Source organism: Pseudomonas sp. S31 (genome assembly GCF_016648105.1).
Classification (GTDB): domain Bacteria; phylum Pseudomonadota; class Gammaproteobacteria; order Pseudomonadales; family Pseudomonadaceae; genus Aquipseudomonas.
On sequence record NZ_JACVVE010000010.1, the window covers coordinates 114895 to 158020 of the forward strand.

The 43126-nt window shown below is 63.6% G+C and carries 39 protein-coding genes and 2 pseudogenes (1 of these 41 cut by a window edge); 11 read left to right on the top strand and 30 right to left on the bottom strand.

The window, feature by feature from the left end; all coding sequences use genetic code 11:
- The 4 genes and pseudogenes from IAE37_RS10145 to IAE37_RS29070 all read right to left on the bottom strand — a co-directional run.
- Positions 1-65 carry the start of a FecR domain-containing protein gene (locus IAE37_RS10145; protein ID WP_236409889.1) on the bottom strand. The gene continues 931 nt to the left of window position 1, outside the view, so 65 of the gene's 996 nt are visible here — the first part of the coding sequence; its start codon is at positions 63-65; the stop codon falls past the left edge of the window.
- A 5-nt stretch (positions 66-70) separates the two neighbouring features.
- Complete coding sequence (locus IAE37_RS10150; RefSeq protein ID WP_201172955.1) at positions 71-580, bottom strand: sigma-70 family RNA polymerase sigma factor; 510 nt, start codon at positions 578-580, stop codon at positions 71-73.
- Positions 581-1072: 492 nt separating this feature from the next.
- Complete coding sequence (locus IAE37_RS10155; RefSeq protein ID WP_201172957.1) at positions 1073-1420, bottom strand: ribonuclease E inhibitor RraB; 348 nt, start codon at positions 1418-1420, stop codon at positions 1073-1075.
- 117 nt (positions 1421-1537) lie between these two features.
- Positions 1538-1722: pseudogene (locus IAE37_RS29070) on the bottom strand (GFA family protein); the annotation flags it as partial.
- Here IAE37_RS29070 and IAE37_RS10160 point away from each other — a divergent pair.
- Positions 1721-2278 (top strand): annotated as a pseudogene (locus tag IAE37_RS10160) (LysR substrate-binding domain-containing protein); the annotation flags it as partial. The pseudogenes IAE37_RS29070 and IAE37_RS10160 sit on opposite strands and share 2 nt — an antisense overlap.
- Before the next feature lie 175 nt (positions 2279-2453).
- On the top strand, positions 2454-2957 hold the full coding sequence (locus tag IAE37_RS10165; RefSeq protein WP_201172959.1) for a GNAT family N-acetyltransferase: 504 nt from the start codon (positions 2454-2456) through the stop codon (positions 2955-2957).
- 176 nt (positions 2958-3133) lie between these two features.
- On the opposite strand, the gene IAE37_RS10170 is transcribed toward IAE37_RS10165, so the two are convergent.
- The 17 genes from IAE37_RS10170 to IAE37_RS10250 form a co-directional block, all read right to left on the bottom strand.
- Positions 3134-4204: an ABC transporter substrate-binding protein gene (locus tag IAE37_RS10170; RefSeq protein WP_201172961.1), complete on the bottom strand. Its 1071-nt coding sequence runs from the start codon at positions 4202-4204 to the stop codon at positions 3134-3136.
- Positions 4205-4216: 12 nt separating this feature from the next.
- Entirely contained in the window at positions 4217-6601 is a 2385-nt protein-coding gene (locus IAE37_RS10175) for a TonB-dependent receptor plug domain-containing protein (RefSeq protein WP_201172963.1), read from the bottom strand.
- 194 nt (positions 6602-6795) lie between these two features.
- Positions 6796-7719, bottom strand: coding sequence for a LysR family transcriptional regulator (locus IAE37_RS10180; protein WP_201172966.1), 924 nt, complete (start codon positions 7717-7719; stop codon positions 6796-6798).
- A gap of 91 nt (positions 7720-7810) precedes the next feature.
- On the bottom strand, positions 7811-8995 hold the full coding sequence (locus IAE37_RS10185) for an ABC transporter ATP-binding protein (protein WP_201172969.1): 1185 nt from the start codon (positions 8993-8995) through the stop codon (positions 7811-7813).
- Positions 8973-10709, bottom strand: a complete 1737-nt coding sequence (locus tag IAE37_RS10190; protein ID WP_201172973.1) for an ABC transporter permease — start codon at positions 10707-10709, stop codon at positions 8973-8975. Before IAE37_RS10190 ends, IAE37_RS10185 begins: the two co-directional genes overlap by 23 nt.
- Entirely contained in the window at positions 10709-11812 is a 1104-nt protein-coding gene (locus IAE37_RS10195; protein ID WP_201172976.1) for an LLM class flavin-dependent oxidoreductase, read from the bottom strand. Before IAE37_RS10195 ends, IAE37_RS10190 begins: the two co-directional genes overlap by 1 nt.
- The gene (locus IAE37_RS10200) at positions 11812-12858 is read right to left on the bottom strand and encodes an ABC transporter substrate-binding protein (protein WP_201172979.1); all 1047 of its coding nucleotides are present in this window, start codon (positions 12856-12858) and stop codon (positions 11812-11814) included. Before IAE37_RS10200 ends, IAE37_RS10195 begins: the two co-directional genes overlap by 1 nt.
- Positions 12855-13988 (bottom strand): LLM class flavin-dependent oxidoreductase, encoded by a 1134-nt coding sequence (locus IAE37_RS10205; RefSeq protein WP_201172983.1) that lies wholly within the window; start codon positions 13986-13988, stop codon positions 12855-12857. The genes IAE37_RS10200 and IAE37_RS10205 overlap by 4 nt, the downstream gene beginning before the upstream one ends.
- Positions 13989-14016: 28 nt before the next feature.
- Positions 14017-15183 carry an LLM class flavin-dependent oxidoreductase gene (locus IAE37_RS10210; protein ID WP_201172986.1) on the bottom strand — a complete coding sequence of 389 codons (1167 nt, stop codon included), beginning with the start codon at positions 15181-15183 and terminating at the stop codon, positions 14017-14019.
- Between the two features lie 381 nt (positions 15184-15564).
- The gene (locus IAE37_RS10215; RefSeq protein WP_442967790.1) at positions 15565-16275 is read right to left on the bottom strand and encodes a murein L,D-transpeptidase catalytic domain family protein; all 711 of its coding nucleotides are present in this window, start codon (positions 16273-16275) and stop codon (positions 15565-15567) included.
- Positions 16276-16377: 102 nt separating this feature from the next.
- Positions 16378-17412 carry a L,D-transpeptidase gene (locus tag IAE37_RS10220; protein WP_201172990.1) on the bottom strand — a complete coding sequence of 345 codons (1035 nt, stop codon included), beginning with the start codon at positions 17410-17412 and terminating at the stop codon, positions 16378-16380.
- A 68-nt stretch (positions 17413-17480) separates the two neighbouring features.
- Positions 17481-18707 (bottom strand): MFS transporter, encoded by a 1227-nt coding sequence (locus tag IAE37_RS10225; RefSeq protein ID WP_201172993.1) that lies wholly within the window; start codon positions 18705-18707, stop codon positions 17481-17483.
- Between the two features lie 186 nt (positions 18708-18893).
- Positions 18894-20189 (bottom strand): NAD(P)/FAD-dependent oxidoreductase, encoded by a 1296-nt coding sequence (locus IAE37_RS10230; RefSeq protein ID WP_201172996.1) that lies wholly within the window; start codon positions 20187-20189, stop codon positions 18894-18896.
- Positions 20190-20244: 55 nt separating this feature from the next.
- A complete protein-coding gene (locus IAE37_RS10235) occupies positions 20245-20667 on the bottom strand; it encodes a RidA family protein (RefSeq protein ID WP_201173000.1) in 423 nt (140 codons plus the stop codon).
- A gap of 30 nt (positions 20668-20697) precedes the next feature.
- Entirely contained in the window at positions 20698-21837 is a 1140-nt protein-coding gene (locus IAE37_RS10240) for a tyramine oxidase subunit B (protein ID WP_201173001.1), read from the bottom strand.
- A gap of 306 nt (positions 21838-22143) precedes the next feature.
- A complete protein-coding gene (locus tag IAE37_RS10245; protein WP_201173003.1) occupies positions 22144-23454 on the bottom strand; it encodes an alginate export family protein in 1311 nt (436 codons plus the stop codon).
- Between the two features lie 161 nt (positions 23455-23615).
- Entirely contained in the window at positions 23616-25103 is a 1488-nt protein-coding gene (locus IAE37_RS10250; protein ID WP_201173005.1) for an aldehyde dehydrogenase family protein, read from the bottom strand.
- Between the two features lie 234 nt (positions 25104-25337).
- Between IAE37_RS10250 and IAE37_RS10255 the strand changes: the two genes are divergently transcribed.
- The 3 genes from IAE37_RS10255 to feaR all read left to right on the top strand — a co-directional run bounded on the left by IAE37_RS10255 (position 25338) and on the right by feaR (position 28455).
- Positions 25338-26834 (top strand): APC family permease, encoded by a 1497-nt coding sequence (locus tag IAE37_RS10255; RefSeq protein ID WP_201173006.1) that lies wholly within the window; start codon positions 25338-25340, stop codon positions 26832-26834.
- Complete coding sequence (locus tag IAE37_RS10260) at positions 26815-27399, top strand: DUF3156 family protein (RefSeq protein WP_201173007.1); 585 nt, start codon at positions 26815-26817, stop codon at positions 27397-27399. Before IAE37_RS10255 ends, IAE37_RS10260 begins: the two co-directional genes overlap by 20 nt.
- A 114-nt stretch (positions 27400-27513) precedes the next feature.
- Entirely contained in the window at positions 27514-28455 is a 942-nt protein-coding gene (feaR, locus tag IAE37_RS10265; protein WP_201173009.1) for a transcriptional regulator FeaR, read from the top strand.
- Between the two features lie 128 nt (positions 28456-28583).
- Here the strand turns inward: feaR and IAE37_RS10270 are convergent, their stop codons facing one another.
- Positions 28584-29882: an NAD(P)/FAD-dependent oxidoreductase gene (locus IAE37_RS10270; RefSeq protein ID WP_201173011.1), complete on the bottom strand. Its 1299-nt coding sequence runs from the start codon at positions 29880-29882 to the stop codon at positions 28584-28586.
- 241 nt (positions 29883-30123) lie between these two features.
- On the opposite strand from IAE37_RS10270, the gene hpaR (IAE37_RS10275) reads away from it, so the two are divergent.
- The 3 genes from hpaR (IAE37_RS10275) to IAE37_RS10285 all read left to right on the top strand — a co-directional run bounded on the left by hpaR (IAE37_RS10275) (position 30124) and on the right by IAE37_RS10285 (position 32990).
- Entirely contained in the window at positions 30124-30546 is a 423-nt protein-coding gene (gene hpaR, locus IAE37_RS10275) for a homoprotocatechuate degradation operon regulator HpaR (protein ID WP_201173014.1), read from the top strand.
- Between the two features lie 266 nt (positions 30547-30812).
- The gene (locus IAE37_RS10280) at positions 30813-31982 is read left to right on the top strand and encodes a p-hydroxyphenylacetate 3-hydroxylase oxygenase component (protein ID WP_201173017.1); all 1170 of its coding nucleotides are present in this window, start codon (positions 30813-30815) and stop codon (positions 31980-31982) included.
- Positions 31983-32057: 75 nt separating this feature from the next.
- A complete protein-coding gene (locus tag IAE37_RS10285) occupies positions 32058-32990 on the top strand; it encodes a p-hydroxyphenylacetate 3-hydroxylase reductase component (protein WP_201173020.1) in 933 nt (310 codons plus the stop codon).
- A gap of 71 nt (positions 32991-33061) precedes the next feature.
- Here IAE37_RS10285 and hpaI read toward each other — a convergent pair whose 3' ends face one another.
- The 7 genes from hpaI to IAE37_RS10320 form a co-directional block, all read right to left on the bottom strand.
- A complete protein-coding gene (gene hpaI / locus IAE37_RS10290; RefSeq protein ID WP_201173023.1) occupies positions 33062-33865 on the bottom strand; it encodes a 4-hydroxy-2-oxoheptanedioate aldolase in 804 nt (267 codons plus the stop codon).
- A 10-nt stretch (positions 33866-33875) separates the two neighbouring features.
- Complete coding sequence (gene hpaH, locus IAE37_RS10295) at positions 33876-34679, bottom strand: 2-oxo-hept-4-ene-1,7-dioate hydratase (RefSeq protein ID WP_201173025.1); 804 nt, start codon at positions 34677-34679, stop codon at positions 33876-33878.
- Between the two features lie 71 nt (positions 34680-34750).
- Positions 34751-35161 (bottom strand): 5-carboxymethyl-2-hydroxymuconate isomerase, encoded by a 411-nt coding sequence (locus IAE37_RS10300; RefSeq protein ID WP_201173027.1) that lies wholly within the window; start codon positions 35159-35161, stop codon positions 34751-34753.
- A 62-nt stretch (positions 35162-35223) separates the two neighbouring features.
- The gene (gene hpaD / locus IAE37_RS10305; RefSeq protein ID WP_201173029.1) at positions 35224-36147 is read right to left on the bottom strand and encodes a 3,4-dihydroxyphenylacetate 2,3-dioxygenase; all 924 of its coding nucleotides are present in this window, start codon (positions 36145-36147) and stop codon (positions 35224-35226) included.
- 141 nt (positions 36148-36288) lie between these two features.
- Positions 36289-37749 carry a 5-carboxymethyl-2-hydroxymuconate semialdehyde dehydrogenase gene (hpaE, locus tag IAE37_RS10310; RefSeq protein ID WP_201173070.1) on the bottom strand — a complete coding sequence of 487 codons (1461 nt, stop codon included), beginning with the start codon at positions 37747-37749 and terminating at the stop codon, positions 36289-36291.
- Positions 37750-37754: 5 nt separating this feature from the next.
- Positions 37755-38522 carry a fumarylacetoacetate hydrolase family protein gene (locus IAE37_RS10315; RefSeq protein ID WP_201173033.1) on the bottom strand — a complete coding sequence of 256 codons (768 nt, stop codon included), beginning with the start codon at positions 38520-38522 and terminating at the stop codon, positions 37755-37757.
- Positions 38519-39190, bottom strand: coding sequence for a fumarylacetoacetate hydrolase family protein (locus tag IAE37_RS10320; RefSeq protein WP_201173045.1), 672 nt, complete (start codon positions 39188-39190; stop codon positions 38519-38521). Before IAE37_RS10320 ends, IAE37_RS10315 begins: the two co-directional genes overlap by 4 nt.
- 174 nt (positions 39191-39364) lie before the next feature.
- On the opposite strand from IAE37_RS10320, the gene hpaA reads away from it, so the two are divergent.
- On the top strand, positions 39365-40297 hold the full coding sequence (gene hpaA, locus IAE37_RS10325; RefSeq protein ID WP_201173047.1) for a 4-hydroxyphenylacetate catabolism regulatory protein HpaA: 933 nt from the start codon (positions 39365-39367) through the stop codon (positions 40295-40297).
- A gap of 168 nt (positions 40298-40465) precedes the next feature.
- Positions 40466-40888 (top strand): homoprotocatechuate degradation operon regulator HpaR, encoded by a 423-nt coding sequence (gene hpaR / locus IAE37_RS10330; RefSeq protein ID WP_201173049.1) that lies wholly within the window; start codon positions 40466-40468, stop codon positions 40886-40888.
- On the opposite strand, the gene IAE37_RS10335 is transcribed toward hpaR (IAE37_RS10330), so the two are convergent.
- Positions 40885-41919 (bottom strand): MsnO8 family LLM class oxidoreductase, encoded by a 1035-nt coding sequence (locus IAE37_RS10335; RefSeq protein ID WP_201173051.1) that lies wholly within the window; start codon positions 41917-41919, stop codon positions 40885-40887. The genes hpaR (IAE37_RS10330) and IAE37_RS10335 overlap by 4 nt on opposite strands.
- Positions 41920-41992: 73 nt before the next feature.
- Here IAE37_RS10335 and IAE37_RS10340 point away from each other — a divergent pair.
- On the top strand, positions 41993-43126 hold a 1134-nt coding region (locus tag IAE37_RS10340; protein ID WP_328822714.1), incomplete at its 3' end, for a Bcr/CflA family multidrug efflux MFS transporter.

Consider the following 43126-nt stretch of genomic DNA (forward strand, 5'->3'; position numbering starts at 1 on the left):
CAGGCGATGGCCTGTTGGCGTACAGCGGCGCTAATCGGCTTGGGCTCAGGTTGCGCAGGGGGCATCGCTGTCACTCGTACTGGCTGGCGTAGCAGCGGTCGAATGCTTTGAGCATCGCCCGTTGGACTTGGTCGACACTTAGCGACATCTTGCCGGCAATTTGCTTGTAGGTCAGGCCGTCGAGCTGTGACATCAGGAAGATCTCCCGCACGCGTACTGGCAAGCCATGCAGTAGCTCATCCAGTTGGGTAAGGGTTTCGATCAGCAAATGACGCGCTTCGGGTGACAGTTCGTGCTGCTCCGGCTGCGCCGCCAGAGACTCGGCATACGCTCGCTCCACGGCAAGACGCCGCCAGCGATTGATCAGCAGGCTGTTGGCGATGGTCGCCAGATACGCCAGTGGCTGCTTGATTTCATTGACCGGGCGCTGCGCCCGGATGATGCGTACGAATGTATCATGGGCCAGATCGTCGGCGTCCGCGGCCTCTCCCAGGCGCTTGATCAACCACCGTCTGAGCCAGCTGTGATGCTGAATATAGAGGTTTTCAACATCCAGGTCGAAAGAGCTTTGCGGTCCCATGTGGTTATCATCGGTATTCAAGACTCGGGGTGGCGCATGATAATCATTAACAATTGAGGCCCGCAAGAAGATTGCCCGGGGGCCATGCTCTCCAGGGCGAAGTCATTGAGCAAATTCGCCAGGCAGAAGCAGGGTCGCAGTTGGCGATGCCCTAGTGGCTCTGCAACTTGTCATGATCGGAGGTAGCTTGCAGCGACCGTCCGCATGGGGGCGAGAGCGGCCAGTCGGGAGCGTCTGCTGTCGACCCGAAGCTGCCGTTGAGCCCGTCGCAGTTTTTGTAGGAGCGGGTTTACCCGCGAACACCGGCACAGCCGGTGCCATCCACCGCGGCGCCTGCTTCGCGGGTAAACCCGCTCCTACAGAGGGCGCAGTTGACCCGAGGTCCTACCGTCTGCTCTGGGTCGATTGCGGCCACTCGCGAGTGGCAGCTACCGCCCCATAGCGAACAATCCACCGAGATGGTCGACCCTGGCACGGGGAGTTGCGAGGAACTCAGGCTGGGCGCTGTGCAATACATCCCCAACCGTCGTAATCAAGATCGAATAAGTGTGCCAGGCAAGCCATGTAACCTGACAGGCACAGAATCACCTCTTGTGTGACTTGGCTGTGGAGGGTCACCCGAATTCGATGTTGCTCTTCAGAGACGGTCTCAAGCTTGGCAGCGCCAAACCTGAAGTCATTGATGAACCCTACCGCGGCCTCACCCTGGCGCAGCTCCTTTGCATAGAAAACGAAATCGACGTCGCGCTGCGTACTGAAATCATCGCCTTGGGAATCGAGGCTGATGAGCACGTCGATATCGGCTGGTACTTGGTTCATCAAATCTTCGAGAATGGCCAAAGCTGTTCCTTTGCTCAGGGGGAGTGAATGGGACAGGGACGCATAGCGAGCACTGCGCTTGCATGGCTGCGAAGAGTGCCACACCTGCAGTCAATTTTAAGGTGTTTCCAGTTTGCATTATCCTAGTGCGGCGGCGAATGCTTCTGGCGTTGGGCTCTCCTGCCATTGCGCGATAGTCCCAGGCAGCACAGCCATGGCTGCTTGCGCCGCGTCCAAATATGCGCGACTGGCTCGAAACGTTCAGAGCCCTCCAGGATGCCGGCTCGCACCACACGCATGCCCGGCGCTGCCGTGGTCTCGTTGCGCCCTTTCCATTACGAACACCCCGAGCTCAAACTTGAGTTGAGCATAAGCGATGCCGTTGAAGACATCGCCAGGCTGCAATCGGATATTGCGGTGCGGCTGACGCGGCCTAATGAAGCTGATATCACGGTGCGGCGTGTCGGCAGTTTACGCATTGGCATCCATGCCAGTGCCGGGTGCCTGGAGCGCTACGGTAATCCAGCCTCCCTACTGTCGCTGCGCCAGCGGCCGCTGATCGGACCGGACAGACGCTCAGCGGATTTGCGTCGGTTTGTCGACGTCGGCCTGTGCGATGCCGACCAGCATTTTGCCATTGCCTCTGATCATCACCTTGCCCAGCTGGCCGCTCTGAAAGCGGGCTTGGGCTTCGGACTCTGCCCAACGGAAATAGCAAAATCGCACGCCCTGGTGCATGTGCTGCCACACGATTTTGGCTTTGAGGTAGACGTGTGGATCGCAATGCACAATGACCTGCGCAAAATTAACAGGATCGCTCAGGTGTTCGAGGTTCTCGGAGAGCAGTTGCATCAATATCTATGCTTGGCCGATCAGTGAGCAGCGTAGACGGTGGCGTCCACTGCTTGGTCAACGGCAGCTGGGGGTCGATAGCGATGCTATCGATTCCAGCCCATCGCATCGTGCCCTGCCGGGGCATGATCGACCTGGACTGAGAAGTGGCCGAAGTCGATCGGTTGCTGGCATTTTTACGCACCACGAAGGGGAGCACGCAATGGAACGGTCTTGCACCACGTATTACCTGGAAATGACATCGCCATCCGAGCTGAAGGCGAAGCCGCAGCGTGATGACCTTCAAGTCATCGAGTGCGAAGTACCCCAGCCGGCACTCAACAGGTTTCTCTATCAGCTGGTAGGCACGCCTTGGCAATGGGGTGATCTTGACACCTGGGGTGATTCCGATTGGCAGGCGCTCGTCGAACAGGATTGCCATCGAACGTGGGTTGCCTACCACCGTGGTGCAATCGCCGGCTACTACGAGCTTTATCGTCCCGACGGCGGTAACTGCGAGATTCGATATTTCGGCCTGGCTCCTCAGTTTCTGGGGTGCGGCTTTGGCGGAGCGCTGCTAAGTCATGCTGTCAGATCCGCCTGGGAATGGCACGGTACAGAGCGGTTATGGGTGCACACATGCACACTCGACCATCCTGCCGCGCTTCAAAACTACCAGGCACGCGGATTCCGCATTTTCAAGCAGGTTGAGGAGCCAAGCCGCTGAGCGCTCGGAGAAAGCCGATGAGTGCGCGTCTCGAGGAGCGATGGCACATACACCCACTGACTATCGTGGGCTTCCCAGGCAACGACCCTTACCGCGAACATCCCGCTTGGGGCGACGATCGTTTCCTGAAAGCAGCCCACGGATTTCAGCAGGCTCGGCAGAGTGCTATGAAGACCTCAAGGCCAAAGCTTGCGGGTTTTCTCTCGATAGCGGTCGAAATACGCATTGACCAGCTCGAACGGAATGTCCTTTTGCTGAAACTGGTCGATGGAAGGGAATCCTGGAGGCGGCGCTGAGCCTGGCAACGTGCCGTAGGCATATTCCCGGGATGCAATGATCGCCTGGGCGCGAGGGGTGAAGAGCCATTCCTTGAACAAGCGTGCGGCTTGTGGGTGTGGCGCCTGCTTGAGCAAGGCCACGCCAGGCCCATATAGGATGGCCACATTTTCAGGGAACGCCAGTGCCACAGGTGCGCCTTGGTCCCGAAGCCTAGCCACGACCTGTGCCGGAGCCCAGAGCACGAAGTCAGTACGGCCCTGGGCGAGGTTGGCGGTAAGGGTGCCGGGGTTGTCGGCGACCTGCGCATTGTCGTGCAGAAGTTGCAGTTGCTCGTCGCTGAGCTTGCCTTCTTCTTGCAGTAGCACTATGGCGGCGTCGAACGGGCTGGCCCCAACGAACCTTACGTGAGCAAAGCGTCCGCTAAATCTGGGTTCCAAGATCTGTGGCCATGTCTGGGGCACGTTCTGCGCGGTGAACTGGGTCGTGTTGTAGGCAAGGGTGAATGCATTGACCCAGGGAATCTGAAAGTAGCCTTGGCTCTGCTTGTAGCGGGCCGGTACCGTGGCGCTGCTGGCCGGGATATCGGCTTGCAGCCGATCCTGGCGCACCAGTTCGGACAGCTCGCTGTAGCCGGTCAGCACCACATCGCCGATTGGCCGCCCTGCGGCCTGTTCACCGGCCAGGCGCGTGTACAGCTGGGTTGCCTGTGTTGGCTTGATCTTGATCGCTGGGTAATCGGCCTCGAATGCCTGCCACAACGCCACGGTTTCGGGGAAGGCGGTATACACCACGAGTTCCTTTTCTCCCGCCTGTTGCGCCGCCTGATACAGCGGGTTAAGGGCGGCGGGTGGCGCTGGCGCGACGGCTTGCGCATCGCTCGATGGGGCCGGGCCGCACCCGGCCAGCAGCGAAAGTAGCGCTACTGCCGGTAGCCAGCGGCGATGAACGGGGGTGGAACGAAGGGCCAAGGGTGTACTCCTTTAGAATTGGTAATCCAGGTTCACGTAGTAGAAAGTCCCTTCGGCGCCATCGGGCACGATGTGCGCGTACTTGACGAGGTTACCCGAGGTGCTGCGTGAGGCACCGGTGGACTTGTCGGGGTGGGTGTTGAACAGGTTGTTGCCGCCTACCGACAGGGTGAGGTTCTTGCTTACGTCGAAGGCCACGTCCAGGTCCGTTACCCATTGCGGGCTGTAGCTTTTGTCATAGCTTTCCTGGCCTTCGGGTGCTTTTAGGCTGTAGGTGCCATAGCGCGTGGCGGCCAGCGTGGTGTGCCAAGGGCCATAACTGTGACGGGCTTCCAGGCGCAGCTTGTTGTTGGGCGCTGCGTCTTCGGCCAGGCTGATGATCCGCCGCCCGATAGGGATGTTATCGGTGCCCGCCAGCTGGGGAATGTTGGCCACATCGGTCACTTTGGTCCGGCCTGCGTTGAACGCCGCCGAAAGGTCGAGGCGCCCGAGGGTGTGCAGGTCAAGCTGCTGCTTGCCGACGATGTCGATGCCTTTGGTCTCGGTATCCATCCCGTTGGTGAAGTAGCTGGCGCCGATGATCGTGTCGTAGCCCGCCTGGCTGAGAATGTCGCGCACCCGGCTACCGGTCAGGTTTTCGGTCAGCACAACGCGATCACGCAAGGCAATCTTGTAGGCATCGATGGTGATCGAGCTGGTGTCGGTCGGCCGCAATACCAGGCCAAGGGAGTAGCTGGTGGACTTTTCCGGCTTCAGGTCGGTAGCACCCAGGGCCCGCGCGGCGGCACTGTCGGCAGGGAACATGTGGATCAGCGAGTAGTAGTCGGTGCCAGCGAGGATCTGCCCATCGGTGCGCTGATAGCCCATTTGCGACAGCGACGGTGCGCGATAGCCACTGCTGATGGTGCCGCGCAGTGCTACGCGGGGGGTGAAGTCATAGCGTGCGCTGAATTTGCCGGTAGAGGTGCTTCCGAAGTCCGAGTATCGCTCAACACGGCCGGTGACACCGAGGTTGAGTTTGTCGGTGAGCTGGTGTTCAACACCACCGTAGATGCCCAACACGTTGCGCTTGTAGACGCCTTCATCGGACGGGCGATAGCCTGAGCCCGGGTTGGGCGTCGAGCCGTTGGCATTGCGGTAATCGCCGGTCTGCCAGGATTTGTCGTCACCGGCGAGCTCTTCGAAGCGCTCGTTGCGCCAGGCGATCCCGGTGTTCACGGTAAACGGGTGCGCCAAGCCGGCCAGTTCCAGGTCGTTGACGTAATCCAAGGTGGCGTTGTTCTGATAGAAGCGGAATTGGCCGGAGTAGTTCTTGGTGGTGTCCGAAGCATCCACGTAGGTTGGGTTGAGTGTGACGGGCCGGTAGTAGCGCGAGCGGTTCTCGCCATGGTTTACCGAGAAGTCGAAGCGCCCCCAGTTGCCGGCGTCGTACTTGAGGCCGGTGGTGGCGCTGATATCCTCGGTTTTTAGCGTGACCTCTGGCACGTAGCCGGACGGGTAGACGTCGCGGCGGTTGTTGGCGTTGAGAGGCGTGACGAATGGAGTATTGGCGCGCACCCGGTTGTAGCTGTAGGTGGCGGTGGCGTAGGTACGCAAGGCATCGCTCAGGCCCATGTCGGCGTTGGCGGCAAAGCTGTAGCGGTCAGCCGCCGAGTCCCCGGTGGCCCAGTGCCGATCAAAGGGAATCTCGCTGCCATCGGCGTTGTAGAAATGCCGTTCATCACTGGCTGCTGACTGAGTGCGTTGCTTGTCCAGGCCATCGACGCTCAGGGTCAGAAAGCCATCGCCAGGCAGGGCAAAGCCTTTCCAGCCGCCATAGCTTTTGCGCAGCCCATCGCCCTTGGTGTACTGACCGATACGGGTGCTCACACCACCCCCACTGTCGCGCTCCTTGAGGACGACATTGATCACCCCAGCGATAGCGTCCGACCCATACTGCGCCGAGGCACCGTCGCGCAGTACCTCGACATGGTCGATCGCGCTGACGGGGATGGCGTTGAGGTCGACGCTGGTCGAGCCCCGGTCATACACGCTGCCGATGTTGAGGATGGGCGAGGTGTGTCGGCGCTTGCCGTTGACCAGCACCAGCGTCTCGCCAGGCGGCAGGCCGCGCAATGAACCGCCTCCCACGGAATACACAGCATCGGCCTGCTGCATGGCCTGAGGAAAATGAAAGGACGGCAGCAAGTTCTGCAAGATGCCGCTCAGGCCGGTGCCAGGCGCCCGTTGCAACTGTTCGGAAGTAATCACATCAACTGGCGAACTGCTGGTCAGCGAGGTGGCATCGGAACGGTGGGTACCCACGCTGATGACCGGGTCCAACCGGACTTCGTTGGCGGGGATGGCCTGCACTTCAGTGCCCTCGGCCGCGGCGGCGAAAACCGGGGTAGGGCTCAATACCTGACTGACAGTCCAAAGGCTGAAGAAAGAAAACATGACGGGCCGAGGCCGGTAATTCGCGTACATCAATGACTCCCCAATGTGTGTTAAGGCGCCGACAATAATTAACGGCGATTTATTAGGGAAATAACTTTTGTCCGCGAATTGAATAAATAAGGAAATATAATTAACGGTAAATTCAGGTATCACTTTTAGTGAGGTGTGTGGGGCGCGGAAGTTGGTGCGGCGTACAGCTGTTCTGCGAAGTTTTGAATGAAATTACGCATCCACATGGCCGCCGTGTCATGGCGCAAGTGTTCATGCCATTGTAAAACCATGGTCTGCGCTGGGAAGTCAAAGGGCAGTGGCAATATTTGCAAGGGGTACAATTTGCTCATTTCCCTGGCAAATCGGTTAGCCAACGTGGTCAGGTATTCGGTACCTACCAGCATGGGCGCAATACTGGCGTAGGATTCGACCATAACGCCTTGTTTGCGCTCATGGCCCAGTTCGGCCATCTGTCGAGCCTCGAAGCTGGGCGCGCCCGAGTGGCCGATATAGCGGACGACGTGCTCGAGAGCTAGATACCGCTGCAGATTCCAGTGTGGGCCGAGGCTGGGATGATTGGCGTCGGCGAGCACGCAATAATGGTCGGTGTAGAGCACGGCACTGGGCAGTTTCGGGTCGTGCAAGCCGATGGGGCGGATGAAGAAGTCGACTTTTGCCGGGTCGGCGGCCGACCCCAGAATATTCAGTTTAGTGTGTGGCGCCGCCTCGCGCAGGTGCTGCATCAGCGGTGCCAGCAATAGTATCGAGTCGATGTCCCCGGAATGAATTCGGAAAACCCGGTCAGATTGAAGCGGGTCGAAGTTCTGCCGCAGGCCGATGACGTGTCGGGCTCTTTCCACCACGTCGCGCACCGGGTCGCAGAGTGTTTCGGCGAAGGGCGTCTTGACCAGTTTGCGACCGCGGGGCACGAATATCTCATCGCCAAAGTGAGCGCGGATTTTCGCCAGCTGCGCGCTCACGGCCGCTTGGCTGATGCCAAACCGGGCAGCCGTACGGTTGACGCTTTCTTCGGTGAGCAGCACATCTAGCGTGGCCAGCAAGTTCAGGTTCAGGTCGAGGTTGGCCATGTCTGGTGCTCCGTTATGCCATGCGCGTAAAGCGCCAGGGAGCAGTTTATGGACATTTGTCACACTGCGGTTATAGCGAATTCTTCCATGGTTAAGCCGAACAGGCCGGCGCTATCAGGGCGGGTGCCGGGCGGATGACGGACGGCTTGCAGGCGCCCACCGGGGGTGTTGTCGGGGGCAGTAGGACTGCCTTGTTCAAATCGATGTGCAGATATAATCCTGCGCCGTCGCTGACCCGTTGTGTCACCTGGGCGATGTGTTGCGGGGCGATCTGGATGTGGACCTTTACGGCGCCTATGTGTGCCACGGCCACATGATGCCCGCCCTGAAACTGCACGCCTGTGAGGTGGTCCACCGACACCGACAGGGCTTGCGCCGAAGGCATGGGGGCCAGGCGCATATGTTCCGCACGCAACGCCACCGAGGCATGCCTGGTGTGGCTTGCCAGGTCATTGGCCAAGCGCAGGGGCGCGCCGAGGCCCAAGTCGTAATCGCCCACCGGCGCACTGTCGCTGACCCTTATCGCCTGCAGGATGTTTTCGAAACCGACGAAGCTCGCCACGAAGGCCGAGGCGGGGTGATTGTACAACTGCTGGGGGGAACCTACCTGTTCCAGCCGGCCCTCGCGCATGATGGCCACCCGATCCGCCAGGGCCAGGGCTTCGGCCTGGTCGTGGGTGACATACACGGCTGTGAAACCGAGTTGCTGATGGAGGTCACGCAACTGCTGGCGCAGGTGCAGGCGGAGTGTGGCATCGAGGTTGGACAGCGGCTCGTCGAACAACAACAGCTCAGGGCTGGCAGCCAAGGCGCGAGCCAGCGCCACGCGTTGTTGTTGGCCGCCGGACAGCGCGGCTGGATAGCGCTTGGCCTGCTCATCCAGACCAACCAGGCGCAGCGCGTCCATAGCGACTGCGCTGGCACCGTGGCGAGACCGGCGTGCCTTGACCGGGTAGGCCACATTATCTAGCACGCTCATGTGTGGCCACAGCGCGTAGCTTTGAAAAACCATGCCCAGATCGCGCTTGTGCGGCGGGATGAATACTTTGCGGGTCGGGTCGGCGACCGTGCTCCCGGCGATCTCGATACGCCCGCTGTCAGGCCGCTCCAAGCCTGCGATACATCGCAGCGTGGTGGTCTTGCCGCAACCGCTAGGGCCGAGCAGGACGAAAAACTCTCCAGGCTCGATGGTCAAGTCCAGGCCATTGATTGCCTTGGTGGCATCACGATTGACACCGAAGCGCTTGCGCACCTCATGCAGGACGATACGACTCATCACGGTTCCGTTCAAATGGGTAGGATTTGCGCCACAAGGTGCGTAGTGCTCGGTGCAATGCCAGTAACAAGGGAGGGGTCAGGATCAAGGCCAACAACAAGCACAACAGCGCCGCCGCAGCCCCTGTCTGGCCTCGGGTATTGAAGGTGTAGATCAGCGTGGCCAGGGTCTCCAGGCCCGGACCGCCCAGCAGCATGGGAATGTCCAGTGAGCCGCAAATGCCGATCAGGGCCAGGTACCAGCCCACCAGAAACCCCGGCATGGACAAGCGAACGGTGGTGTCGAGCCAAGCCTTGAGAGGGGCTACACCTGAAACCCGTGCAGCCTCGTTGAGCGATGGATGGATCTGCGCGACGCTGGCCTGGCCGATCTGCATCGCCAGCGGCGTTAGCGACACCACCAGGGCGATGCTCATCATCGCGAAGGTGCCGTACAGTGAACGCAAACCGGGCGTATTGACGTACGCCCAGGTAATCGCCAAGGCCAGTACCACGCCCGGCATGGCCAGCGGCACCAAGGTTGAAAAGCGCAGCAGGTGCTGCATGCGCCTGGGCAGGCTCAGTTGCAGGTGCGCCAGGCCCATGCCCAGGGCTGATGTCAGGGCGCCGACGCTGGTGGCTAGCACCAGTGTCGAGATCAGCGCGTCGGCCACCGAAGGGTTGTACAGCACGCTACGGTAATGCACCGCGCTCAATGCGCCCACCACACCCGGAAGCGGCTGGAACGAGGCATAGACCAAGGTGGCGATGGGCAGCAATTGGGCCACGCTGATGTAGAACCAGACGAGGGCCGCCAAAGGCCAGCGCACCACCCCCAGTTCCATGGGCCGCGGTCGTGCCGCCTTGCCGCCGATTGCGACGAAACTGCGCGCACCGGTCAAGCGAATCTGCACTGCAATGGCTACGGCCAGAACGCCGACCAGGCCCAGCGACACCACGCTGGCCGCGGCATATCGCGGTTGTGGCAAACTGAGCCAATCGTACAGTTGCACTGCCAGCACGGGAATGTTCGCCGGCACGCCGATAATCATGGCCAAGTCGAACACCTCCAGGCCACCGATCAAGGCAAACAATGCAGCGCCAGTGAGCGCGGGTGCAAGGCCGACCAAGCTGATGCGCCAGAAGGTGACCCAGCCACCACGGCCGCATACCCTTGAAGCCTCGTCCTGCTCATGGCTCAGTGCACGCACAGGTCCTAGCAGGAACAAATAGGTAAAGGCGATGCAGCGAAATGTATTGACCAGCGCCAAACCGGAGAACGATTCGATGTTCACCTTCAGTCCCGAACCGAGGCCCCTGAAGACGCTGTTCATCAGTCCAGTGTAGGGATTGGCCAGCAGCTCGTAACCCATGGCATAGAACAAGGTGGGCAACGAGAACATAACCACCATCGCCGGGGTTACCCACGTTCTGCCGGGAAGGTTGCTGCGCACGGCCAGGATGACCAGGCTCGCGGCCAGTGGCAGTGCCACCAGCAGGTTGATGAGCGATAACCACAAGGCATTGACGATGGCCTTGTGCAACTGACGATCACCCCAGACCTGCGCCCAGGCCTGCAGGGTCCAGTCCCCCGACTGCCCAGGCGCCCCATCACGCACTGCACCTAGCACCAGGCTCAGCAGAGGACCGATGTAGAAGACCGCCACCGCCAGCGTAAGCCCCATACTGAGACAGGACAGCTTCGACCAGCGCCACCGCAGGCTTGGCAGGTTCATCAAGCCGTCGCCTTCAAACGGTCACGCTCAAGGGCGCCCAGGCGGATGCGTTGCAGCAGTTCAGCGGCCAGTTGAGGGTCGGGATCAGGGTCCCCATCGTATCCGACCGAGAATATTTCAATGCCCAGGTCGTAGTAGTCCAACACGGCGGCGGCAACGGTTTGCGGGCTGCCGACAAAGGGCGGGCCACCCATTCCATACTTCAGCAAGCCGGTATACAGCGCTCGGTCATGCCAGTGCTGGTCGCGCGCGGCCTGGTGCAGGCGCTTGAGACCTTCGCTTTCGACCTGTCGTGGATCGATCTGGCGGGCCTGGTCCTGCGCCAACTGTTGGGCAAGCTGTTCGACTTTGGCGCGGGCCTGCTCATCGGTCGGTGCCAGCACGAAGTTGGCGTCCCGCCAGAAGCGCAGTTGGCGTCCGTGCCGCGCGGCCGCTTCGCGTACCCGCACCAGCAGTTGATGGGTCTGGGCAAGCGGTTCGGGGAACAAGGCATAGCCGTCCATGTGCCTGGCTGCGAAATCGATCCCTTCGTCGCTGGCCCCGGCCGAGGAAATGAACGGCAGGGGTTGTTGTAGCGGACGGATTTGCGACCAGCCCTGGCGCACGTCGTAGAACTCCCCAGAGAAATCGAACGGCTCTTCGGCGGTAAGGCTGCGTTTGAATATCTCGATGTATTCGCCACTGCGGCGATAGCGCCCCGATTTGTCCAACAGGTCGCCATCGCGTTGCTGCTCGCGGTCCTGTGAGCCCTGAATCACGTGCAACGACACCCGACCGTTGGACAGCTGGTCCAGGGAGGCGAAGGCGCGTGCTGCGAGCGTGGGTGCTTGCAAGCCCGGGCGATGCGAGATGACCGCCTTGATCTGGCGGGTCGCTGCCAGGCTCCAGGCAGCCAGGCTCCAGACATCGGCACTGGAGCCGTTCTGGGCGATCAGCATGGCATCCAGGCCGTTGCGTTCGTGGCTGGCGGCGAGCGCTGCGAGCGCGGCCGGATCCAGCTGATAAGGTTCGGGGACGGCGGGGTGACTGAACACCGCCGACGGTTTTTTACCGGCTGGGCTGACACGCCCCATGCCCAGTCGACCGCGCAATTCGATGGCCATCAGCAGGCATCCTCCAGGGTTACCAGGCTTGCGCTCGCTTGGCCCAACCATTGGGGTTGGGCCCACTGCGCCACATTGAAATCGTTGTGGATGAACCCGTTGGCCAGCAGCCAGTTCTTGCCGATATCCAGCGCTGCGAGGTTTTGCGGGGACAATGAAGGGGTGAAGTCGACACCGTCGATGACCTGCACGACGTCCTCGACGGTGGCGTCGTAGGTCACCTCATGAAAGATTTTTGCCGCCTCGAGGGTGTTCTGTTTGATCCACTGTGCGGCGCGGATATTGGCGCGTAACCAGGCAACTACTACCTCGGGGCGCTCAGAGACCAGCGCGCGCGAGGCCACCAGGGTATAGGGAGTAGTGGCAATCCGCGCGACCCAGTCGGCCGACGCTGCCAGGTTTTCCAGGACTTTGAAGCGGCCAGTGCGCTCGTAGATCTGGGCGCGGCCTTGGGTGGTGTAGATGGCATCGACCTCGCCACGGTCCAGTGCTGTCAGTTCGGGCGTGAACGCCAGTTGCAGGACTTTTTGCTCTTTGCTCGTGTGAGGTGTCTGGCTGCGCCACGCGCCCGGTGCCGGGGCGTGTGACACATCGACCCAGTGCACGGCGTCGGCAGCGAGGCCGGCCTGCTGCAGGGCGATCTGTACGCTGCGCAGCGAGTTCGCTCGCCACCAGTCCACGCGTGACGCATCCTGGCTATGTGAGACACCAATTCGCCGGCCTTGCAGGTCGGCAAGACGCCACAGCGGGGCATCGGCACGTACGACGATCTGTCCGCCCTGGTTGATATCGGTGCTGCCGATCAACACCGTGTCGCTGTGGTCGGCGCGGGCGGAAATCGCCGGTACATTACCGCCATCACGAATCTGGTAGCGGTCGCTGTGCCGCGAATGGATGACCGCGCCCTGGCCGCTGGGGTGTGACTCGAGGCCGGTAGCCCGGGCATCGACGGCTGCCAGTTCGCTTTCCAACCACCCTAAATGGCGCGAGATGTGCGACGCCACGAATACCGGGCAAATGGAATAGAACGGTTGCTTGGCACTCATGGCTGGCTCCTCTGCAGGGGGGAAGTGGCAGGTGTATCTTCAGCGGCGATGTACTGCCGCGTGAGCCTGATCAAGTGCGCCAGCAGTTCACGGTCTTCAGTGGTGATCAGATCGTTGCCGTCGACGCTCTGGTATTCGCACAAACCGCCCAAGGTGATGCAGGTCACCCCGGCGCGGTAGTACTGGACAATGGCTTGGGCGACGCGCTCGGGGCTTCCGACCAGCGAGGGGCCGTGGCCGGTCAAGCGGCTCAGGCCCAGGTAGAGGGCACCCCCCGGGAAGTCATCGCTGGCCGCCTGGGGCGTTGCCGCTGGGGGGCGAGGGTTGGCTTCCAGGAAGCGCTCCACTTCTCGGGTGATGGCTACCGCCTTGGCCCAGGCCTGCTCATCGCTGGGCGCCAGAATGACGTTGAACGCCCCCGCCCAGAAACCTGCCAGCTGGCGCTGATTGCCCTGCGCCAGCTCTTTGATCTCGGCGATACCCTCGGCGACTTCCCCGGCCTGGCTGCCAGCTACGGCCCAGACATCGGCATGCCGAGCCGCCAATGATTTGCCCACTGGCGAGCCTCCTGGAAAATGCAGGCGTAGCCCCGCGATGGGTTTCACCGTACTGAAGGCGCCCTGTACGCGGTAGAACTCACCTTGATAGTCGAAGGGTTCAGTGCCGTGCAGCGTCTGCTTGAAAATCTCCAGGTACTCCTCGGAGCGGGCATAGCGCTGCGCCTTGTCCAGCAGGTCCCCGTCACGGCGCATATCCTCGTCGGTACGGCCCTGTAACAGGTGGGCGTGCAGGCGGCCTGCCGACAGCTGCGACAGCGTCGCCAGGGTGCGTGCCGCCAAGGTTGGCTGTTGCCAACCAATGCGTAACGCGCCCACCAGATGCAGGTCTCGCGTGGCAGCCAACGCCCAGCCGCAACAGGCCCAGACGTCTGGGCGCGAACTGTTGGTCGGAATCAGGCTGCTGTCGTAGCCCAGTGCTTCCTGTTCGCGTGCAGCACGGATGATGGTCTGGCTGTCGGCCGTGCTGCGCTGATCAGCCTGAATGAAAAATGCGGCATAACGACCGGCGGGCGTGTCGCTGAGCGGTGTCTTGCCGTTGAATGGAATGCGCCCGCGGATTTCTATGGGCATGGGTTCTCCTTGGCCGGCCCGTGTGGGCCTAGGTACGATGAGGGAGGGCTTCTGGCAGCGGCAGGGGAGCAGCGGCCTTGTCGAGGGCGTGCGCACCGTCCCGGAGTGTGTCGATCAGCGAACTGAGCAGGCGCAGTTGCACAGGATCGCTCAGGGATTGCCCGTTGGCGGAGAAGCGATTGGCAATCCCTCCCAAGGTCAAGGTGGTGACGCCTGCGGCATAGAAGCGCAGCAGGTGTGCGGCCAGGGTGGTGACGCTGCCTACCAGGGTGTAGCCGTGGCCACTGAGCGCGTTGAGGCGTGGGTACCAGGGGCCGCTGTGCTCGGTGGGCGTGCCGAACTGCTGCAGAGCCGCTTGAGCGTTGCCATGGTCGTAGCCAGGTGATTCGCTGACGCGCTGGTCCCGCTCCAGTTGATCGGCGACGCGATGGGCGATGTCCCAGGCCTGATCGTCGTCTTCGCCGAGAATGATGTTGCAGTCACCCCAGTAGCCGAGCGGGCGGGTACGGCCGAGTGCCTGGGCGCGCTGGCGGATGCGGGCTATCGCTTTGCGGGCGGTTTCCAGGGTAGCGATGGGCACGCTGTAGATATCGGCGAATTGCGCAGCCAGGTCCACCCCAGCATCGGATGTGCCAGGAATCGATATCACCGGGCGCGGCTGGCTGATCGGCTGGACATCAGCCTGAGCGCCCTGGATCTGGTAGTACTGCCCTTGATAGTCGAACGGCCCACCGCCCTGCAGCGTGTTGAAGAAGACCTCGAGGTATTCATGTGCAAGGGCATACCGTGCAAGCTTGTCGAGGAAAACTCCATCGCGTTGCATGTCCGCGTCTTCGCGGCCTTGCAATACGTGCACGGCCAAGCGCCCGTTGGACAAGCGATCCAGCGTGGCCACGGTGCGAGCGGCGACGGTCGGTTGTTCGATGCCGACACGGTGCGCCGAAACGATGCGCAGGCGTTGGGTGGCGCTCAACGCCCAGCCTGTGACAGGCCAGACTGCAGGCCCGGTCGCCCTTTGAGGAAACAGGCTGCTGTCAAACCCCAGCCGCTCTTGCTCCTGTGCCGCGGCGACGATGACCGAGGGTGCAAAGGCGCCGGCCGTGCGTGGCCGGTAGAAGCCCAGGTAATGATCGAATGCAGTGCCTTCGGCGCTCGCCGCGTGAGACGGGATACGCGCCCGTATATCGATTGGCATTTGTAATTTGCCCCGTGGAAATAGAGGGGCAAACTAACCGGAGTTAAAAGATCTGAGAAATACCGTTTTAAAGCGGGCGTGGATTAAAAAGTAATATCCAAATTTCTTATTGTAGGGTTCGAAAATGATTATGCTTCAATTGCTGTGTCGTTCAGGGTTATAGCTGACTGACTGCGTATTTCAGTTGAAGAAACTAAGTCTCGGGTTATATCTCGTGGCTTGCGCTGCAGCGTGTTGGAACTCAGTCCGATAATCAGTTTGAATTGCAGTTTCAAAACTAATGACACCGGTTACAACTAGGGTGCCCAGCGCGTTGTGATTACGCCCTGAACCATTGGGTTCCGCCGGCAAAAACTGCGCAGCGGCCCCATATCTGTGTACCTACTTGCTGGCAACCGTCTGGCTCGCCGCCGGGCAGCTCTGGGCGTTGAGGAAGTGCGATGTTTTCAGCCATTTCTGCTGCGGGTAATAGGCAAATACATAGCTGCCGCGCCCCAGCGTATCGATGAGCTTACCGGCAATGGCCGGCCGCACGGCCGGGCAACCCTGGCTGCGCCCCAGGCGGCCGAGCCCCGGCACGACCTTGGGATCGGCATAGGCGGCGGCATGCATGACGATCGCCCGCGACATGCTGTTGTCGTTGAAGCCCGGCTCCAGCCCTTGCAGGCGCAGCGAGCGGCCGTGCTTGCCGCTGTAGGTTTGGCCGGTCTCGTACAGGCCGATGGAGGATTGGTAGCTGTTCGGGGTGTTGGAGAACGCCGTCGGCACGTCGGCACCGCTGTTCTTGCCATGGGCCACCCACTCCTCGAACAGAAGCTTGCGGGCGCGGAGGTCGAACACCCACAGGCGCTTGTCGCGCGAGGCCTTGGAATAGTCGATCACCGTCAGCAACTTGTCCCCGTCACTCTGGCTGGCGCATTCGTAGGCCGTGAGTGCCAGGTCCAGGGTCGCAAGGTTGGCGTTTGGCGCCAATTGCTGCAGCTCGGCAGCAGTCGGCAGTGGTTGTGCGTGGGCGGCCTGCCAGGCACCGAGGAAAAACAGGCCAATACTGGCCAACGAGAGCCGCACGGCTCCCCGCAAGGGTTCGAACATCGACATGGATCCCCATTGAAAACCGGCCTGCGAAAATAGCCAAGGATCAGCTGATTGCAGGCCAAAGGCCGCTACTTTGCTTGATTTTTAGGGTGTTGCCGATCACTTTTTGACCAATGGTTTAGGTTCTTCACTGTCTTCGCCGGTGATGACGGTGAATTTTCCGTTGCTACGGGTCTCCCGGGTGGAAGCCCAATCGGTGATCACCAACATCGTGCCAACGTCCATCGCTTCACGCAGGTGACGCTGGAAGTCCGCAGTCATGTTCAATTTTCCCAGCTGCTCGTAGGGGCTGTTCCCGTACTCGGGATTGCTCAGCCCGACCACCGACCAGCGCAGGGGCAGCCCGGCCTCCAGGGCCAAGGCCGATGGCTTTTCCAACAGCGAATACACCGCCATGCCACTGCGGTTCCGGGTGCTGTCCAGCGACAGGGCAGGGGCCGAGCCGACCAGCTGGCCGCCGCGGAACACGTAGGCGCGCAGGTCGGCGCGGCTGATCAGGATCGACAGCGGCCCCGACGCCGGGTCCGGGTCGTTCCAGAACTGTTGGTTGGTCAATACCAGCGGGCCCTGAGCCTTGCCATCGCTGACCGTGGGGGCCAGCACGCCGGGGTGGTAGACCTCCACCGGTGCGCTATGGGTATCGGAAACGATGACAGTGGTCGAACTGAAACCGGTGACTTCGTACAGCTTCTTCGCGAATGCCAACGGCAGGCGCACGCAACCGTGGGAGGCGGGGTAGCCCGGCAGGTGCCCGGCGTGCAGGGCGATGCCATCCCAGGTCAGGCGCTCCATGTAGGGCATCGGTGCGCTGTTGTAGAGGCTGGACTTATGCTCGACCTTTTTCTGCAGGATGCTGAACACCCCGGTGGGGGTTTCCCGACCGGGCTTGCCGCTGCTCACGGTGCTGACGCCTATGGCGATGCCGTTGCGATAGACATAGGCACGTTGCTCGGTGAGGCTGACCACCACGGTCACCGGCCCGACCGGGGAAACCTGCGGATACCAGAGGAACTGCCCTGGCTTGAGGTGTTCGAGCTGGCTCTTGAGCTGAGCCGGGCTCGGTACCTGCAGTGGCGCAGCCTCGACCGAGGCTGCAGCCATCAACAGTGCCAATGCGAGCGGTAAATGCGACATCGAATCGTTCCTCCCTGAGCCCTGTGGCCAGCTTAGTCGGAACGTTCGCCATCGGGCAAACCCGCGCGTCAGCCGGGCTGGGCCGCCAGGCTGTTGCTGACGTTGCGGCCCAGCACCAGCACGGTGACGATCCCGCAACCGACCAGGGCGGTGGCCAGGCTCAGCAACACCGAGCTGCCCATCTGGTCGACGATGCGCCCGCCGAAGAACGATCCCAGCGCAATGATCACCTGGAACATCGCCACGAACAGCGGCATGCCGCGCTCGACGTCCTTGGGCGCGACCACGAACATCCAGATGCTGGCGCAGGCCGGGAAGGCGCCGAAGGCGAAGCCCCACAGCGCGATCAGCATCGCCGCGCCGGTCATGCCGGTGGCGAAGTAGGGGAACAGCGCGGTACTGGTGGCGATCATCAGGCCGACCAGCAGCAGGGTGTGGCGCACGCTGCGGTTGGCGGCGAAGCCAGCGAAGACGTTGCCCAGCACCCCGGCCACGCCGTACAGCAACAGCAGCGAGCCGATGGTCGGCCCATCGAAGCCGGCGCGCTCCTTGAAGAAGGGCGCCACATAGGTGTACGCGGAAAAGTGCGCCAGGCCGATCAGCAGCACGGCGATCAGCCCCACCCGGGCTTGCGGGTTGATGAACAGTGCCGGCAGGTCGCTGATGCGAATGGCCTTGTCCGGGGCGAGCCGCGGCAGCAGCAACACCTGCGCCAGCAGCACCGGCACGCCCAGCGCCGCGGTGACCAGGAACGTCATGCGCCAGCCCATCAGGCCACTGAGCCAAGTGCCGACGGGCACGCCCAGCACGGTGGCCAGGGTCACGCCGACCATGATGATCGAGGTGGCCTGGGCGACCCCCACGCCCTTGGGTGCCAGGCGCCCGCTGAGGGCGATGGCCGTGGCCCAGAAGCCACCGATGCTGATGCCCAGCAGTACGCGGCCGAACAGCAGCAGGTTGAAGTCGCTGGCATAGGCCACCACCGCGTTGGCGATGATCATGATCAGCGTCAGGCCGACCAGCAGGTAGCGGCGGTCCAGCGCGCCGATGCCTACCGACAGCAGGGGGGCGGCGAGCGCGGCCATGATGCCGGGCAGGGTGACCATCAACCCGGCGTGGCCGGCACTGATGCCCAGGTCGCTGGCGACATCGTTGAGCACGCCCACCGGGAGGAATTCGCTGGTGACCAGGGCGAAGGCGCCGACGGCGACCGAGAGAATCGCCAGCCATTGCTGCCTGACGCTGCGTTGATTGTCGTGAGGGAGGCCGGGAGCGGCCGGGTTCGGGCTTGGCATGGTATCGGGTTCCAAGGGGGATGGCGCCTGGGGCAGGCGAATGGAGCGGGGAGAATCGTGAGGGGATTGTAGGGGAGGTGGCTGGGGAGGGAAGAGGTGGGCGCTTCGATAGTAATCATCAGCGGGATTGATGGGATCGAACTTGGCGCTCGATCCCATGAGTTGCACGTAACTGCTTCCGGGCTTTCAGGCGAACCGCTCGAACCGATACGGGCTCGGGTCGATCAATGGCGCTTGCTGCGACACCAGGTCCGCCGCCAGTTGCCCGGCCGCTGGCGAAGTGCCGAAGCCGTGCCCGGAGAAGCCGGTGGCCAACGTCAGGCCCGGCACGCTGGCGACGGGGCCGATGATCGGGTTGGAGTCCGGTGTCACATCGATGGTGCCGGCCCAGGCCGAGGCGATGCGCGCCTGCTCGAAGACGGGCCAGGCCGCCCGCAGGTTGCGCAGTGCGTCATCGTTCAGGGTGGTGTTGGCGGCAGGGTCCTGAACCCGGACCCGTTCGAACGGCGACACCTGCGAGGCATTCCAGCTGCGCGCCAGGGCCAGGTCCTTGAAGAAATACTTGCCGAAGCTGATCTTCAGGAAGTCCCTCTGCGCCCGCAGTTGCGGCAGGAAACGCGTGCCCAGCAGCAGGTGGTCGAGCGTCAGGAAGGCGTCCAGCTTGCCGCGCTGGGTGATGATGAAACCGCCATCCTTGTGCTTGCGGAAGGAGAAATCCGGCGCGCCGACGGCGATGTCGGTCGGCCCCTCCATCGGTTCGGTACGCAGCACCGAGCAGGTCAGTGGCAGCGTCGGCAGGTTGATCTTGAGGTTGCCGAGGAACTTGCGCGACCACAGGCCGCCCGCCAGCAGCACCTGGTCGCAGCGGATCTCGCCTTGCTCGGTGACCACGCCACTGACCCGGCCAGCGGCTGTCACCAGGGTGCGCACCGCACAGTTTTCGACGATCAGCGCGCCCTTGGCCATGGCGGCGCGGGCAATCGCGCTCGAGGCCAGGGTCGGTTCGGCACGGGCATCCGACGGCGTGTACAGGCCACCCGCCCAATCGCTGCGCCCACCGGGCACCAATTGGCCGATCTCGCGGTTGCTCAGCAGGCGCGAGTCCAGGCCCAGGTGTTCGACGCTCTTCAGCCAGCCTTCGTGCATGCCCATCTGCGCGTCGTTGCGGCCGACGAACATGATCCCGGCCTGGCGGTAGCCCACGTCGCTGCCCACGCGTTGGGGCATTTCTGCCCACAGCCGGTCGGCTGCCAGGGCCATGGGGATGTCGGGAGCGTGGCGGTTGGTCTTGCGCACCCAGCCGAGGTTGCGCGACGACTGCTCGCCGGCGATGCGACCCTTCTCCAGCACCACCACCGGAATGTTGCGCTCGGCGAGCGTCAGCGCGGCGGTGAGGCCGATGATGCCGCCACCGATGATCACCACGGTGGTGGCGTCCGGGTGGCGGGTAGCGGTGTGTACAGGGTCGATCACAGGAGACATGGCTTTACTCAGGCGGTAAGTGGAACGTGCGGTTGCTCGGCGACGGCACGAGCCGTCACTGGCCCAGGCGGATCAGCGACACCTCGGCGCGCGAGGCGCCGCGGTAGGCGGTGACCTCCAGCTCGACCTTGTAGATGGTCGAGCCGAGCGGCGGGCAGGTGACCGTGGTGGCCGGGTCGATGCCGCGGAATTTCTCGCCGATGGCCTCCATCACCCGTGGTACGTCGGCCGGCTCCTGGATGAACACCCGCGAGCAGACGACATCGGCCAGGCTCGCATCCACTGCGGCGAGGGCGGTTTCGATGTTGGCGAACACCTGGTGCAACTGCTCGATCACGTCTTCGGCGATCAGTTGTGTCTGCGGGTTGCGTCCGGCAGTGTTGGACACGTAGATCCAGTTGTCCACCGCCACCAGGCGGGAATAGCTGGCCATGTCCTCGAACTTGGAGCCGGTCTTGAGTTTGGTGATCTGGGTCATGTGAAACTCCTTGTGGATACGTGTGCAGGGTTAGCTGAGAACCGGGGTTTCCCAGAGGTTGAGTTTCACGCCGATACCGCGCTCGAGGGCATTGCGATACACCACGGTGCCCCAGGCCACGTCTTCGACCGGCATGCCGCCGACCGACATGAGGATGATTTCCTCATCATTGAGACGGCCCGGCGCATCGCCGGCGATGATCTTGCCGATATCCTCGACCTGCTCGGGGTGCAGCGTGCCTTCGGCGATCATGTCCATGAAGCGCACGCCCACCAGCGGCACGTGGTTGTGCGCAGGCTTGGGCAGTTCCTCGAACCAGGCTTCGTAGAGGCCGGTGTTGTCGACCACCTTGCGCACGTCGGCCTGCTCCATGCCAGCATCGATGCTGCATGGCGCGGGCATGGCCAGGAAGGCGCCGGGCTTGACCCACTCACGACGTACCAGCGGGTATTGCGACGGATCGCCCACTTCTCCGGAGCTGCAGTAGCTGACCAGGTCCGAGCCGCGCACCACTTCTTCCAGGGTCTGCACCACCTCGATGGTGGTGATCTGTGGGTAGTGTTCCTTCACCCAGCTGACGAACGCGTCGAGGTTCTTCTGGCCGCGGCCTTTGAGTTTCAGGGTGTCGACTTGCGGGCACACGGCCATGAAGGCGGCCACGGTGGTCTTGCCCATCACGCCAGGGCCGGCGAGGCCGATGACCTTGGAGTCCTTGCGCGCCAGGTGGCGGGCGCCGACGCCGGGAATCGCGCCGGTGCGGTAGGCCGAGAGCAGGTTGGCCGACATGTGCGCCAGCGGCGCGCCGGTGTCGGCGTCGTTGAGGGTGAGCATGAGGATCGAGCGCGGCAGGCCTTTGTCGCGGTTGGCGATGTTCGAGCCATACCACTTGGCGCCGGCGGTCTGGAAGTTGCCGCCCAGGTAGGCGGGCATCGCCATCATGCGACGGTCGGCTGTGGGCTTGGGCATGGTGGGGAACGGCGAATGCTCGGGGAAGGTGATCATCGCGCCATGGGAATCGCTGTTGGGGCCGGCCATGCGGTAATCGCCGTGATACAGCAGGCCGAACATTTCTTCCATGGTATCGACGCAGGCGGGCATGTCGGTGACGCCGGCGCGGATCATGTCCTGTTCGGAGAGGTAGATGAAGTCGATGCGGGTGTCGAGGGTCATAGCGGGTCTCACTGCGCGGGCGGCACGCACAGGCGCCGCCGCGATGGGTGTTGTTGTTGTGCTTCGCTCGCAAGGAGGGTGATCAGGTACCTGGAAGCTAGGCGCAGTTTCGCTAACGACCGGTAGGTAATCTTGTGCGAGCGTGCCAGGCGGGTTGTCGCTGCGTGACATGGGGTGCGTTCGTCGGGGTATTTGCTGTGCCTGTGAGATCGAGCGCCGCCCGCGCGGCGCTCGATCTCAGCGACGATGCACCTCTTGAGTCGAACACCGCGAAGCGCCGGCGCAAATCTCAAGCACACGCCCCACTCAAAACGGCACAGCCACCGTCAACTGGCTATACACATTGGTGCCATTGCCACCCACCTGATTCCCCCCGTTGCTCTCATCCTTGCGCGGCTGGTAGAACCCCACCAACGGGCTGATGATCAGGTGCTCGTTCACCGCCCATTCCAGATAGAAATCCAGCTCCCGCGCATCGAGATTCAGCGCGTCGCGGGTGCGCACGGTATCGAAGTCGAAATACAGCGCGCCGACCGTGAGGTTTTCCAGCGGCGTCGCCTTCAGCCCCACGTGGTGGATGCCGGTGTTGCTGTTGAAGGGCCCTGCATAGTTGGCGGCCACCTCACCCTGGAACCAGGTGCCGTAACCACTGGAAAGGCCGCTGAACAGCGAGTCCCACTCTGCCGAGTAACGGGTATAGCGATAGGTCAGCTGTGGCGCCCACGGCAGGTGGGCGAAGGTATACCCGGCTTGCACGTACCAGGCCTGCTCCGGGCCGCCGCGCTTGTCCTGCCAGGCGTACTCGAAGGCGAAGCTGGCGTTCTCGATGCCGGCGTTGCCTTCGCCGCGCAGGCTGTAGACGTCCATGCCCTCGCGGGCCTTCTGGAACTCGCTGGCCCATTGGTCGGTGACGTCGATGCCGTGGATCCAGGTCAGGCCCAGGGTGCCCAGGGCATGGGTGTAGTCCAGGGTGCCGGCGGCCAGTTCGGTTTCGGCCTGGGCGCGGTTGTCGGACTTGAGCCACAGCAGGCTGCCGTGCAGACCATCCGTGCCGCCGAGCTTCAGCACGGCAGTGCGATCGAAGGCATGACGGGCGGCCAGGTAGTAGGCACCGCCTCGGTTCAAGGCTCCATCGGCTACGCCCTTGCCCAGGTTGGGGCCGTCGTCGTTGAGCAGGAAGCCATTGCCCAAGGTCACCACCTGGCGCCCGCCGGACACATCCACGCCATCCTGGCCCAGTAGCGGGAACAGATCGCCCGAACGCCAGCCCAGGTAGGCGTCCTCGATCTTGGTGGTGCGTTCGGAGCCGTCGGTGAAACCGCCCGCATCGCCATCGCCCCAGGTGGCCGAACTCACCCAGTTCAGACCGCCATACAGCGTGCCATTGCCGGCCAAGCCCTGGTCGCCGCTCAGCCCGTACTTGATGAAGCCCTCGCGCCAGGTCGAGCCCCCGGTGGTGCCATCGTAGTTCTTGCGGCTGTTGAACATGCCCCACACGGCGAGCATGTCGGCGTTCAGGTGGCTGTCGTCGTCGGCGTAGAGCTCGTAGGCCGGCGCGGCCTGGCTGGCGAGTAGCGTCGCCAGGGCCAGGGTGGACAGCGTTTGCGGTTTGACCATTGCACATCCCTCGTTGTTATTCGTGGGCACTCCGTTGGCGCGAGTGCCGTCGCGGTTGGCGGCGACCTGCTATTAGCGCTTGTCGGAGCGGGCAAGGTCTTGTCCCTCGCTGCCAAGGCGCTTGTACGCCCTGGCCAGGAGGGGGAGGAGCGGGCGGTTGCTCAGTAACGCATCATCACCGACTTCAACTCGGTGAAATCATCGATGAACGCCGAACCGAACTCCCGACCGATGCCCGAGGCCTTGACCCCGCCAAAGGGCACGGCCGGGTCGAGCAGGGTGTGCATGTTGACCCACAGCGTGCCGGCCTGGATTTCCGGGATCAGGCGCATGGCCTTGCCCAGGTCGTTGGTCCACAGGCTGGCGCTCAGGCCGTAGGGCGAGGCGTTCATCAGCTGCAGCAGTTCTTCCTCGCTGTCGTAGGGCAGGAAGGTCGCCACCGGGCCGAAGGTTTCCTGGTTGAGCAGGGTGTCGCTGGCCGAGTTGGCGAGGATCACCGTGGGCTCGACGAAGCATCCCGGGCCGTCGCCGATGCGCCCACCGTGGATGATCTGGCTGCCCTCGCGGCGGGCGATGGCGAACAGCTCGGCGAGCTTCTGCTGGTGTGGCTTGTTGGCCACCGGGCCGAACTGGGTCGTTTCGTCCAGCGGCGAGCCGATCTTCAATTGGCCCAGGCGCTGCGACAGGGCCTCGAGCAGGGGTTCGATGCGCGAGCGGTGCACGTAGAAGCGCTCGCCTGCGGCGCAGATCTGCCCCGAATGGAGGAAGCCGGCCTCGATGATGCCGTCGACGGCTTTGTCGATGCCAACATCCGGCAGGAAGGCCACTGCGTTCTTGCCGCCCAGCTCCAGCGTCGCCCGGGTGAGCTTGGCGCCCATGGCGGCCTGGCCGACGGCGATGCCCGTGGGTACGGAGCCGGTGAACGACACCTTGTCGGTGCCTGGGTGCTCGATCAGCGCCTTGCCCACCGCGCCGCCCCCTGTAAGCACGTTCAGCGCACCCGCCGGCAGGCCGGCTTCGCTGGCCAGTTCGGCAATGCGCAGCAGCGTCAGCGGGGTGAATTCGCTGGGCTTGATGATGATGCTGCAACCGGTGGTCAGCGCCGAGGCCAGCTTCCAGATGGCGATCATGGTGGCGAAGTTCCAGGGCACGATGCCGACCACCACGCCGATCGGCTCGCGCAGGGTGTAGGCGGTATAGCGCTCGCCGGCGAACGAGGGCAGGGAGGGGGTGATGGTCTGGCCGGTGATCTTGGTCGCCCATCCGGCGTAGTAGCGCAGGAAGTGTGCGGCCTGTTCCACCTCGAAGGCGCGGGAGATGCCGATCAGCTTGCCCGACTGCAGGGTTTCCAGTTGCGCCAGTTCCTCGCGGTGGGCTTCCAGCAGGTCGGCCAGCTTGAACAGCACGGCGGCGCGAGCGGCGGGGCTGGTGCGCGACCAGGTTTTGAAGCCTTGGCGCGCCGAGGCCACGGCCTGATCGACGTCGGCCTGGGTAGCGTCGCTGATCTGGGCGATGACCTGGCCGTTGGCCGGGTTGACCACGGCGATTTTCGCGTTGCCCTGGCTGGCCAGGTTGTGGCCATCGATGAACAGGCCGTGCTCGCGGGCCAGGAAGGACGTGACGGCAGGGAGCAAAGTGATGTCGCTCATGCGAACTCCGGGAGGCAGAGGGCGGCCGACAGGCTGCCAAAGCATCGAGCATAGAGAGCGGGCAGGGCAGGTTCTTGCGTCTGCGTGACAGGGGCATGACTGTGGCTGCCAGCAAGCGAGTGCGCGCTGGCACGCAGCGGCAAGGACTGCGGCAGCCATTGGCAAGACGCCAGGCGACCCGTGGCGCACAGTGATCATTCGTTCAACGCCATAAAAACAAGCCGGGGCATCACCATGTCACTCAACAACAAGCTCACCGAGCATCTCAACCGGGGCAGTGTCGGCTTCCCCACTGCGCTGGCCAGTACCGTCGGGCTGATCATGGCCAGCCCGGTGATCCTCACCGCGACCATGGGCTTCGGTATCGGTGGCAGCGCCTTCGCCATCGCCATGGTCATCGCCGCACTGATGATGCTGGCGCAGTCGACCACCTTCGCCGAGGCTGCTTCGATCCTGCCGACCACGGGCTCGGTCTACGACTACATCAACTGCGGCATGGGCCGGTTCTTCGCTATCACCGGCACGCTGTCGGCGTACCTGATCGTGCATGTGTTCGCCGGCACCGCCGAGACGATCTTGTCTGGCGTGATGGCGCTGGTGAACTTCGAGCACCTCAATACCCTGGCCGAGTCCGCCGGTGGCTCATGGCTGCTGGGGGTGGTCTTCGTGTTGTCGTTCGCGGTGCTCAACGCCTTTGGCGTCAGCGCCTTCAGCCGCGCCGAGGTGATCCTCACCTTCGGCATGTGGACCACCCTGATGGTGTTCGGTGTGCTCGGCCTGATTGCCGCCCCGGCGGTGGAGCTGGACGGGCCGTTCGGTGTCTCGCTGGTGGGTACCGACCTGATGACCATTCTTTCGCTGATCGGCATGGCCATGTTCATGTTCGTCGGTTGCGAATTCGTCACGCCACTGGCGCCGGAGCTGCGTCGTTCGGCCTGGGTGCTGCCACGGGCGATGGCGCTGGGCCTGTTCGGCGTGGCCAGTTGCATGTTCATCTATGGCGCGGCAATGAAGCGCCAGGTGGAAAACGTGGTGCTCGATGCCGCCACCGGTGTGCACTTGCTGGACACGCCCATGGCCATTCCGCGCTTCGCCGAGCAGGTGATGGGCGACATCGGCCCAGTGTGGCTGGGCATCGGCTTCCTGTTCGCCGGCGCCGCCACCATCAACACCCTGATGGCGGGCGTGCCGCGCATTCTCTACGGCATGGCGGTCGATGGCGCGCTGCCCAAGGTCTTCACCTACCTGCACCCGCGCTTCAAGACGCCGCTGCTGTGCATCCTGGTGGTGGCGCTGATCCCTTGCCTGCACGCCTGGTACCTGGGCGGCAACCCGGACAATATCCTGCACCTGGTGCTGGCGGCGGTGTGTGCCTGGAGCACGGCCTACCTGCTGGTGACCTTGTCGGTGGTGATCCTGCGCATTCGCCGCCCGGACCTGCCACGGGCCTACCGCTCGCCGCTGTTCCCACTGCCGCAGGTGGTATCGAGCGTGGGCATCCTGATCGGCATGGCCTTCATTACCCCGCCGGGGATGAATCCGGCCGACATCTATGTGCCGTTCGCCATCATGCTGGGGGGCACCGCTGCCTATGCGCTGTTCTGGACGCTGGTGGTACAGAAGGTCAACCCGTTCAAGCCGGCGCGGGTCGAGGATGTGCTGGCGAAGGAATTCGCCGCCGAACCTGGCCATGTGGTGGAGCACTTGCAGCATGATCAGACGTTTGCGTGAACGCCTGCTGGCGCCGCGTGCGCCAGCAGGTTACCGGCCCGGGGTCACCCTCGGGCACCTGGGGCGCAACCTCGGGCCGCTGCCGATGGCGCGGCCGGAGCCGGCGCTGGGTGTGCTCGATGCGCGCGAGCAAGGTTGGCACGCCGTGGTCCGCGAGCGGGTCGAGGCGCACTTGCTGATGCACGTGGTGACGTGCGAGTTCCAGCTCTGCGTGCCTGCCCTGCAACGGGGCGAGGTGCGTCTGGAACTGCGCCATGCGGGTACGATTCGCCGGACCGGTGTGAGCGTGGTCTACCGTGGCGGCGACCGCCAGCGTTTCACCCAGGTGCGCGAGCATCTGCTGGATGAAGCGGCATTGCTGGCAGCGCTGATGCCGCTGGACTTCAAGCGCCTGGCCCTGGAATGCCGCGACGGCCAGTGGCACCTGGCCTTGGAACACATGGGGGGCAGTGAAGTGGTGAACCGGCTGCCGGCGTTTCGTCGCTACATCAAGGTCAGCCCCGAGCAGCGCGAGCATCTGCTGGCCAGCCTGGCCTGCTTCAGTGAGGCGCTGCAACGAATCTGAGCCATTCCTGGCACTCCCTTTGCTACTGCTTTCGACCGAATATGACAGTTGTGCGTGCATAGTTAACATGTTATCAATGCGCCCATAACAACAAGCTTCGTGTCGAGGGCAGCCATGCATCAACATCAATCCGACCGCCAGGGACTGGAAAGCTGGACCATGGCCATGCAGCAGATCTGCGGCCGTTTCGAGACCCAACTCGCCTCCAATCATTCGTTGTTCATCGGTGAAGTGTCGGCCGGTTTGCGCGCCGGCCTGCCGGTGGCCAACCTGCGCACCAACGCCGGCAAGATCCGCCGCCTCGGCGAGAACCCCGCCCTTGACGATGACCAGCACTGCTTCCTGGTGTTCCAGCGCACCGGGCATTCCAGCGTCGCCCAGGGTGGCGCCCACGTCAGCTTGGCACCGGGCGAGCTGCTGCTGATGGATTCGGTCGGGCAGTGCGAAATCAACCCCAGTGGCCTGATCGAGCATGTCTCGCTGGCCTTGCCGCGCGAGCAGGTGCGCAAGCATGTGCAGGGCAACGGCGTGATGTTCGGCAAGATCTCCTCGACCAATGCCTGCGGGCGCATGTTGCACATGCTGATGGACCAGTTGTGCAACGAAGGCAGTGCGGCCGATGACGGCGCCACTGGCGAAGCGTTGCAAAGCGCCTTCATCGCTTTGCTCGAACCGGGCTTCGAGCGCGGTAATGCCAGCGCCTGCCATTTTTCCAGCCTGAGCGGCGCTAACCTGCGCCAATACGTGCAGCAGGTGATCGACGAGTCACTGTCGCAACCTGGGTTGACCCCTACCAGCCTGGCGGGGCGCTTGAACATTTCCGTGCGGCACTTGTACCGGTTGTTCGAGGAGCAGGGCGACAGCGTGTGCCGCTATATCCAGCGGGCCCGCTTGCAGCGCAGTGCCGATGACCTGGCCAATCCGTTTTTCCGCAGCGAGTCGATCACCTCGATCGCCTACAAATGGGGTTTCACCGATTCGGCGCATTTCAGCCGGTCGTTCAAGAAGCACTTCGAGCAGTCGCCGAAGGATTTTCGGGCGCAGGCGATGGTGTGAGCGCGCTCGCACCTTTGGCGGCTAGCGCGCTGCATGGCACAGGCTCCGCCTGTGTTCGCGGGTAAACGACACCACCCTGTAGGAGCGGGTTTACCCGCGAACACGGGCGAAGCCCGTGCCATGTAAACTCAGCGGCGGCCGTTGAAATAACCTGAGAGCTGGTGCACGGTCTTGCCGGCAGTCAGCAGCAGTGGGCGCAGGTGGTCCTTGCCGAGGATCCGCGCATGCTTGACCGAGCTGATCAGGTCATAACGCGACGACCCTTCATGCATGCCCTCCGCGAGAATCTTGCAAATGATATGGCTGGGTGTGACGCCAAAGCCGGAATACCCCTGCACGTAGAACGCATTGGGGCGTCCGGTCAAGGTGCCGATCTGCGGGAACAGGTTGGCGCTGGTGGCCATCGGGCCGCCCCAGGCGAGGTCGATGCGCACGTCCTTGAGGTAGGGGAAGATCTTCAGCATCAACGCCCGGTTCCAGGCCTTGAGGTCCAGTGGAATGTGTTCGACGAAGGGGGTGGCGGCACCGAACAGCAAGCGGTTCTCGCGGGTGACCCGGTAGTAGTCGATGACCGGGCGGATGTCGCTGTAGGCGCCACGGATCGGGCTGATGCGCTGGATCATTTCGTCCGACAGCGGCTCGGTCATGAGCTGGAAGGCGTAGGTGTTGATGGTGCGCGCGTGCAGCTCCGGCTCCAGCTTGTTGAGGAAGCTGTCGCAAGCCCACAGCAGCTTGCTGGCGCGCACCGAACCACGGCCGGTGCGCACCTTGATGCGCTCGCCGTAGGTCACTTCCAGCGCTGGGCTGTGCTCGAAGATGCGCGCGCCGTGGCCGATCAGGGCCTGGGCTTCGCCGAGCAGCAGGTTGAGCGAGTGCACGTGGCCGCCGCCCATGTGCAGCAGGGCACTGCTGTAGGCATCGCTGCCGATGATCTGGCGTACTTCCGAGCCGCCCAGGAAGCGGATTTCGTCGTGGCTGTTGATGGCCTTGAAGTCTTTTTCCCAGGCGCGCAGGGTCTGTTCCTGACGGCGGTTGAAACCCATGTAGCCGTAGCCATGGCAGAAGTCGGCATCGATGGCGTAGCGCGCGATGCGCTCCTTGATGATGCCGGCACCCAGTTCGCTGATCTCGAAGATCTGCTTCAGGCCCTGGTCGCCGACACTGCGCCTGATCTTCTCGAGGTCGTGGCCGATGCCGGCCATGATCTGCCCACCGTTGCGCCCCGTACCGCCAAAGCTCAGGTAGCGCGCCTCGAGCACGACGATATCGGTGATGCCTTTTTCTGCCAGCTCGAGGGCTGTGTTGATCCCCGAGAAGCCGCCGCCGATGACCACGACATCGGCTTCGATATCGTCTTCCAGGGTGGGGAAGCTCAGGTTGTACTTCTTGGTCGCTGAGTAGTAGGTCGGGGTCTCGACGGTGATCATGACGCAGCCTGCTGAATTGGAGTTGTGATAGGGCCGTTGCGGTGGGGGCTGGCGCTCCGGGTCATTGAGCACCTGACTATGGGTAGACGTCTTGCCCGAGCCTGACAGCCAGTTTAACTAGCCTGCCATTCAGCCGCATAGGTGCGGCGATGACGTACTTTTCGTGATTTGGTTAATGTATTAATGAACGCGTGCTGGCATACTCGCCAGCACGCTTTTCCACCACGATGCATGAGCCAGCATGACCACACCAAGACCTTCCCTGACGCTCACTTTGTTGCAAGCGCGCGAAGCCACCATGGCGTTCTTTCGCCCGGCCCTGAACGCCCATGACCTGACCGAGCAGCAATGGCGGGTGATTCGCATCCTGCGCCAGAAGGGCGAATTGGAAAGCCACCAACTGGCCGAGCTGGCGTGCATCCTCAAGCCGAGCATGAGCGGCGTGCTCAAGCGCCTGGAGCGCGACGGCATCGTCGGCCGGCGCAAGTCGCCGGAGGACCAGCGGCGGGTGTTCATCAGCCTGACGGTCAAAGGCCAGCAGGCGTTCCTGGCGATGAGCGAGGAAATGGGCCGCAACTACGAGCGCATCCTCGCTCAGTTCGGCGAGGACAAGCTGCAGCAGTTGATGCAGCTGCTCGACGAGATGAAAAAGATCAAGCCGTGACCCGCTGGGCGCCAGCGCCCGTGGTGAGCGACGGCGATTCGTCGAAAATCTTTCAGCGGCGAGGCTTTACGCCGGGGTCGGTATCCATCAGCGCTACAGGGCGGCAGGCCCTGCGGGCAAACCATGGAAAGTGCAATTTTACCCTCGGAACGTGCATTTCTCGGCCTCATCCATCGCCACATACTGAACGCGTCATCGAGATTTCTCGGCTGCCTGGTGCAGTGCTGGGCCAGCACGCTGACTATCCAATAATAAAGAGACCGTTCATGAAAAAGCCAAATCCCCTGCTGGAAGATCTCAAGGCTATCCTGCCGACCATTGCCGCCAATGCCATGCGTGCGGAGCAGAATCGCAGCGTCCCGGCAGAGAACATCGCCTTGCTCAAGAGCATCGGCCTGCATCGGGCGTTCCTGCCCAAGCAGTACGGCGGCCTGGAGATCTCCCTGCCACAGTTCGCCCAGTGCATCGCCCTGCTGGCCGGCGCTTGCGCCAGCACCGCATGGGCCATGAGCCTGCTGTGCACCCACAGTCACCAGATGGCGATGTTCTCGCCCAAGCTGCAGCAGGACGTCTGGGGTGACGACCCGGACGCCACCGCCAGCAGCAGCATCGCGCCGTTCGGTCGCATCACGGAAGTCGAGGGTGGCGTGAGCTTCAGTGGCGAGATGGGCTGGAGTTCGGGCTGCGACCATGCCGAGTGGGCCATCCTCGGCTTCCGTCGGCCAAACGCCGAAGGCACCCAGGACTATTGCTTCGCGGTACTGCCGCGCAGCGACTATGAAATCCGCGACGACTGGTACGCGGTCGGCATGCGCGGCAGCGGCAGCAAGACCCTGATCGTCAAGGATGCGTTCGTACCCGAGCACCGCATCCAGAAGGCCAAGGACATGATGGAAGGCAAGTCGGCGGGCTTTGGCTTGTACCCGGACAGCAAGATCTTCTTCGCCCCGTATCGTCCGTACTTCGCCAGTGGTTTCTCCACGGTCAGCCTCGGCGTTGCCGAGCGCATGCTGGAGGTGTTCCGCGAGAAGACCCGCAACCGTGTGCGCGCCTACACCGGAGCTGCGGTCGGTGCTGCCACCCCGGCGCTGATGCGCCTGGCCGAGTCGACCCACCAGGTGGCTGCCGCGCGGGCGCTGCTGGAAAAGAGCTGGGACGAGATTGCCGAGCACAGTGAGCGTCATGCATACCCCTCGCGCGGGACCCTGGCGTTCTGGCGCACCAACCAGGGCTACGCGGTGAAAATGTGCATCCAGGCGGTCGATCGCCTGATGGAAGCCGCTGGCGGCGGTGCCTGGTTCGAGAGCAACGAGCTACAGCGGCTGTTCCGCGATTCGCACATGACCGGTGCCCATGCCTACACCGACTACGACGTCTGCGCACAGATCCTCGGCCGCGAGCTGATGGGCCTGGAGCCTGATCCGGCGATGGTCTGAGCCAGCACCTGGCCGATCCCGACACAACCACAAAAACGAAGAGGGCAGGCCGCCTTGCCTGCCTGGGAGTCTTGCATGTCCAATCCAACCGATTTCGATACCCGTGCCTTCCGCCGCGCCCTGGGCAATTTCGCCACTGGCGTCACCGTGGTCACCGCTGCCGGGCCCAGCGGCCGCAAGGTCGGCGTCACCGCCAACAGCTTCAACTCGGTGTCGCTGGACCCGGCGCTGATCCTCTGGAGCATCGACAAGCGCTCGACCAGCCATGAAGTGTTCGAGGAAGCCTCGCACTTTGCCGTGAACATCCTGGCCGCCGACCAGATCGACCTGTCGAACAACTTCGCCCGGCCCAAGGAAGACCGGTTTGCCGGCATCGACTACGAGCAAGGCGCAGGCGGTGCACCGCTGTTCGCCGACTGCTCGGCGCGCTTCCAGTGCGAGAAGTTCCAGCAGCTCGACGGGGGCGACCACTGGATCCTGGTCGGCAAGGTAGTGGCCTTCGATGACTTCGGTCGCTCGCCGCTGCTGTACCACCAGGGTGCCTACTCGATGGTGCTGCCGCACACCCGCATGACCCAGCGCGCCGAAGGCCAGGCGCCGAGCAGTCACTTCCAGGGCCGCCTGCAGCACAACCTTTACTACCTGATGACCCAGGCCCTGCGTACCTACCAGGCCGACTACCAGCCGCGCCAGCTGTGCACCGGCCTGCGTACCAGCGAGGCGCGCATGCTGATGGTGCTGGAGAACGATGCCGGCCTGAGCCTGAACGACCTGCAGCGCGAGGTGGCGATGCCGGCCCGCGAGATCGAGGAGGCGGTGGCCAATCTCAAGCGCAAAGGACTGATCGCCGACGACGATGGACGGGTGCGGTTGTCGGTCAAGGGTGTGGATGAAACCGAGGCGCTGTGGACCATTGCCCAGGAACAGCAGGACAAGGTATTCGGGCAGTTCAGTGCCGAGCAGATGGATACGTTCAAGACCGTACTCAAGGCGGTCATCCAGATGTAAGGGCCTCGCTGGCAACGAAAACGGCGCCCATCAGGCGCCGTTTTGCTGTTCAGGTGTAGGAGCGCTTCCTATCAGTAAACGCCACCTGCAGAGCTGGCGGACGCCGGCACACCCTTGAACTTCCCTGCCAGCGCCTGCAACCCACGCATCAGCACCGTAGTATCGACCCCTACCGCAACAAAGGCCGCACCCAGCTCGATGTAGCGCCGCGCTAGCTTCTCGTCGGCGCTGAGAATCCCCGCCGCCTTGCCAGCCTTGCCGATGCGCACGATGGCGTCCTCGATCGCTGCCTGCACCTCTGGGTGCCCGGGGTTGCCACGGTGGCCCATGGCGGCGCTGAGGTCGGCCGGGCCGATGAACACACCATCTACGCCGTCGACCGCGACGATCTCGTCCAGGTTGGCCAGGCCTTCCATGTTCTCGATCTGCACCAGCAGGCACATCTGCGCGTCGGCCTGGTCGAGGTACCCCGGGATGCTGTTCCAGCGCGAGGCCCGCGCCAGGGCGCTGCCCACGCCACGCACACCCTTGGGCGGGTAGTGCACGGCCTTGACCAGCTGGCTCGCCTGTTCGGCGCTCTCGACCATCGGTACCAGCAGTGTCTGCGCGCCGATATCCAGCACTTGCTTGATCAGCGCGGTATCGCCGATCACCGGGCGAATCACTGGCTGGCTGGGGTAGGGCGCCACTGCCTGCAACTGCGCGAGCATGCCGCGCAGGTCGTTGGGGGCATGCTCGCCGTCGATCAGCAGCCAGTCGAAACCGGCATTGGCGGCAAGCTCTGCGCAATAGGCATCGGCCAGGCCCAGCCACAGGCCGATTTGTGCCTGGCCGCTGCGCAGGCGCTGCTTGAAGGTGTTGATGGGCATGTCCATGGCAGGTTCCTCAAACGAAACGGCAGGCAATCGAGCCGAGCATGTCGTAGTCGACGTGGAAGGTGTCGCCGGGGCGCGCAGCCACCGGGCGGGTGAACGAACCGCCGAGGATGATCTGGCCAGGCTCCAGGGTGATGTCGTACGGGGCCAGCTTGTTGGCCAACCAGGCGACGCCTTTTGCCGGGTGATTGAGCACGGCGGCGCTGACCCCGGACTCCTCGATCACGCCATTGCGGTAGAGCACCGCCGGCACCTTGCGCAGGTCGATCTCGGTGGGGCGCACGGCGCGCCCACCCATGACCACGCCGGCATTGGCGGCGTTGTCGGAAATGGTATCGAAGACCTTGCGCGTGGTCTGGGTCTGTGGGTCGATCTGCTGGATCCGCGCATCGATGATCTCCAGGGCCGGAATCACCCACTCGGTGGCGTCCAGCACGTCGAACACGGTCACGTTGGGACCCTTGAGCGGCTTGCCGAGGATAAACGCCAGCTCGACCTCGACCCGCGGCACGATGAAGCGCTCGAACGGGATGTCGGTGCCTTCGTCGAACAGCATGTCGTCGAGCAGGGCGCCGTAGTCGGGCTCGGTGATGTTCGACGAGACCTGCATGGCGCGCGAGGTCAGGCCGATCTTGTGGCCGACCAGCTTGCGCCCGGAGGCGATCTTCCTGGCGACCCAGGCGCGCTGGATGGCGTAGGCGTCTTCGATGGTGATGGCCGGTTGTTCCAGGGAGAACTGGCGCACCTGCTCGCGGCTGCGCTCGGCCTGGTCGAGGCGTTCGGCCGCCTGTTGGATGAAAGCGTTGTCAAGCATGGTGGGTATCTCGCTATAGGTGGGCGGTGGCTGCCGTCGCAGTTGGCGGCAGGCCACGCGCAAAAGGGGCTTCAGAGCGAACGGTTGAACAGCGGATGCAAGCTGCTGTGCTTGGCATCGAAGACCTGCTGGGCGCTTTCGTCGATCTGCAGGGTGAGGCCGATCGGGCGCTGCTGCAGCAGCCCGTCGAGGCGGGCCTTGAGCACCTGCAGCAGGCTGTCGCCGACCGCCTTGTGCACTGTGGTGCTGCGGCCGCTGCCCATGCGCAGGTTGGCGTAGAGGAAACCGTACTCGCCCTTGCCGTCGGCCACGGCGCAGTGCGCGGCCGGGTAGGCCAGCACGCGGGTGCCGCCGGTGGGGAATACGGCTTTGCCGGCCTCGTCGCGTTGTTCGAGCATGCTGTCGGCCAGGGCGCGACACAGCCCGGGGATGTCTGCGTCGCGTTCCAGGTCGGGGGTATAGAGCAGAACCAGGTGGGGCATGACGGGAGTCCTCGTCAGGAGCAACACCCGGCCACCCGCGAGGGCGACCGGGCGTATGCAGATTACAGGCGGCTGGTGGACACCACATCGGCCGGGTTGGCGGCCTGTGCGGGTGGAATGGCCGAGCCATCCTGCGGGGTGACCGGGAAGATCGCATTGATCTGGCCGGTACCCGACGAGCCGAAGTAGGGCGTGACCACTTCGGCCCTGCCGTCGTACTTCGACCAGCCCAGGGCGCCGAGCAGCATCGCGGTGTCGTGCATGAAGCCTTCGCCGTGGCCCTTGGCCGCATACTCCGGGAGCATTCCGCAGAAGGCGTCCCATTCGGCGTTTTCCCACATCTGCACCACGCGGTGGTCGAGGGTTTCCAGGAACGGGCTCCAGACCTTGGTGGCGAAGTCCGGTGCCTGGCCGTTCTGGGCGAAGCGGTGCGACAGCGAGCCGCTGGCGAGAAACGCCACGGTGCCGTCGTAGTGGTCTTCGATGGCCTTGCGCATGGCCCAGCCGAGGCGCGCGCTGTCGGCCAGGTAGTGCGAGGTGCACAGCGCCGAGACCGAGATCACCTTGAAGTGCTGGTCCTGGTTCATGTAGCGCATCGGTACCAGGGTGCCGTACTCCGGGCCCAGGGTGGTGGCATGGTGGGCCATGGTCTCGACGTCGAAGCGGTTGCACGCCTCGGCCAGCAGTTTGCCCAGCTCGGTGTTGCCGGGGAACGCGTAGGGCATGTTGCTGATGAAGTGCGGCAGTTCGTTGCTGGTGTACACGCCCTCGAAGTGCGGCCCGCACAGCACATGGTAATTGGCGTTGACCAGCCAGTGGGTGTCGAACACGACGATGGTGTCCACACCCAGCTCACGGCAGCGGCGGCTGATCTCGTAGTGCCCGTCGATGGCGGCCTGGCGGAAACCCTGGCGTGGGCCCGGCAGTTCGGACAGGTACATGGACGGTACATGGGTAATCTTGGCAGCGAGAGCGAGTTTGCCCATGGGAATCTCCGGTAAGCAGTTGTTGTTATCGTGTGGGAGCGGGCTTGCCCGCGAAAAAATCACCGCGGTGGATGGCACCGGCTTTGCCGGTGTTCGCGGGCAAGCCCGCTCCCACAGGGTTACCCGCCCTACCTGGAGGCTTTACACCCCCCAGCGAGGGATGTGGTGGCTACCCATGGAAATGCACACGTTCTTGATCTCGGCGAACACTTCGAAGCTGTATTGTCCGCCTTCACGGCCGGTACCGGAACCTTTCACGCCACCAAACGGCTGGCGCAGGTCGCGCACGTTCTGGCTGTTGATGAACACCATGCCGGCCTCGATGCCTCGGGCCAGGCGGTGGGCTTTGCCGATGTCCTGGGTCCAGATGTACGAGGCCAGGCCGTACTCGGTGTCGTTGGCCAGTTGCAGCGCCTCGGCTTCGTCCTTGAACGGGATCAGGCAGACCACCGGGCCGAAGATTTCTTCCTGGGCGATGCGCATCTTGTTGTTCACGTCGGCGAACACGGTGGGCTGGATGAACTGCCCCTTGGCCAGGTGCGCCGGCAGATTCGCCGGGCGCTCCAGGCCACCTGCGACCAGGCGTGCGCCTTCCTCGATGCCGATCTTGATGTAGCCGGTGACCTTGTCGTAGTGCTGCTGGGTGATCATCGAGCCTACTTGGGTCTTCGGATCGGTCGGGTCACCGACGATCAGGCGCTTGGCGCGGGCGGCGAACTCGGCGACGAACTGCGGGTACACGCTTTCCTGGATGAAGATCCGGCTGCCGGCGGTGCAGCGCTCGCCGTTGAGCGAGAAGATGGTGAACAGCGCGGCGTCCAGGGCGCGCTCGAGGTCGGCGTCCTCGAAGATCAGCACCGGCGACTTGCCGCCCAGCTCCATCGAGTACTTCTTCAAGCCGGCGGTCTGCATGATCTTGCGACCCGTGGCAGTGCCGCCGGTGAAGGAAATGGCGCGTACGTCCGGGTGGCGCACCAGGGCGTCACCGGCGGTGGCGCCGTAGCCCTGGATCACGTTCAGCACGCCGTTGGGAATGCCGGCCTCGACGGCCAGGCGGCCCAGCTCGTTGGCGGTCAGCGGCGACAGCTCGCTCATCTTCAGCACCGCGGTGTTGCCCAGCGCCAGGCAGGGCGCGGTCTTCCAGGTGGCGGTCATGAACGGTACGTTCCACGGGCTCACCAGGCCACACACACCCACCGGCTGGTACAGGGTGTAGTTGAGCATCTGGTCGTCGACCGGATAGGAGTGGCCGTCCATGCGCGTACAGACTTCGGCGAAGAAGTCGAAGTTGTGCGAGGCACGCGGAATCAGCACGTTCTTGGTCTGGTGGATCGGCAGGCCGGTGTCCAGGGTCTCGAGCTCCGCCAGCTTCGGCACGTTCTGGTCGATCAGCTCACCCAGCTTGCGCATCAGCCGGGCACGTTCCTTGGCCGGGGTGTTGGCCCACTTGGGGAAGGCTTCCTTGGCCGCGGCCACGGCCTGGGCGACTTCTTCGGCACCGCCGCTGGCGACTTCGCAGATGGCGTCGCCGGTGGCCGGGTTGTAGTTGACGAAGGTGTCTTTGCTTTCGACCTCACGGCCGTTGATCCAGTGCTTGATCATGCTGCTCATGCCTTGTTGTTCTTGAAGAAATCAGCTTCGCTGACGATTCGGTTGACCAGCCGGCCCACGCCTTCCACTTCCACCACCACTTCATCGCCCGGCACCACGTCGGCCAGGCCTTCCGGGGTGCCGGTGGCGATCATGTCGCCCGGTTGCAGGGTCATGAAGCTGGAGAAGTATTCGATCAGGTACGGAATGTCGAAGATCATATCCGCGGTGGTGCCTTCCTGCTTCAGCTCGCCGTTGATCCAGGTGCGCAGCTTGAGGTTGCTCACGTCCGGCACTTCGGCGGCATCGACGATCCACGGGCCGACCGGGGTGGTGGCGTCGCGGTTCTTCACACGCAGGTTGGGGCGGTAGTAGTTCTCGAGGTAGTCGCGGATGGCGTAGTCGTTGCACACGGTGTAGCCGGCGACGTAGGCCAGGGCATCTTCGCGCTTGACGTTTTTCGCCGGCTTGCCGATGACCGCCACCAACTCGCACTCGTAGTGCATGTACTCGACGTTGTCCGGACGCCAGGTGACCTGGCCGTGGCCGGTGTAGGTGCCCGGCGACTTGATGAAGGCCAGCGGCTCGGTGGGCGGGGTGAAGGCCAGTTCGCGGGCGTGGTCGGCGTAGTTCAGGCCCAGGGCGAACATGCTGCCGGTGGCCGGTGGCAGCCACTCGACCTGATGCTCGGCCAGCAGCCGGCCATCGGCCAGGCGTACGGCGTTGTCGGCTTCGACGGTGACGCTGTGGACATTGCCTTCATAACGGATGCGTGCGTGCTTCATGCCTGGTCCTCCGACTCGGCGACGATGGTGTTCGCCAGGCGGCCAAGGCCTGTGATCTCGACTTCGACGTGATCGCCCGGGTGCACGTCGACACGGCCCTCGGGGGTGCCGGTGATCAGCACGTCACCGGCGTGCAGGGTCATGAACTCGCTGAGCTCGGCGATCAGCTGGGGAATGCCACGCACCAGGTTGGCGGTGGTGTTTTCCTGCACCACCACGCCGTTGACGTAGAGCTTCAGGGTCAGCTGGTGCGGGTCGGCGATGGCCGCTACCGGCACCAGCTCGGGGCCGATGGCGCAGAAGCCGTCACGGCACTTGGCTTTCACCGCCGGGCGGTAGTAGCTGTCTTCCGGCAGGCTGTATTCGTTGACGATGGTATAGCCGGCCACGTGGGCCAGGGCATCGGCGGCGCTCACCCGGCTGGCGTCCTTGCCGATCACCACACCCAGGGCTGGGCCGGGCTGCAGGCGCTCGCCAGCAGGCTGGATCACATCCGCGCCATGGGCGTTGCGGGTGTTGGGGGTCTTGATGAACAGCACCGGCTTGACCGGGGCCTGTTTGTACGGCGGCTGTTCGAACTCGGCCAGACGTTGCTGCAGCAGACCGTTGTAGTTCAGCGCTACGCCGAACAAGGTGCCGTTCGCAACGTCATGCAAGGCATGGCTCATGCTTCTCTCCTGGCAGTGGTGGGTAGCAGGCGCCGCCCAGTCATATTGTTAATGTGTTAACGTTATAATTAAGATGTTAACGAACGTCAAGGCTTCCGACGGTGGCAACCGCTGCGTGGCAGGTGCACCATGGGGCCTGGTCAACTCGGTCAAGCGATTAGCGAGCAAGCAGTGATGAGCGATCGGCACCCCATCCCGAACATCAACATCGGTCAGGTCTACGACCAGCGCTACAGCGACAGCGAGGTGCATTACGACCGGCTCGGCAACCTGGCCGGGTTCTTCGGGCGCAACATGCCGGTGCATCGCCATGACCGGTTCTTCCAGGTGCACTACATCAAGTCCGGCACGGTGCGGGTGTACCTGGACGACCAGCAGTTCATCGAGTCGGCGCCGATGTTCTTTTTCACGCCGCCGACGGTGCCGCATTCCTTCGTCACCGAAGCCGATAGCGACGGGCACGTGCTGACGGTGCGCCAGCAATTGGTGTGGCAACTGATCGAGGCGGACCCCAGCCTGCTGCCGGCGGGGATGCAGGTGCGGCCGGCCTGCGTGGCGCTGGGCAAGGTGCCGCTGGCCGACCAGGCCGAGGCGCGGCGCCTGGAGCACTGGTTGGAGGCGCTCAGCGATGAGTTCGCCAGCCCCCATCCGGGGCGCGAGGCGGCGTTGCAGTCGCTCACCCGGTTGATCATGGTCAGCCTGCTGCGGCTGTGCCCCAACTCGCAGGAAGCCACGCCGGCCCGGCACGAGGACTTGAAGATCTTCCACCGCTTCAACGCCCTGATCGAGGCGCACTACCTCGAGCACTGGCCGCTGGCGCGCTACGCCCAGCAGATCGGCGTGACCGAGGCGCGGCTCAACGATGTGTGCCGGCGCATCGCCGACCTGCCGTCCAAGCGCCTGGTGCTGGAGCGGCTGATGCAGGAGGCCAAGCGCCTGCTGCTGTTCTCCGGCAGTTCGGTGAACGAAATCTGCTACCAGCTCGGCTTCAAGGACCCGGCCTACTTCAGCCGGTTCTTCAACCGCTATGCCAAGCTCACGCCTGGCGAATTCCGGCAGCGGCAGGCGGAGTTGCAGGGAAATGGCCACGTCGTTGCACCTGGCTAGCTTGGCGTTGTTTGCCAGTGATGCTCGCACCTTGCCGGGCGGCCTTGAATGGGTTTTCCGTGGATCAGCTTGCACTTTCCATGGCTGGGGCAGGGCGCCCGGGTGGTTGCCGGCGTGGCCCGATGCGCCTAATCTTGGCACTCGTACCTACCTGCACAGGCTCCACCGATGATCAGGACACAACCTTCGCTGACGCTCAGCCTGCTGCAGGCCCGAGAGGCCGCGATGGCATTTTTCAGGCCGTTGCTCAACGAGCATGATCTGACCGAGCAGCAATGGCGGGTGATCCGCATCTTGCATCAGCAGGGCGAGCTGGAAAGCCATCAGCTGGCGCACCTGGCGTGCATCCTCAAGCCGAGCATGACTGGGGTGCTCGGCCGCCTGGAGCGCGACGGCATGGTCAGCCGGCGCAAGGCCCCCGAGGACCAGCGCCGGGTGTTCGTGACCTTGACCGACAATGGCCAGGCTTGCTTCGCGGCGATGCGCGAAGGGATGGAAGCCAACTACCGCAAGATCCAGGCGCAGTTCGGCGAAGACAAGCTGCAGCAGTTGATGGCGTTGTTGAACGACCTCAAGCGCATCGCGCCTTAGACGCTGGCCAGCAGCTCATAGCTGCGCAGCCGATCCTCGAAGCGGTGGGTGACGGTGACGATGCCGATTTCCTCGCAGCCGAAGTCCCTGGCGAAGGCCTGGAGCCTGCTGCGGCAGGTCTGCGCCGAGCCGACCACCATGGCGCCCAGTGTCTGGTCGAACTCGGCGCGTTCTCCTGAGCTCATTCGCGCATAGCGCTGCTGCACCTGCTCCGGGCTGAGCAGTGCTTCACGCGGGCCTCGGCCTGCGCTCATCTTGCGGTACACCGCGGTGCCAGCGATGAAACGCGCCTGTTCGTCCGAATCTGCGCAGATAGCCGCTACTGCCAGCAGGCGTGGCGGTGTATCGGCCTGCCCAGCCGGGCGCCAGGCCTGTGCGTGCTGTTCGAAAATGGCCGGTGAACAGACACCGGGGGCAATGAACTGCGCCAGCGCCAGGCCCATGCCCAGTTGGCCGGCCAACTTCGAGCTGCCCCCGCCAGAGCCGAGCATCCACAGCGATGGCATGGCTGCGGGGTCCACCTGGCAGGCGAGGGCGGCATAGGGATGCCCGGCCGGGAAGTCGCCGCGCAGGAACGCGCACAACTCGGCAGCCTGCTGGGGGAAGTGATCGTGTTCGGGGATCTCGCCCGGCGACGCCAGCGCAATGCTGCTCAAGTGGCTGCCGCCCGGCGCGCGGCCGATGCCCAGGTCGATGCGTCCAGGGAACAGGCCGGCGAGCAGGGCGAAGGTTTCGGCGACCTTGTATGGGCTGTAGTGGCTGAGCATGACGCCGCCGCTGCCCACGCGCATGCGTTCGGTGGCGCTGGCGATGCGAGTGAGGAGGATCTCGGGCGCGGCCCCGGCGAACTGGATGCTGTTGTGATGCTCGGCCAACCAGTAGCGGTGGTAGCCCAGGCGCTCGCAGGCCTGGGCCAGCGCCAGCGAGGCCATGGGCGCACTGGCCAGGGTGTAGTGCTCGTGCACGGGTGTTTGGTCGATCACTGTCAGGCGCAAGGTCACAGGCGGTACCGTCTCGGTTGATTCATTCAAGTGTTAACTATTTTGGTACAGTCGCCGACGAATGTTAAGATGTTATCGAATTAATCGTCGTGGAGCACCTTGCTTGAGCAACCCTCATCGCTTGATCGTCCTGTTGGCCGCGCTGGTCGCGTTCGCCCCGCTGTCGATCGATACCTACCTGCCGAGCCTGCCAACCATCGCCCAGGACCTGGCTGCCGATGCCACCCGTGTGCAATTGACCATTGGCGTGTTCCTCGCCGGGCTGTGCCTGGGCATGCTGTTCCATGGCCCGAGCGCCGACCGATATGGGCGCAGGCCGGTGCTGCTGTGGGGCATGCTGCTGTACCTGGGCGCGACCATCGGCTGCCTGCTGGCGGGCACTATCGAGCAGTTGATCGCCTGGCGCTTCCTGCAAGGCGTGGGTGGCGCCGCCGCCGCGGTGTTGGCGCGGGCCATCGTGCGCGACCTGTTCGCCTTGAACGAGGCGGCGCGGATCCTTTCGCTGATGCACCTGGTGACCATGCTCGCCACCCTGGTCGCGCCCTTGGCGGGCAGCTTCCTGATGTTGCTGCATGGCTGGCGGACCATTTTTGCTGGGCTGTTCTGCTTTGCTGCGATCTGCCTGGTCGCCAGCCTGTGGTGCATTCCCGAGACCCATCCGGCCGACAAGCGCACGGGCTCGCTCGGGGCGGCGCTGGGTGGTTACTGGCATATCGCACGCAACACTCAGGCGCTGGCGTTCATCTTGTGCATGGGCTTGTCGTTCGGCGGCATGTTCGCCTTCATCACCGCCTCGCCGTATGTGTACATCGAGTACTTCGGTGTCTCGCCCCATGGCTATGGCTGGCTGTTCGCACTGAACATCGTCGGGGTGATCGTGGTGACCCTTCTCAATGCGCGCTTGGTCGGGCGGCTGGGGCCGTTGGCGATGCTTGGTGTGGGGGCGGCGATCGTCACGGTGGCGGCATTGGGGCTCGGCATTCTAGGGGGACTTGGGCTGTTGGGCTTGAGTGGCATCGTCGTGCTGGTGGTGGCGTATGTCAGCGTCACCGGGCTGATGGGGGCCAATTGCGTGGCCAGCCTGTTGAAGCTGTTCCCTGGCAATGCCGGTGCTGCCGCGGGCCTGGCGGTGTCGACCCAGTTCGCCATGGGCGCGGCGTTCAGTGCGTTGGTCGGGGCGCTGGCCGATGGTTCGCCAAGGCCCATGTGCCTGGTGATCGCGGGGGCGGGGCTGGGG

Bases quoted from the DNA above. Each gene is read 5' to 3' on its own strand.
- IAE37_RS10285 (WP_201173020.1), top strand. From the start codon at position 32,058: ATGTCCAATCCAACCGATTTCGATACCCGTGCCTTCCGCCGCGCCCTG.
- IAE37_RS10215 (WP_442967790.1), bottom strand. From the start codon at position 16,275: ATGTTCGAACCCTTGCGGGGAGCCGTGCGGCTCTCGTTGGCCAGTATT.
- feaR (WP_201173009.1), top strand. From the start codon at position 27,514: ATGCATCAACATCAATCCGACCGCCAGGGACTGGAAAGCTGGACCATG.
- IAE37_RS10235 (WP_201173000.1), bottom strand. From the start codon at position 20,667: ATGACCCAGATCACCAAACTCAAGACCGGCTCCAAGTTCGAGGACATG.
- IAE37_RS10225 (WP_201172993.1), bottom strand. From the start codon at position 18,707: ATGCCAAGCCCGAACCCGGCCGCTCCCGGCCTCCCTCACGACAATCAA.
- IAE37_RS10255 (WP_201173006.1), top strand. From the start codon at position 25,338: ATGTCACTCAACAACAAGCTCACCGAGCATCTCAACCGGGGCAGTGTC.
- IAE37_RS10180 (WP_201172966.1), bottom strand. From the start codon at position 7,719: ATGGCCAACCTCGACCTGAACCTGAACTTGCTGGCCACGCTAGATGTG.
- IAE37_RS10185 (WP_201172969.1), bottom strand. From the start codon at position 8,995: ATGAGTCGTATCGTCCTGCATGAGGTGCGCAAGCGCTTCGGTGTCAAT.
- IAE37_RS10270 (WP_201173011.1), bottom strand. From the start codon at position 29,882: ATGATCACCGTCGAGACCCCGACCTACTACTCAGCGACCAAGAAGTAC.
- IAE37_RS10200 (WP_201172979.1), bottom strand. From the start codon at position 12,858: ATGAGTGCCAAGCAACCGTTCTATTCCATTTGCCCGGTATTCGTGGCG.
- IAE37_RS10190 (WP_201172973.1), bottom strand. From the start codon at position 10,709: ATGAACCTGCCAAGCCTGCGGTGGCGCTGGTCGAAGCTGTCCTGTCTC.
- hpaR (WP_201173014.1), top strand. From the start codon at position 30,124: ATGACCACACCAAGACCTTCCCTGACGCTCACTTTGTTGCAAGCGCGC.
- IAE37_RS10210 (WP_201172986.1), bottom strand. From the start codon at position 15,183: ATGCCAATCGATATACGGGCGCGTATCCCGTCTCACGCGGCGAGCGCC.
- IAE37_RS10150 (WP_201172955.1), bottom strand. From the start codon at position 580: ATGGGACCGCAAAGCTCTTTCGACCTGGATGTTGAAAACCTCTATATT.
- IAE37_RS10250 (WP_201173005.1), bottom strand. From the start codon at position 25,103: ATGAGCGACATCACTTTGCTCCCTGCCGTCACGTCCTTCCTGGCCCGC.
- IAE37_RS10320 (WP_201173045.1), bottom strand. From the start codon at position 39,190: ATGAGCCATGCCTTGCATGACGTTGCGAACGGCACCTTGTTCGGCGTA.
- hpaH (WP_201173025.1), bottom strand. From the start codon at position 34,679: ATGCTTGACAACGCTTTCATCCAACAGGCGGCCGAACGCCTCGACCAG.
- IAE37_RS10220 (WP_201172990.1), bottom strand. From the start codon at position 17,412: ATGTCGCATTTACCGCTCGCATTGGCACTGTTGATGGCTGCAGCCTCG.
- IAE37_RS10205 (WP_201172983.1), bottom strand. From the start codon at position 13,988: ATGCCCATAGAAATCCGCGGGCGCATTCCATTCAACGGCAAGACACCG.
- IAE37_RS10315 (WP_201173033.1), bottom strand. From the start codon at position 38,522: ATGAAGCACGCACGCATCCGTTATGAAGGCAATGTCCACAGCGTCACC.
- IAE37_RS10300 (WP_201173027.1), bottom strand. From the start codon at position 35,161: ATGCCCCACCTGGTTCTGCTCTATACCCCCGACCTGGAACGCGACGCA.
- hpaI (WP_201173023.1), bottom strand. From the start codon at position 33,865: ATGGACATGCCCATCAACACCTTCAAGCAGCGCCTGCGCAGCGGCCAG.
- hpaE (WP_201173070.1), bottom strand. From the start codon at position 37,749: ATGATCAAGCACTGGATCAACGGCCGTGAGGTCGAAAGCAAAGACACC.
- IAE37_RS10195 (WP_201172976.1), bottom strand. From the start codon at position 11,812: ATGGCCATCGAATTGCGCGGTCGACTGGGCATGGGGCGTGTCAGCCCA.
- IAE37_RS10280 (WP_201173017.1), top strand. From the start codon at position 30,813: ATGAAAAAGCCAAATCCCCTGCTGGAAGATCTCAAGGCTATCCTGCCG.
- IAE37_RS10260 (WP_201173007.1), top strand. From the start codon at position 26,815: ATGATCAGACGTTTGCGTGAACGCCTGCTGGCGCCGCGTGCGCCAGCA.
- hpaD (WP_201173029.1), bottom strand. From the start codon at position 36,147: ATGGGCAAACTCGCTCTCGCTGCCAAGATTACCCATGTACCGTCCATG.
- IAE37_RS10240 (WP_201173001.1), bottom strand. From the start codon at position 21,837: ATGACCCTCGACACCCGCATCGACTTCATCTACCTCTCCGAACAGGAC.
- hpaA (WP_201173047.1), top strand. From the start codon at position 39,365: ATGAGCGATCGGCACCCCATCCCGAACATCAACATCGGTCAGGTCTAC.
- IAE37_RS10230 (WP_201172996.1), bottom strand. From the start codon at position 20,189: ATGTCTCCTGTGATCGACCCTGTACACACCGCTACCCGCCACCCGGAC.
- IAE37_RS10165 (WP_201172959.1), top strand. From the start codon at position 2,454: ATGGAACGGTCTTGCACCACGTATTACCTGGAAATGACATCGCCATCC.
- IAE37_RS10245 (WP_201173003.1), bottom strand. From the start codon at position 23,454: ATGGTCAAACCGCAAACGCTGTCCACCCTGGCCCTGGCGACGCTACTC.
- hpaR (WP_201173049.1), top strand. From the start codon at position 40,466: ATGATCAGGACACAACCTTCGCTGACGCTCAGCCTGCTGCAGGCCCGA.